The 55111-nt window shown below is 70.2% G+C and carries 58 protein-coding genes, 1 tRNA gene and 1 pseudogene (1 of these 60 cut by a window edge); 33 read left to right on the top strand and 27 right to left on the bottom strand.

Annotation, left to right across the window (positions count from 1 at the left end; all coding sequences use genetic code 11):
* Positions 1-829: the 5' end (the start) of a 2-oxoacid:acceptor oxidoreductase subunit alpha gene (locus tag HDA39_RS25195; protein WP_184806539.1), read on the bottom strand. It extends 1118 nt beyond the left edge of the window; 829 of the gene's 1947 nt are visible here — the first part of the coding sequence; the start codon lies at positions 827-829; the stop codon falls past the left edge of the window.
* 273 nt (positions 830-1102) lie between these two features.
* Between HDA39_RS25195 and HDA39_RS25190 the strand changes: the two genes are divergently transcribed.
* Together HDA39_RS25190 and HDA39_RS25185 are read left to right on the top strand one after the other, a co-directional pair.
* On the top strand, positions 1103-1993 hold the full coding sequence (locus HDA39_RS25190; protein WP_238356141.1) for a hypothetical protein: 891 nt from the start codon (positions 1103-1105) through the stop codon (positions 1991-1993).
* 10 nt (positions 1994-2003) lie between these two features.
* Positions 2004-2360 (top strand): NADH-quinone oxidoreductase subunit A, encoded by a 357-nt coding sequence (locus HDA39_RS25185; RefSeq protein WP_184799038.1) that lies wholly within the window; start codon positions 2004-2006, stop codon positions 2358-2360.
* Positions 2361-2363: 3 nt separating this feature from the next.
* Here HDA39_RS25185 and HDA39_RS25180 read toward each other — a convergent pair whose 3' ends face one another.
* Positions 2364-3263, bottom strand: a complete 900-nt coding sequence (locus HDA39_RS25180) for an ornithine cyclodeaminase family protein (protein ID WP_337925885.1) — start codon at positions 3261-3263, stop codon at positions 2364-2366.
* A gap of 296 nt (positions 3264-3559) precedes the next feature.
* Here HDA39_RS25180 and HDA39_RS25175 point away from each other — a divergent pair, with 296 nt between their 5' ends.
* Positions 3560-3772, top strand: coding sequence for a hypothetical protein (locus tag HDA39_RS25175; RefSeq protein WP_184799036.1), 213 nt, complete (start codon positions 3560-3562; stop codon positions 3770-3772).
* A gap of 29 nt (positions 3773-3801) precedes the next feature.
* On the opposite strand, the gene HDA39_RS43390 is transcribed toward HDA39_RS25175, so the two are convergent.
* The 7 genes from HDA39_RS43390 to HDA39_RS25145 all read right to left on the bottom strand — a co-directional run bounded on the left by HDA39_RS43390 (position 3802) and on the right by HDA39_RS25145 (position 10465).
* Positions 3802-6720 (bottom strand): helix-turn-helix transcriptional regulator, encoded by a 2919-nt coding sequence (locus tag HDA39_RS43390; RefSeq protein WP_184799034.1) that lies wholly within the window; start codon positions 6718-6720, stop codon positions 3802-3804.
* A 181-nt stretch (positions 6721-6901) separates the two neighbouring features.
* A complete protein-coding gene (locus HDA39_RS25165; RefSeq protein WP_184799032.1) occupies positions 6902-7069 on the bottom strand; it encodes a hypothetical protein in 168 nt (55 codons plus the stop codon).
* Positions 7070-7083: 14 nt separating this feature from the next.
* Positions 7084-7215 carry a hypothetical protein gene (locus tag HDA39_RS43385; RefSeq protein WP_273482244.1) on the bottom strand — a complete coding sequence of 44 codons (132 nt, stop codon included), beginning with the start codon at positions 7213-7215 and terminating at the stop codon, positions 7084-7086.
* 233 nt (positions 7216-7448) lie between these two features.
* Complete coding sequence (locus tag HDA39_RS25160; RefSeq protein WP_184799030.1) at positions 7449-7610, bottom strand: hypothetical protein; 162 nt, start codon at positions 7608-7610, stop codon at positions 7449-7451.
* Positions 7611-7735: 125 nt separating this feature from the next.
* Positions 7736-8455, bottom strand: a complete 720-nt coding sequence (locus tag HDA39_RS43810) for a GntR family transcriptional regulator (RefSeq protein WP_337925884.1) — start codon at positions 8453-8455, stop codon at positions 7736-7738.
* Positions 8452-8997, bottom strand: coding sequence for a cysteine hydrolase family protein (locus HDA39_RS25150; RefSeq protein WP_184799028.1), 546 nt, complete (start codon positions 8995-8997; stop codon positions 8452-8454). Before HDA39_RS25150 ends, HDA39_RS43810 begins: the two co-directional genes overlap by 4 nt.
* Position 8998: 1 nt before the next feature.
* Positions 8999-10465 carry a cytosine permease gene (locus HDA39_RS25145; protein WP_184799026.1) on the bottom strand — a complete coding sequence of 489 codons (1467 nt, stop codon included), beginning with the start codon at positions 10463-10465 and terminating at the stop codon, positions 8999-9001.
* Between the two features lie 312 nt (positions 10466-10777).
* Between HDA39_RS25145 and HDA39_RS25140 the strand changes: the two genes are divergently transcribed.
* The 4 genes from HDA39_RS25140 to HDA39_RS25125 all read left to right on the top strand — a co-directional run bounded on the left by HDA39_RS25140 (position 10778) and on the right by HDA39_RS25125 (position 13975).
* Positions 10778-11524, top strand: a complete 747-nt coding sequence (locus HDA39_RS25140) for an SDR family oxidoreductase (RefSeq protein ID WP_184799024.1) — start codon at positions 10778-10780, stop codon at positions 11522-11524.
* 78 nt (positions 11525-11602) lie between these two features.
* Positions 11603-12454, top strand: coding sequence for an alpha/beta fold hydrolase (locus HDA39_RS25135; RefSeq protein ID WP_184799022.1), 852 nt, complete (start codon positions 11603-11605; stop codon positions 12452-12454).
* A gap of 4 nt (positions 12455-12458) precedes the next feature.
* Entirely contained in the window at positions 12459-13022 is a 564-nt protein-coding gene (locus HDA39_RS25130) for an NADH-quinone oxidoreductase subunit B (protein ID WP_184799020.1), read from the top strand.
* Positions 13019-13975 (top strand): NADH-quinone oxidoreductase subunit C, encoded by a 957-nt coding sequence (locus tag HDA39_RS25125; RefSeq protein ID WP_337925883.1) that lies wholly within the window; start codon positions 13019-13021, stop codon positions 13973-13975. Before HDA39_RS25130 ends, HDA39_RS25125 begins: the two co-directional genes overlap by 4 nt.
* A gap of 39 nt (positions 13976-14014) precedes the next feature.
* Here HDA39_RS25125 and HDA39_RS25120 read toward each other — a convergent pair whose 3' ends face one another.
* Complete coding sequence (locus HDA39_RS25120) at positions 14015-15187, bottom strand: NAD(P)H-binding protein (RefSeq protein ID WP_184799018.1); 1173 nt, start codon at positions 15185-15187, stop codon at positions 14015-14017.
* Positions 15188-15268: 81 nt separating this feature from the next.
* Here HDA39_RS25120 and HDA39_RS25115 point away from each other — a divergent pair, with 81 nt between their 5' ends.
* Positions 15269-16219, top strand: a complete 951-nt coding sequence (locus tag HDA39_RS25115; RefSeq protein ID WP_184799016.1) for a complex I subunit 1/NuoH family protein — start codon at positions 15269-15271, stop codon at positions 16217-16219.
* A 220-nt stretch (positions 16220-16439) separates the two neighbouring features.
* On the opposite strand, the gene HDA39_RS25110 is transcribed toward HDA39_RS25115, so the two are convergent.
* From HDA39_RS25110 to HDA39_RS25095, 4 genes are read right to left on the bottom strand one after another with little or no spacing between them, the layout of a single operon-like run.
* On the bottom strand, positions 16440-18239 hold the full coding sequence (locus tag HDA39_RS25110; protein ID WP_337925882.1) for an ABC transporter permease: 1800 nt from the start codon (positions 18237-18239) through the stop codon (positions 16440-16442).
* Positions 18239-18901, bottom strand: a complete 663-nt coding sequence (locus HDA39_RS25105; RefSeq protein ID WP_184799014.1) for an ATP-binding cassette domain-containing protein — start codon at positions 18899-18901, stop codon at positions 18239-18241. The genes HDA39_RS25110 and HDA39_RS25105 overlap by 1 nt, the downstream gene beginning before the upstream one ends.
* Positions 18898-19947, bottom strand: a complete 1050-nt coding sequence (locus HDA39_RS25100) for a peptidoglycan-binding protein (RefSeq protein WP_184799012.1) — start codon at positions 19945-19947, stop codon at positions 18898-18900. Before HDA39_RS25100 ends, HDA39_RS25105 begins: the two co-directional genes overlap by 4 nt.
* On the bottom strand, positions 19944-20453 hold the full coding sequence (locus HDA39_RS25095; RefSeq protein ID WP_184799010.1) for a hypothetical protein: 510 nt from the start codon (positions 20451-20453) through the stop codon (positions 19944-19946). The genes HDA39_RS25100 and HDA39_RS25095 overlap by 4 nt, the downstream gene beginning before the upstream one ends.
* 137 nt (positions 20454-20590) lie before the next feature.
* On the opposite strand from HDA39_RS25095, the gene HDA39_RS25090 reads away from it, so the two are divergent.
* The 13 genes and pseudogenes from HDA39_RS25090 (at position 20591) to HDA39_RS25030 (ending at position 33341) form a co-directional block, all read left to right on the top strand.
* Entirely contained in the window at positions 20591-21247 is a 657-nt protein-coding gene (locus tag HDA39_RS25090; RefSeq protein ID WP_184799007.1) for a response regulator, read from the top strand.
* Positions 21244-22407 (top strand): sensor histidine kinase, encoded by a 1164-nt coding sequence (locus HDA39_RS25085; RefSeq protein WP_184799005.1) that lies wholly within the window; start codon positions 21244-21246, stop codon positions 22405-22407. The genes HDA39_RS25090 and HDA39_RS25085 overlap by 4 nt, the downstream gene beginning before the upstream one ends.
* 42 nt (positions 22408-22449) lie before the next feature.
* Positions 22450-22794, top strand: a complete 345-nt coding sequence (locus tag HDA39_RS25080; protein ID WP_184799003.1) for a YciI family protein — start codon at positions 22450-22452, stop codon at positions 22792-22794.
* A complete protein-coding gene (locus HDA39_RS25075; protein WP_184799001.1) occupies positions 22784-23977 on the top strand; it encodes an RNA polymerase sigma factor in 1194 nt (397 codons plus the stop codon). Before HDA39_RS25080 ends, HDA39_RS25075 begins: the two co-directional genes overlap by 11 nt.
* Positions 23978-24084: 107 nt before the next feature.
* A complete protein-coding gene (locus HDA39_RS25070) occupies positions 24085-25584 on the top strand; it encodes an alkaline phosphatase family protein (protein WP_184798999.1) in 1500 nt (499 codons plus the stop codon).
* 122 nt (positions 25585-25706) lie between these two features.
* Entirely contained in the window at positions 25707-26243 is a 537-nt protein-coding gene (locus tag HDA39_RS25065) for a hypothetical protein (RefSeq protein ID WP_184798997.1), read from the top strand.
* A gap of 78 nt (positions 26244-26321) precedes the next feature.
* A complete protein-coding gene (locus HDA39_RS25060) occupies positions 26322-27071 on the top strand; it encodes a methylenetetrahydrofolate reductase (protein WP_184798995.1) in 750 nt (249 codons plus the stop codon).
* A gap of 371 nt (positions 27072-27442) precedes the next feature.
* Positions 27443-27658, top strand: a pseudogene (locus HDA39_RS44140) (4Fe-4S binding protein); the annotation flags it as partial.
* Positions 27659-27807: 149 nt separating this feature from the next.
* Complete coding sequence (locus HDA39_RS25050; protein WP_184798991.1) at positions 27808-28308, top strand: NADH-quinone oxidoreductase subunit J; 501 nt, start codon at positions 27808-27810, stop codon at positions 28306-28308.
* A complete protein-coding gene (nuoK, locus tag HDA39_RS25045) occupies positions 28308-28625 on the top strand; it encodes an NADH-quinone oxidoreductase subunit NuoK (protein ID WP_184798989.1) in 318 nt (105 codons plus the stop codon). The genes HDA39_RS25050 and nuoK overlap by 1 nt, the downstream gene beginning before the upstream one ends.
* Positions 28622-30385, top strand: a complete 1764-nt coding sequence (locus HDA39_RS25040) for a proton-conducting transporter transmembrane domain-containing protein (RefSeq protein ID WP_184798987.1) — start codon at positions 28622-28624, stop codon at positions 30383-30385. The genes nuoK and HDA39_RS25040 overlap by 4 nt, the downstream gene beginning before the upstream one ends.
* Entirely contained in the window at positions 30382-31893 is a 1512-nt protein-coding gene (locus HDA39_RS25035) for an NADH-quinone oxidoreductase subunit M (protein ID WP_184798985.1), read from the top strand. The genes HDA39_RS25040 and HDA39_RS25035 overlap by 4 nt, the downstream gene beginning before the upstream one ends.
* Positions 31890-33341: an NADH-quinone oxidoreductase subunit N gene (locus HDA39_RS25030; protein ID WP_184798983.1), complete on the top strand. Its 1452-nt coding sequence runs from the start codon at positions 31890-31892 to the stop codon at positions 33339-33341. The genes HDA39_RS25035 and HDA39_RS25030 overlap by 4 nt, the downstream gene beginning before the upstream one ends.
* 50 nt (positions 33342-33391) lie before the next feature.
* Here the strand turns inward: HDA39_RS25030 and HDA39_RS25025 are convergent, their stop codons facing one another.
* Entirely contained in the window at positions 33392-34387 is a 996-nt protein-coding gene (locus HDA39_RS25025; protein WP_184798981.1) for an aldo/keto reductase, read from the bottom strand.
* Between the two features lie 143 nt (positions 34388-34530).
* Between HDA39_RS25025 and HDA39_RS25020 the strand changes: the two genes are divergently transcribed.
* Entirely contained in the window at positions 34531-35418 is an 888-nt protein-coding gene (locus HDA39_RS25020) for an AraC family transcriptional regulator N-terminal domain-containing protein (protein ID WP_202893118.1), read from the top strand.
* Positions 35419-35447: 29 nt separating this feature from the next.
* Here HDA39_RS25020 and HDA39_RS25015 read toward each other — a convergent pair whose 3' ends face one another.
* A complete protein-coding gene (locus tag HDA39_RS25015; protein WP_184798980.1) occupies positions 35448-36557 on the bottom strand; it encodes an FAD-dependent oxidoreductase in 1110 nt (369 codons plus the stop codon).
* A 136-nt stretch (positions 36558-36693) separates the two neighbouring features.
* On the opposite strand from HDA39_RS25015, the gene HDA39_RS25010 reads away from it, so the two are divergent.
* A complete protein-coding gene (locus tag HDA39_RS25010) occupies positions 36694-37380 on the top strand; it encodes a TetR/AcrR family transcriptional regulator (RefSeq protein ID WP_184798978.1) in 687 nt (228 codons plus the stop codon).
* 311 nt (positions 37381-37691) lie between these two features.
* Here HDA39_RS25010 and HDA39_RS25005 read toward each other — a convergent pair whose 3' ends face one another.
* Positions 37692-37850, bottom strand: coding sequence for a hypothetical protein (locus tag HDA39_RS25005; RefSeq protein WP_184798976.1), 159 nt, complete (start codon positions 37848-37850; stop codon positions 37692-37694).
* Between the two features lie 10 nt (positions 37851-37860).
* Positions 37861-38373: a helix-turn-helix domain-containing protein gene (locus HDA39_RS25000; protein ID WP_238356140.1), complete on the bottom strand. Its 513-nt coding sequence runs from the start codon at positions 38371-38373 to the stop codon at positions 37861-37863.
* A gap of 69 nt (positions 38374-38442) precedes the next feature.
* On the opposite strand from HDA39_RS25000, the gene HDA39_RS24995 reads away from it, so the two are divergent.
* From HDA39_RS24995 to HDA39_RS24985, 3 genes are read left to right on the top strand one after another with little or no spacing between them, the layout of a single operon-like run.
* Complete coding sequence (locus HDA39_RS24995) at positions 38443-38835, top strand: hypothetical protein (RefSeq protein WP_184798972.1); 393 nt, start codon at positions 38443-38445, stop codon at positions 38833-38835.
* Positions 38832-39353 (top strand): GNAT family N-acetyltransferase, encoded by a 522-nt coding sequence (locus HDA39_RS24990; protein WP_184798970.1) that lies wholly within the window; start codon positions 38832-38834, stop codon positions 39351-39353. The genes HDA39_RS24995 and HDA39_RS24990 overlap by 4 nt, the downstream gene beginning before the upstream one ends.
* Positions 39350-40132: a nucleotidyltransferase domain-containing protein gene (locus HDA39_RS24985; RefSeq protein ID WP_184798968.1), complete on the top strand. Its 783-nt coding sequence runs from the start codon at positions 39350-39352 to the stop codon at positions 40130-40132. Before HDA39_RS24990 ends, HDA39_RS24985 begins: the two co-directional genes overlap by 4 nt.
* Here the strand turns inward: HDA39_RS24985 and HDA39_RS24980 are convergent.
* Positions 40129-40989, bottom strand: a complete 861-nt coding sequence (locus HDA39_RS24980; RefSeq protein WP_184798965.1) for an arylamine N-acetyltransferase family protein — start codon at positions 40987-40989, stop codon at positions 40129-40131. The two genes, HDA39_RS24985 and HDA39_RS24980, sit on opposite strands and share 4 nt — an antisense overlap.
* Before the next feature lie 346 nt (positions 40990-41335).
* On the opposite strand from HDA39_RS24980, the gene HDA39_RS24975 reads away from it, so the two are divergent.
* The 3 genes from HDA39_RS24975 to HDA39_RS24965 all read left to right on the top strand — a co-directional run bounded on the left by HDA39_RS24975 (position 41336) and on the right by HDA39_RS24965 (position 44913).
* Positions 41336-42355, top strand: a complete 1020-nt coding sequence (locus HDA39_RS24975) for a lactonase family protein (protein ID WP_184798963.1) — start codon at positions 41336-41338, stop codon at positions 42353-42355.
* 217 nt (positions 42356-42572) lie between these two features.
* On the top strand, positions 42573-43670 hold the full coding sequence (locus HDA39_RS24970) for a glycoside hydrolase family 172 protein (RefSeq protein ID WP_337925881.1): 1098 nt from the start codon (positions 42573-42575) through the stop codon (positions 43668-43670).
* Between the two features lie 10 nt (positions 43671-43680).
* A complete protein-coding gene (locus HDA39_RS24965; RefSeq protein ID WP_184798961.1) occupies positions 43681-44913 on the top strand; it encodes a glycoside hydrolase family 32 protein in 1233 nt (410 codons plus the stop codon).
* Here the strand turns inward: HDA39_RS24965 and HDA39_RS24960 are convergent.
* Both HDA39_RS24960 and HDA39_RS24955 read right to left on the bottom strand, forming a co-directional pair.
* Positions 44903-45205 carry a hypothetical protein gene (locus tag HDA39_RS24960; RefSeq protein ID WP_184798959.1) on the bottom strand — a complete coding sequence of 101 codons (303 nt, stop codon included), beginning with the start codon at positions 45203-45205 and terminating at the stop codon, positions 44903-44905. The genes HDA39_RS24965 and HDA39_RS24960 overlap by 11 nt on opposite strands.
* Positions 45202-46065 carry a phytanoyl-CoA dioxygenase family protein gene (locus HDA39_RS24955; RefSeq protein WP_184798957.1) on the bottom strand — a complete coding sequence of 288 codons (864 nt, stop codon included), beginning with the start codon at positions 46063-46065 and terminating at the stop codon, positions 45202-45204. Before HDA39_RS24955 ends, HDA39_RS24960 begins: the two co-directional genes overlap by 4 nt.
* A gap of 111 nt (positions 46066-46176) precedes the next feature.
* On the opposite strand from HDA39_RS24955, the gene HDA39_RS24950 reads away from it, so the two are divergent.
* A complete protein-coding gene (locus HDA39_RS24950; RefSeq protein ID WP_184798955.1) occupies positions 46177-46965 on the top strand; it encodes an AraC family transcriptional regulator in 789 nt (262 codons plus the stop codon).
* A gap of 174 nt (positions 46966-47139) precedes the next feature.
* On the opposite strand, the gene HDA39_RS24945 is transcribed toward HDA39_RS24950, so the two are convergent.
* Both HDA39_RS24945 and HDA39_RS24940 read right to left on the bottom strand, forming a co-directional pair.
* Positions 47140-48168 carry a phosphotransferase gene (locus tag HDA39_RS24945; RefSeq protein ID WP_184798953.1) on the bottom strand — a complete coding sequence of 343 codons (1029 nt, stop codon included), beginning with the start codon at positions 48166-48168 and terminating at the stop codon, positions 47140-47142.
* A gap of 66 nt (positions 48169-48234) precedes the next feature.
* Positions 48235-48726: a YajQ family cyclic di-GMP-binding protein gene (locus HDA39_RS24940; protein WP_184798951.1), complete on the bottom strand. Its 492-nt coding sequence runs from the start codon at positions 48724-48726 to the stop codon at positions 48235-48237.
* A 98-nt stretch (positions 48727-48824) separates the two neighbouring features.
* On the opposite strand from HDA39_RS24940, the gene HDA39_RS24935 reads away from it, so the two are divergent.
* Positions 48825-48907, top strand: a tRNA-Tyr gene (locus HDA39_RS24935).
* A gap of 104 nt (positions 48908-49011) precedes the next feature.
* Positions 49012-49383, top strand: a complete 372-nt coding sequence (locus HDA39_RS24930; RefSeq protein WP_184798949.1) for a nuclear transport factor 2 family protein — start codon at positions 49012-49014, stop codon at positions 49381-49383.
* Positions 49384-49389: 6 nt separating this feature from the next.
* Here HDA39_RS24930 and HDA39_RS24925 read toward each other — a convergent pair whose 3' ends face one another.
* Entirely contained in the window at positions 49390-50334 is a 945-nt protein-coding gene (locus tag HDA39_RS24925) for a tetratricopeptide repeat protein (RefSeq protein ID WP_184798947.1), read from the bottom strand.
* A gap of 100 nt (positions 50335-50434) precedes the next feature.
* On the opposite strand from HDA39_RS24925, the gene HDA39_RS24920 reads away from it, so the two are divergent.
* The gene (locus HDA39_RS24920; RefSeq protein WP_184798945.1) at positions 50435-51607 is read left to right on the top strand and encodes a hypothetical protein; all 1173 of its coding nucleotides are present in this window, start codon (positions 50435-50437) and stop codon (positions 51605-51607) included.
* Positions 51608-51655: 48 nt separating this feature from the next.
* Here the strand turns inward: HDA39_RS24920 and HDA39_RS24915 are convergent, their stop codons facing one another.
* The 3 genes from HDA39_RS24915 to HDA39_RS24905 all read right to left on the bottom strand — a co-directional run bounded on the left by HDA39_RS24915 (position 51656) and on the right by HDA39_RS24905 (position 55071).
* Positions 51656-52924 (bottom strand): hypothetical protein, encoded by a 1269-nt coding sequence (locus HDA39_RS24915; protein WP_184798943.1) that lies wholly within the window; start codon positions 52922-52924, stop codon positions 51656-51658.
* A 78-nt stretch (positions 52925-53002) separates the two neighbouring features.
* On the bottom strand, positions 53003-54505 hold the full coding sequence (locus HDA39_RS24910) for an MFS transporter (RefSeq protein WP_184798941.1): 1503 nt from the start codon (positions 54503-54505) through the stop codon (positions 53003-53005).
* Positions 54502-55071, bottom strand: a complete 570-nt coding sequence (locus tag HDA39_RS24905; RefSeq protein WP_184798939.1) for a TetR/AcrR family transcriptional regulator — start codon at positions 55069-55071, stop codon at positions 54502-54504. The genes HDA39_RS24910 and HDA39_RS24905 overlap by 4 nt, the downstream gene beginning before the upstream one ends.
* Between the last annotated feature and the right edge of the window lie 40 nt (positions 55072-55111).

The raw sequence follows: 55111 nt of genomic DNA, 5'->3' as shown, positions 1-55111 counted from the left end.
GCTTGGACAACTCGTGCAGTACGTCGGACGCCGGAGTGATCGGGTACGCACCGAGCACCAGCGGCAGCCCGGCCCGCCGCGCGCCCGCCACCAGGCCGTACGCCAGGGCGAGGTTGCCGGAGATGTTGCGGTACGTGCCGGTCGCCATCTTGGCCGGCTTCACCTCGTACCGGACCGAGAACTCCTCGGCGGTCTCGCCGAAGTTGAAACCCGCCCGGAAGGCCGCGATGTTGGCGTCGCGGATGTCCGGCTTGCCGGCGAACTTGGTCTGCAGGAACTCGATCGTCGACTCGACCGGGCGCTGGAACAGCCAGGAGACCAGGCCGAGGGCGTACATGTTCTTGGCCCGGGAGGCGTCCTTGCGGGACAGCCCGAACTCCTTCACCGACTCCACCGTCATGCCGGTCAGGTTCAGCGCGACCACGTGGTAGGCCTCGAGCTCGCCGGTCTCCAGCGGGTTCGCGTCGTACCCGATCCGCTTCAGGTTGCGGGTGGTGAAGTCGGCGGTGTCGACGATCAGCGTGGCGCCGCGCGGCACGTCGCGCAGGTTGGCCTTCAGCGCCGCGGGGTTCATCGCGATCAGCACGTCCGGCGCGTCACCCGGGGTGAGGATGTCGTGGTCGGCGAAGTGCAGCTGGAAGGAGGAGACTCCCGGCAGGGTTCCGGCAGGTGCCCGGATCTCGGCGGGGAAGTTGGGCAGCGTCGACAGGTCGTTGCCGAACGATGCCGTTTCCGCGGTGAACCGGTCCCCCGTGAGCTGCATCCCGTCACCGGAGTCACCGGCGAAGCGGATCACCACGCGGTCCAGCTGCTTGACCTCGATGGCCATCAGTCGTGTCATCTCCAAGTCGAGCTTGGGTCGGCGGACGCCCTCGAGCGAGCCGCCGATCCCCCCGGTCAGGGCGATAGCCCAATGTTAGTTCGGCTTTTGCCACGAACCAGTGGTCGGCCCCGCCGGTCCACAGCCTGGGACAGGTGGTAGCGCAGGGGCCTGCTGTGACGTAGAGGAGTCGCTCGCTTGCCTTCTGTTGCCGCAGCAGGCAGTGTGTCTGTCGACTGCTGCGATCCACCCGGGGCAACCCGGTCTCGAGGGAGCTTGACGATGGGCGTTCGTGCCAACTTGTTCTGCGGTACGACGCGGTCCGCCCGCCGGCTGATGTCCGCCGGTACGGCGTCGCGCGCTCGCCGATTGGTGTCCGCCGGTACGGCGGTTGCGGGTGCGCTGGTGCTCGCCGGGTGTGCCGGCGTGATCGCCCCGGCGCAAAGCGCGATGGTCGCGAGCGACTCCGCGCGGGCCGCCGAGACCGCGCAGGCCGCGCCGACGCGGACGGTCAAGATCAGCAGCGTGCGGACGACGGACTACACGGCCGGCGTACTGACCGTGAGCGGTGTTCTGACGCCCGCGCCGGCCGCCGGGTCGCGGGTCGCGCTGCAGCGCTGGGACGCGGTGAAGGGCTGGCAGGAGATCGGCCACGGGACGCCGTCCGGCGCGAACGTGACGATCTCGTCGAAGCAGCCCGGCTCGATCCGGACCTACCGGCTGGCAATCGGCCCGCAGGCGCCGTACGCCGCGGCCGCCTCGGCGCCGTACGGGTACTCGCACTACAAGTGGCGTGGCCTCTTCGCCAAGCCGCTGCTCGCGTCGGGTGGCAAGGGGCGCCCCGCGTTCAACGTGGTGGCGGCGTCGGAGTCGCCGCGCCGCGCCGAGGCCGAGCTGCTTGCCGACAAGGGCGGCGTGGTCTGGGGCGACGTGAACTCGGCCGGCTGCTCCTGGGTGAAGAACTGGCTCGGCAACATCACCGACGGCACGGTCCGGGTCGCCCTGCTGAACGGCGCCGCCGTGGTCGGCTCGGTCGACCAGACCCAGGAGACCGAGACCTGGCTGAACCGCCAGATCCCCGGCGTCAACCGGCTCCGCGTCCAGGTCACCGACCTGAAGTCCGGGTACGGCCCGCAGGTCGCGCTGGACTCCATGCTGCTCTGCACCAACTAGAGTTCTTCCCGTGTCGGAGGCCTACGGTGTAGTCGTCGCGATCGTCCTGCTCGGCCTCGGCGGCCTGGTCGGCGCCTTCGCGCTGAACCGCGCGCTGACGATCACGTACTCGACGCCGGAGAAGCTCACGACGTACGAGTCGGGCGTCGACCCCGTTGGCGAGGGCTGGGCCCAGATCCACATCCGGTACTACCTGTTCGCCTACCTGTACGTGATCTTCGCGGTCGACGCCGTGTACTTGTTCCCCTGGGCCACGGTCTTCGCCACGGTCGGAGTGTCGTCCCTGATCGAGATGTTCGTCTTCCTGGCCTTCGTCACCGTCGGCCTGCTGTACGCGTACCGCAAGAAAGTCCTGGCCTGGACCTAGGGTCTAGCTCTCCGACAGGAGCTTGGCGATGGCCCAGTCCTGGGGGCCGACGCCGACGGATTTGAAGAGCGTGCGGCCGGAGGTTATGGGTGGGGCGGCGAGTGCGTCGCCGAGGTCGAGCAGTGAAGCGCGGGAGAGCACGCCTGCCTCGACGGCGTCAATGACTTCGCCGGACTCTTCGAGGGCGGCCTCCTCCTGGTCGACGACGACCAGGGAGGCGGTGGCGAGCAGGTCGCGGGAGAGCTCGCGCATCGTCGGGCGGAAGGCGCCGATCGCGTTGACGTGGACCCGTGCGGGGAGCGCGTCCGCGCGGAAGAGCGGCGTACTGGACGACGTCGCGCAGCAGACGACCTCGGCGTCGGCGATGCCCGCGTCGATGTCGGTGCCGGACGCGAACCTCACCTCCGGGAACTCCTCACCCAGCGAACCGGCAAGCGCCGCGGCCTTCCCGGCGTCCCGGCCGACCAAGGTGACCTCAGCAATTCGCCGTACGGCGAGCACCGCGCGGACCTGATCGGCCGACTGTGCGCCGGTGCCGATCACCGTCAGCCGCGTTGCGTCCGCGGCCGCCAGCAGATCGGTCGCAACCCCTACGACAGCGCCCGTCCGGAGCGTCGTGATAGAGGTGCCGTCGGCAACTATCTGCTCCCCGGCGCCGGTCCAGATCACCGTCGCCCGGATCGCCGGCACCTGGTCGAGCGCGATCCCGATCTTCTTCACCACGGCGGTCCGCGACGGCGGGTGGTACGCCGACATCACCAGCACCGCGCCGTCCCCGAACACCTGCCGCGCGGGCAGCACGAAGTTCCCCGCGCGCAACTCCCCGAACGCCTCCCGGACGGCGTCCACGGCCGCCGCCATCGGCACGGTCCGGCGCACCTCGTCCCCACTGAAGATCTTCACCGCCACGACCTTAGTGCCGACCGCCCGCCCGGAGGCGCCTCGCCATGATGTGACAGAGAGTTATGGTCGGTCGCCGTCCGGAACCATTGCCTCGTCACCCCAAAGTGATTGCGCTCGACAACATTTGAAGGTTCCAAAACCTCGCTTCGTAACGGATTGCGATGGAGCTATCGCCATCTGATGAAGACGGGTCTATGGTGATTACCACGGGGAACGGGGCGATTGCAGGGTGGTGGGGAATGAGTTGGCAACTCTGGGTATTGGTAGGGATCGCAGCGGTCGGTGTGGTCGTGCTGGTGACAGTGCGTTTCCGGAGCGCTCAGCAGGTCCTGGACGAGCTGATCGACTCGATGGAGCCGGACGCCGCGACTGAGCAGCCGGCCACGGTCGAGCACCGGCCAGAGGTCGCCGTACGGCGGATCGACGAACTGGCCCGCCACCGCGGCCGACGGCAGCTACGGACGACTGTCGTCCCGCGCGCGGCACACAGCCACCGCAGCCGGCACTAGGGCGTACGGCGACCGCCGGGGGAGAAGGCTTATGCCTCCAACAATCCGTCCCGGCGGGCTACGGCAGCAGCTTCGGTGCGGGAGCGGACGCCGAGCTTGGCGAGGATGTTCGAGACGTGCACGCTGACCGTCTTCTCGCTGATGTACAGCTCCCGAGCCAGCTGCCGGTTGGTCCGGCCCTCGGCCAGTAGCGCCAGCACCTCGGTCTCGCGGGCAGTCAGCGCGGCCGAACCAACAGGATCCGCAGCACTGCCCAGCTCGTCCAGCAGCGGCTGAGCACCCAACCGCCGCCCGACCTCGGCGGCCAGCTGCGCCTGCTCGTTCGCATCCGCGACCCGCCCAGCGGCGCGTAGCGCCGACGACAGTCGCACCCGCGACCACGCCTGCTCGATCACGAACCCGTACCCGAACGCGTCAGCAGTCCGCTGCCAGGTCGCCACATGCTCCTCAGCGGTCGGCGGGTCCACATCCGCCAACCACCGCAGCCGCTCCCACTCCGCCTCCAGCCGCGCGAGCCAAGCGATCCCCTCGACCCCCAGCACCCGCCCCGGCGGCAGCCCCTTCTCCGCCGTCGCATGCCCCTCGGCCAGCAGCTCCGCCCCACGCGCGACCAGCTCGCCCGCCGCCGACGGCTCACTCACCACCCGATGGCACAGCAACTGCAGCCCGAGCGCGGAGAACCGGATCTTCGCCATGTACCACTCGGTCTGGAACACGTACTCGATCTGCGCCGACACCTCGGCGATCAGCTTCTCCGCCTCGGCCACCTGATCGAGCTGCCGGTAAGCCTCGACCGCCGGCTGCAGCCCGATCAGCGGCAGCATCACGTCCAGCGACCACCACTTCCGCATCGCCTGCAGGTCCTCGGCGACCGACGTGTCACCCCGCCCACCCCGAACCATCAGCCCGACACTCCGCAGCCCGGCCGCAGCGGCCGACGGCGTCATCGAGTCGGCCCGAGCCGTCTCCGCCGCCTCGTCCCACTCGCCCATGGTGAACTGCGTCAGCGCCAGCATCCGCCGAGCATCGAACCCGTACGCCGCCCACTGCCGCCCCAGCTCACCGGCCCGCTGCGCGGCGTACTCGAGCGCTGTCTTCGCCGCGTCCAGCTCACCCAGGTCGAAGTGGTTCGACCCCAGCAAGTACCGACTGCGCACCTCGGCCGCAGCGTCACCCGCCAGCTGAGCCCGTACGGCGGCCTCTTCCAACTGCTTCGCCGCGGCCACCGGATCGCCCGCCCGCTTGCGCAGCTGCGCCAGCGTGATCCCGGCATCGCCGGCCGCGGACTCCTGACCGACCTCGCGCGCGACCTGCAGCGCCTCGCGGGCCCAGCGCTCGGCCTCCATCGGCCGGCCGAGCGCGTCGCAGACCCGGGCGTACAGCGCGATCACCTTGGCCTTGAACGCGCTGGCCGGCTCGTCGGCGACCAGCCGGAACGCCTGCGACGCCGCTTCGTTCGCCTCCTGGTCGTGGTCGATCACCAGCGAGATGTCGGACAACGGCAGCAGCAGCTCGGCCCGCTGCCGGATCGGCGCGTCGGCGGGCAGGTCGGCCAGCGCCTTGCGCAGCAGCTTCACCGCGCGCAGGTGCTGCGACGACAGCGTCGCCGCCATCGCGGTGTCGACGATCAGCCAGGTCCGGTCGACCGAGCTGGCCGCCGGATCGCTCGGGAACAGCTCGAGCGCCATCTCGTAGTGCTTGAGCGCCTCCTGCGGCGCGGCGACCGACAGCGCCTCCTGCCCGGCCCGGACCCGCGCCTCGAACGCGGTGATCAGGTCGTGCGAGCGGGTGGCGTGCCCTGCCAGCTCGGCCGCCGTACCGGCGACGGTCTGGTCCTGCAGAGCCTTCGCGTACGCCGCGTGCTGGCGGACCCGCTCGCCCGGCAGCAGGTCGTCGTACACGGCCTCGGCCAGCAGGGCGTGGCGGAAGTAGTAGCTCGCGTTGCCGGGGTGCTCGATGATGTGCGCGTCGATCAGCTCGCGCAGCGCGGTTTCCAGCTCGCGGTCGGGCAGGCCGGCCACCGCCGTCAGCAGCTGGTGGGACACCCGGCGGCCGGCGACGGCGATCACCCGTGCGACCTGGCGGGCGTCGTCGGACAGCGGGTCGAGCCGGACGAGCAGCAGGTCGGCCAGGTCAGGCGGTACGGCGCTGCCGTCGCCCATCGAGGCCGCGGCGACCAGTTCTTCGGTGAAGAACGCGTTGCCGCCCGCACGCTCCAGGATCCGGCGCTCCTCGTCCTCCGGCAGCCGCTCGGTCGTCAGTGCGTTCAGCAGGGCGCGGGACTCGACGGCGTCGAGCGGGTTGAGCGTCACCCGTCGTACACGCGGATTGCGCGACCACTCGGCGATCGGTCGGCGCAGCGGGTGCCGGCGGTGCAGGTCGTCGCTGCGGTACGACACGATCAGCGCCAGCCGCTGCGAGGTCAGCCGAGTGAGCAGGAAGCCGATCAGGTCTCGGGTGGAGTCGTCGGCCCAGTGGGTGTCCTCGACGATCACCAGCAGCGGCTCGCTGGTCGACAGTGCGGTCAGTGCCCCGAGCACGGCGTCGAAGAGCGCGGCCCGGTCGAGCGGACCGTCCTGCGGGACCGGCTGGGCGCCGATCAGCCGGTGCGTCGGCAGCAGCCGGCCGATCGCCGGGAAGTTGGTGAGCACGCTCTCGACCAGATCCGGGCGCTCGCCCGCGAGCCGGCCGAAGATCTCGCTGAACGGCAGGTACGGCAGGCCGGCGTCGCCGAAGTCGGTGCAGTGCCCGACCAGTACGCCGAACCCGCGCTCGTGGGCGCCGGTGGCCACCTCGTCCAGCAGCCGGGTCTTGCCGACGCCGGCGTCACCGGACAGCAGAATGGCGCCGGCGCGACGCGTTTTCGCGTCGTCGACGGCGCTGAGCATGGCGGCCATCTCGGTCGAGCGGCCGACGAGAGGTGTCGAGGTCCAGGGCACGTCGTCCATCTTCGCCCCTGGAGCCGACACAAATCGACGGCAGCCCGGCCCACGGCCGTCGCCTGAGCGCGAAATCTCCGGCTGCAGCGTGCTCACCACGTCGTACCAGCCGGACTGAGGCCACCCGGAGAGGCCACAAGAACGCCGTCCCTGACCTGGGCTTGCGGGTCAGGGACGGCGTGTACGGCGCTCACGCGGCCGTGGTGGGTCGCAGGAAGCGGCGCGCGTTCCGCGACGTCGGCTTCTGCTGCGCCGGCGCGGTGCGCTGCTTCCGGCCGGTCGCCTGAAAATCGCGCTTGAGGCGCTCCTGCCGATAGGCGGTCTCCGCCTCGATCGACTGCTGGGTCGTGAACATCATGGTGTCTCCTCCTCTCAGACGTTCCGGGTGAACAGGTGGGTGAGGTGCCGGCGGGCCCGGGTGCTCCGGTTCGCGCGGCTGAAGTCGCGGGTGAGGCGCTCCTTGCGGTAGCTGACCTCTGCCTTGACCGACTCGGTGGTGTACATCGGGTGCCTCCTGGGCTGTTGTTTCCTCGACTCGTTGTCGATGGCCCTAATCTGCTCGTCTGAGGAGACCCGGCACATCGGACTTCCTCCCTATCCCTGCGGGCGGGGGTCCCTAGTACGCCGTACGCACGCCGCGGGCGGTCCCTAGGAGCCCCGGAACGCAGCAGCGCGACCGGGTTCCGGAGAACCTCGGTCGCGCTGGGTCGAAGGGGTGTCAGGCGGCGATCGCGCCCTCACATCGCGTGCCGGGCCCGCACCACCTGCGCCCGCGGCACGGGCGCCACCGGCGTACGGCGCAAGCGCCGGAACAGGCTCGGGCGCTGGTACTCCTGGCGGAGCAGCTGCTGGCGGTACGAGATCTCGGCCTGAACGAAGTCGGGGCTGATGGGCAACATGCGGGACCTCCGGGGTTCGTCGATACCCCGACACTCCGCCTCTGAGGACGCGCCGCACATCCGTACTACTCCCTAGGCGCGGCGGCCCGCACCCTTAGGCCGCGCTCAGGTGCCCTTAGCCGACCTCAGCGCGGGTTCTCGCTGTAGGTCAGGTTGAGTTCGAAGTGCCGCGGATCCAGCAGGCTGTCCACCTGCTCCGCGAACTGGTTGTCGGCCGTCCAACTTGTCCGCCGGCTGTGCAGAAACCAGGTGTTCTCCGGGCGCCCGAGCAGGTCCGCCTCCTCCGCCGAAAGCGGCCGCGCCCGCAGCCGTTGTTCCCCCTGCGTCAGATGCAGCCCGGCCCGCGTCAGCGTCGAGATGATGGACCCGTCGTCCAAGCCTCGCGACGGCAGATCGCGCAGCGGCTCGATCGCCGGCAGCCGGCTCCGCTCCAGCGAGATCGCCTCGCCGTCGACCAGCGACCGGATCCGCTCGACCACGATTACGTCGGGCGAGTCCAGCTCCAGCTGCTCCGCCAGCTCCGGATCCTGATCCAGCTCCAACCGCAGAATCCGGACCTGGGTTTCCACGCCCTGCTCGGCCAGTGCGTGCGTCCAGCCGAGCGGATCGTCGAGCGGCCGCCCGTCGAACAGGACGAACGACCCCTTCCCGGTCCGCGTCGTGATCAGCCCGTCCGCGGTCAGTACGGCGAGCGCGGAGCGCACGGTGTTCCGGCTGACGGCGAACCGCCGGGCGAGTTCGACCTCACCGGGCAGCCGGTTGCCGTGGCCGACCCGGCCGGACCTGATCTCCCGGGCCAGGGTCGCCGCGATCCGCTCGTGCTTGAGGGTGATGCCGGAGGTCACTGGCCGAGACCGCCCGAGGCTCGCAGCTGGTCGACGGTGACGATCTCGAGCATCGGTGCGTACAGCCGCATGAGGTCGATCGCCTTCCGGTGACTGTCCTCGTCGACGCCGGCACACGCGTCCTCGACGACCTGCACACGCGCCCCGCCGTCCACCGCCGCGAGCGCCGTCGTCAGCACGCAGCAGTCGGTGGTCACGCCGGCCAGCACCAGCCGCCCGTCCGGCGCGACCGCGTCCGCGAGTTCCCGTCCCCACTTGCTGAACGTCGGCCTGTCGAGCGTCGGCGCTCCGCGGAACTCGTCGACCAGCTGGTACGCGTACGAGTCCGGCGGTTGCAGCGCGAACGGCCACTGCTCGTAGTACGGGATCCAGGAACCGGTCGGTTCTCCGACCGGCGCGACGAACCGGGTGAAGATCACCTGTGGCGCGAACAGCTCGACCAGCTCCTGCGCCGGCTTCACCACGCGCTGGAAGTCCGGTGTCGCCCAGCCGCTGTCCGGTTCGGCGAAGATCCGCTGCAGGTCGATCAGTGCCAGCACCATCTCAGCTCACCTTCGCCGGTACGGCGCGCCGCCGGCCGACGTACCAGCCGATGATCGCGGCGACGAACGACCCGACCAGTGCGACCAGGACACCGAGGTTGGCGAACGCCCACGCGCCTTCCTTGCCGCCGAGACCGAACGGTTCGAGCAGGTAGCCCTGCCAGGTCAGCCAGTCCGCGTTGCCGTTCGTGACCAGGCCCCAGCCGATGCCGGTGGCAACGATCATGGTGGCGATCGGCCACCACCGCACGTCGCCGTACCGGCCGCGCCGGTCGAACAGGTCGGCCTCGGCGTAGTCGCCGCGCCGGGTCGCGACGTCGGCCAGCATGATCCCGCACCAGGTCGCGACCGGGACGCCGAGCGTGATCAGGAACCCGGTGAACTGGGTCAGGAACTCGTCGCCGAAGAACACCACGTAGATCGTCCCGGCGATCATCACGAGGCCGTCGACGAACGCGGCGACGTACCGGGGGACCGGCAGGCCGAGCGACAGCAGCGCGAGGCCGGAGGAGTAGATGTCGAGCACCGCGCCGCCGACCAGGCCGAGCACGGCGACGATCACGAACGGCACCAGGAACCAGGTCGGCAGTGCTTCGGCGAGCGCGCCGATCGGGTCGTCCGCGATCGCCGCGCTGAGGTCGGTCGACGACCCGGCCAGCAGCAGGCCGAAGATCAGCAGCACGATCGGGGCGAGCGACGAACCGAAGGTGGTCCAGCCGACGACGCCGCGGCTGGACGCCGTACGGGGGAGGTAGCGGGAGTAGTCGGCGGCCGCGTTCACCCAGCCGAGGCCGAAGCCGGTCATCAGGAAGACCAGGGCACCGATCAGTTCCTGGCTCGATCCGCCGGGCAGTGCCGAGACGGTGCTCCAGCTGACCTGGTCGGCGACCAGCGCGATGTAGACGACCGTGAGTACGCCGGTGACGACCGTGATGACGGTCTGCATCCGCATGATCAGCTCGAAGCCGAGCACGCCGCAGGCAACGATCAAGGTGCCGACGACAACCAGCGCGATCACCTTGGTGACCGAGCCGCCGCCCCAGCCGAGACGCTCGAACACCGTCGCCGTCGCGAGCGTCGCGAGGATCGTCAGCACGGTCTCCCAGCCGACGGTGAGCAGCCAGGAGACCAGCGACGGGAGTTTGTTGCCGCGGACCCCGAACGCCGCGCGGCTGAGCACGAGCGTCGGCGCCGAACCGCGCTTGCCGGCCAGAGCGACCAGGCCGCAGAGCAGGAACGAGAACACGATCCCGACCACGCCCGCGACCACCGCCTGCCAGAACGAGATCCCGAACCCGAGCGCGAACGCCCCGTAGCTCAGCCCCAGCACCGACACGTTCGCCCCGAACCACGGCCAGAACAGCTGACTCGGCCGCCCCTTCCGCTCGGAGTCGTCGATCACGTTCAGCCCGTTGCTCTCCACCGCGAGCGCCCGCGCCTCAACCCCCACGTCGACCTGCTCGGCCACGGCCGTCTCCCACCTGAGTGAACCTGTTCAGTCCTGTCCAGTCGAGGCTAGGTCGGTGGGGAGATGCGGTCAAGGAATTTGGTGGTCGCCGGCCGGTGAGCGGCCGGGGCCCTGGGGCTGGCGAGGGTCGAGGCCGGCGGGGGTCGGGGGGTCGACGAGGGTCGGGGGGCGACGAGGGTCGGCGAGGGTCGGCGAGGGTCTGCGAGCGGGCGGGCGGGCGAGGGCGGGCTGTCCCGGTAGGCCGTGTGGCTTGACCTAGAGGGCGGTCTAGCTCCTAGCGTCTGAGACCTCAGGCTTGGAGAGGGAGATGCTGTGAAGCGGTTCGAGGGCAAGGTCGCGTTCGTCACCGGCGCCGCGCACGGGATCGGCCGGGCGACGGCTGTGCGGCTGGCGGCGGAGGGCGCGTCGGTCGCGGTCGCCGACGTCGATCTGGCGGCCGCCGAGCAGGTGGTCGCGGAGTTGGGTGTGCCGGGGATCGCGGTCGAGTGCGACATCACGAGTCGCGCGTCGGTCGACGCGGCGGTCGCGGCGACCGTCGAGCGGTTCGGGCGGCTCGACGTACTGGTTCAGGTCGCCGGACACAATCTCGCGAACCGGGAGGCGGTCGAGCCCGGCGACGCGCAGTGGACGAAGCAGTACGACTTCACCTTCACCGGCGCGGTCCGCTGCATCGAGGCCGCGCTGCCGCACCTCGTGCCCACCGAAGGGGCCGTCGTCCTGATCGGCTCGATCAGCGGAGTCGTTGCCCTCGGCACCAACCCGTACGCCGCGGCGAAGGCCGCGCTGAGCAGCCTGGTCCGGAACCTCGCCGCCGACCACGGGCCGAGCGGTGTCCGGTTCAACATCGTCGCGCCGGCGACGGTCGCGACCCGCGCGTTCAAGGATCCGCAGGTGCTCGAGGAGCTGAAGGCGATCTATCCGCTCCGGCGCGTCGGCCAGCCCGACGACGTCGCCGCTGCCGTCGCCTTCCTGGCCTCGGCCGATGCCGCGTGGATCACCGGGATCACCCTCCCGGTCGAAGGCGGCCTGACCACCGGGCCGGGGCACCTGATCAGCTGAGGCTCCGGTCGAAGACGGCTGGTGACCGGCACACAGGTGATCGGGCCGCTCGGACATGGAGCGGCATCTGGTTAGCTGATGCTCGTGCTGACGAGTGCTGCGGTGGACGGGTTTCGGTTGGCGTACGACCGGGCGGGGGACGGGCCTCCCGTCGTACTGCTGCATGGGTGGCCGGGGGATCGGTCGGACTATCGGCGGCTGGCGCCGATGCTCGTGGAGGCTGGGCGTGACGTGGTAGTACCGGATCTGCGCGGGTTCGGGGACTCGGACAAGCACGCGGTCGACGGCCAGTACGACGCGGTCGCGCAGGCGCGGAGTGTGCTCGGGCTGATCGACGAGCTCGGGCTGGAGCGGCCGGGGCTGGTCGGGTACGACATCGGGAGCCGGATCGCGCAGGCGATCGCCAAGGCGCGGCCGGGGGACACCGAAGGATTGGTGATCGCGCCGCCGTTGCCGGGGATCGGGACGCGGGTGTTCGGGGAGCGGGCGCAGGCGGAGTTCTGGTACCAGCCGTTCCACAAGCTGGCGGTCGTCGAGGAGCTGATCGACGGCAGGCCGGACGCCGTACGGGCCTATCTGCGGCATTTCTGGACGCACTGGTCCGGGCCGGGGTTCGAGCCTGAGCTGGATGGGCTGGTCGAGAAGTACTCGGTGCCGGGCGCGTTCACGGCGTCGATCAACTGGTACCGGGCGGGTGCGGGGGCTGTCGCGGCGTCCGTCGCCGAGGTCGTGCCGGAACCCGCGGGGCGGATCGGCGTACGGACGTCGGTCGTGTGGCCCGAGTTCGACCCGTTGTTCCCGCGGGAGTGGTCGGACCGGCTGGACGAGTTCTTCAGCGACGTGACGCTGCGGTTCGTGGACGGCGTCGGGCACTTCGCGCCGCTGGAGTCTCCGGAAGTGCTCGCCGAAGAGGTTCTGAGACTAGGCTGACGCCATGGCTGATCAAGCGGTGCACCTGCCGATGCCGACGGTGCGGCCGGCTGTCGGTGCGCTGGCCAAGCTCGCGCCCGAGCCGGTGCGGTACCTGCTGAACTGGGGGCGCAAGTACTCGCTCTGGGTGTTCAACTTCGGGCTCGCCTGCTGCGCGATCGAGTTCATCGCGGCGTCGATGGGCCGGCACGACTTCATCCGCCTCGGCGTGATCCCGTTCGCCCCCGGCCCGCGGCAGGCCGATCTGATGGTCGTGTCGGGCACGGTCACGGACAAGATGGCACCGGCGATCAAGCGCCTGTACGACCAGATGCCGGAACCGAAGTACGTGATCTCCTTCGGCTCCTGCTCGAACTCCGGCGGCCCGTACTGGGACTCGTACTGCGTGACGAAGGGCGTCGACCAGATCATCCCGGTCGACGTGTACGTCCCCGGCTGCCCGCCACGCCCGGAGGCGCTGCTCCAGGGGATCCTGAAGCTGCAGGAGAAGATCGCCGGTGAGAACGTGACCTCGCGGTACGAGCCGAGCGCCCAGGCTTTGACCCGGGGCCTGGTGGAGCCCCAGTGAGCGAAGACCAAGAAGGCACTCCCGCCCAGCCGGGTTCAGGGACCCCCGAGGGCAGCGCGCAGCCGCCCGCAGCGAACGCGAAGGACGACACCCAGCCGGAGGCGACGAACGCCGAGGTCGGGAGGGCCGAGTTGTCCGGCGGTGGGCACATGGTGGCGGCGTTGGTCGAGGCCGGGATCGCCGCGACGGGGTCGGACAGTTTTGGGGTGCCGACGGTCGACGTACCGGCGGATGCGTGGGTTGCCGCGCACGAGATCCTGCGGGACGAGGTCGGGCTGATCTTCTTCGACTTCCTGACCGCGAGCGACGAGCTGACCGACGGGTTCCGGCTGGTGACGCACCTGGCCGACTTCTGGGGCGGGGCGCATGTCGACCACCTGCTCGTCCGCACGCTGATCCCGCGCGCCGAGGCCGCGGTGCCGACGCTGTCCGAGGTGTACGCCGGCGCGAACTGGCACGAGCGCGAGACCCACGAGATGTTCGGCATCGACTTCCCCGGCCACCCGAACCTGGTGCCGCTCCTGCTCCCCGACGAGTTCGAGGGCAACCCGCTGCGCAAGGAGTTCGTCCTCGCTTCCCGCGTGGCGAAGCCCTGGCCCGGCGCCAAAGAACCCGGCGAATCCGACCACGCTGCTCCCAAAACCGGCGCTCCCTCCCGCCGCCGCACCCTCCCACCCGGCGTCCCCGACCCCGAAACCTGGGGCCCCCGCCCACCCGGTTCCCCCGACCCGGACCCGCTGGCCCCCGCCCAAGCGGCGTCCACCCCGGCTCGCCCCAGGAGAGCCGGCGCAGCGGGCGAACGCCGTACGCGCAAAGCAGCCGCACCCGCAACAGCCGATCCGTCGCCTGGCGCACCAACCAGTACGCCGACCGCAGACGCAACCCCGGATGCAGCCCCCAGACCAACCCCGCCCCCGGCCGACGACACCCCCGACAAGCCCACCGAGCCCTGATCGCTGCCTCGCCGCGCGACGAAGCCAGTCCTCAGGGCCTCAGCTCACCGGAGTCGTGTAGTAGAAGACCTCCTCGCGGGTGATCTTCCCGTTGGCCACCGTGTAGATGGAGACCTTCGTCGTCTCCGGTTCCTCGTCGGCGAAGTGGAACGTGAAGCGGGCGGCGAAGTGGTCGGCGGAGACCAGCGGGCCGAGGATGTCGACCGCGGTGATCTGGTGGCCCTCCAGTGTCCGCGCCGCGTTCTCGATGATCGCGAGTTGGCCGACCAGTTCCCCGTCGTACTCAGCAGGAGAGATCCGTACGACGTCCGCCGCCTGCACCTTCCCGGCTCGCGCGAACTCCCCGGTCCGGAACGCCTCGACGAACTCCGTGGCGACCTCCTCCGTCGACAGCACCCGGAACTCGTCGCGGTGTTCGTCGACCCACTGCCGGTACGTGCGCGCCGGCTTGCCGGTGAGTGTGTTCGGGATGACGGGCTCCGGGTTGGTGACCAAGGACTGCCAGTACGCGACCGATGCCTCGGCGAGCGCCTCGTCCGCGCCGAGGTCGAGCATTGCCCGGCGGGCTTCGGCGGCTGACTCCTCCTCGACGCGGAGCGGCTTGCCGAGGACGGACGCGATCGTGGCGACCTGCTCCTCCTGTGTGAGGACCTCGGGCCCGGTGAGGTCGTAGGTCTGACCGGCATGGGCGGCATCGAGCAACGCCACCACCGCGACCTCAGCGATGTCCGCCTCGTGGATCAGCGACCGGCCGGCCTTGGGCGACGGGATACGCACAACACCGCTCGAGCGGATCTGCTCCGACCAGCCCAGGGTGTTGGCGGCGAAACCGCCGGGCCGCAGGAACGTCCAGTCGCTGTCCGACTCGGCGAGCAACTGCTCGATCGACGCCCACACGCTCGTCGGATCCTGCGCCGCGCTGAGCGCCGAGAGGTAGACGACGCGCCCGACCTGCTCGGTCAGTGCCGACACGACCGGCTCGGCTCCTTCGGCGGCGAACGACGGCCAGAGGAAGAACGCCGCATCGACGCCGGCGGCGGCCCGGCGTACGGCGTCCGGGTCGTAGATGTCACCCCCGACGACCTCCACGCCGGCCGGCAGCCCGGCCAGCAACGGCTGCCGGACGAGAGCCCGTACGTCGGCGCCGCGCGCGAGGAGACCGTCGACGACGTGCCGGCCGACGTTTCCGGTGGCCCCGGTGACCAGAATCATGTGCTGCTCCTTCGCTCGGTTTCCTCCAGCCTTGGGCCTCAACATTGGTTGAGGTCAAGCCGGAGTCGATAGGGTGCGCACATGCTCGAGTTCGTACTGCGGGTCGTCGGCGTGCTGGTCGCGTTCCTGGTCGCGCCGCTGGTGGTCGGTCAGGCCGAGCACAAGGTGATGGCGCACATGCAGTCGCGGCTCGGGCCGATGTACGCCGGCGGCTTCCACGGCTGGGCCCAGCTGGTCGCGGACGGGGTCAAGTTCGTCCAGAAGGAGAGCGTCACCCCGGCCGCCGCCGACAAGCACGTGTTCGAGTGGGCGCCGGTCGTCGCGATCCTGCCGTACATGGCGGCGCTGGCCGCGATCCCGATCGCACCCGGAATCGTCGGCGCGGACCTGGACGCGGGACTGTTCTTCGTGCTCGCGGTGATGAGCATCGGCGTACTGGGTTCGCTGATGGCCGGCTGGGCCAGCGGTAACAAGTACAGCCTGCTCGGCGGCCTGCGGGTCGCGGCGCAGCTGATGAGCTACGAGCTGCCGTTCGTGCTGTCGGCGGCGAGCGTCGCGGTCGCGGCCGGGACGCTGAGCTTCACCGGGATCGTCACCGAGTGGAGCCCGTGGTGGTTGCTGTGGCAGCTGCCCGGTCTCGTCGTCTTCTTCATCGCCGGCCTGGCCGAGCTGCAGCGGCCGCCGTTCGACATGCCGGTCGCGGACTCCGAGGTGATCTTCGGGCCGTACACGGAGTACACCGGGCTCCGGTTCGCCCTGTTCCTGCTCGCCGAGTACGCCGGGATCGTGGTGCTCGCGGCGCTCACGACCGTGCTGTTCCTCGGTGGATGGACTGGTCCGGGGCCGGACTCGATCGGCTGGATCTGGGCGCTGCTGAAGATCGCGATCGTCTCGCTCGTGGTGATCTGGGTGCGCGTCGCGTTCCCGCGGCTGCGCGCGGACCAGTTGCAGAAGCTGGCGTGGCAGGGACTGGTGCCGGTGGCGCTGATCCAGCTCGCGCTGACGGGCATCGGCGTGGTCGTCTTCTTCTGAGCCGGACGCCCATCACCCACTAACCTCGGCCCGCCGCCGAGTCCACGCCTGAGACGGGCCGGAAACCGGGCCCGGCGGTGGGTTAGTGGGTGGTGCACGTCCGCATGCCGACCTGCAGCACTGATCAACCTCGGCTCCGGGGCCCGGGCCACGCCTGGCGGGCGGGGGACAACGGGCGGAGCGGCTGGTTGATCAGTGGTGCATGGCGGCGCACCGGGGGTCAGGGCGTGGCCAGCGCCTCCGTGGGGGAGAGGCGGGATGCGCGGATCGCTGGGTAGAGGCCGGCGACCGCGCCGATCATCAGCGTCGCGGCGATGCCGCCGGTGACGGCCCAGAGCGGGATCACCGTGAGCCAGCCCTGGTACGCCGCGTAGACGGCGGTGACTCCGCTGCCGAGTGCCGCGCCGCCGAGGCCGCCGAGGGCGGACAGCAGCAGCGACTCGGTGAGGAACTGGGCCCGCACCTGCCCGCGGGTCGCGCCGAGCGAGCGGCGCAGGCCGATCTCCGCGCGGCGTTCGAGGACGGAGATCACCATGATGTTCGCGACGCCGACCCCGCCGACCAGCAGGGCGACCGCGCCGAGTCCGAGCAGGAGTCCGGTGAACGCCTCACCCGCCGCCTGCTGGGCGGCGAGCGCGTCGGACGGGCGGGAGACCTGGACCTCGTTCGGCGCCTCGGGGTTGGCGGTGGCGCCGAGCACCTCGCGGACCGCTTCCACCTGGCGGTCGGCCGAGCGGGTGTAGATCTTCGTCGGGTGCCCGTCGAAGCCGAGCGCCGAACCGGCCGCGGGCCAGCCGATCAGCGCGGCCGAGTCGAGCTCGGGAGCGAGCGCGGCCGGAGCCAGTACGCCGAGCACGGTGAACCACTCGTCGCCGATCAGGATCTGCGTGTCCGGCCCGGCGCGGGTGATGCCGAGCCGCTCGGCCGCCGCCGCGCCGAGGACGGTCGCCGGGAACGAACCGGTCGCGGCGTCGAGCCATTTGCCGCTGCGGATCGTGCCGCCGATGGTGTCGAGGAGATCCGTGCGGGCGGCGTACGGGACGATGCCGTTGGTCTCGACGACGGGGATCTTTCCGGTCCGGTAGACGTTGGTGCCGTCCACGCGGCCGATCGCCGACTGCGCTTCGACCGGCGCGATCCGCCCGACCATCCCCTCCGCCGCCATCGGCAGCTCGGCCTGCTCGCCGGTCAACCGGGTCCCCGGCTCGACGGTCAGCAGATTGGTGCCTAGGGCATCCAACGTCGCGTCGAGCTCGGCGCGTGAGGAGGAGGAGATCCCCACCACGGCAACCATCGCGGCGATCCCGATGGCGATCCCCAGCGCTGAAAGAAAAGCGCGCATCGGCCGAGTGCGCAACCCAACCGCTCCGACCTTCACCACATCCCCCGGCCAGAGGCGCGCGGGCTGCAAGCGCCCGCGGACGGCTCGTGGCTGGTCGCCGCTGCCCCGCCGGGTTAGGTCGCTTGAACTTCCCGCCGCGGCCGGCGGAAAGAGCGATGAGTTGTTCGAGTGCCGGATTCCCGGGGCGGGGTGGTCGGTGGTGTGGGAGGTGTCGGTGCCTGGGGTGGAGTCGGAGCCGTCCGGTCCGATGGCGGGGTGGTCGGTGGTGTCGGTGGTGCTGGTGCCTGTGGTGGAGTCGGGGCCGTCCGGTCCGGCGGTGGGGTGGTCGGTGGTGTCGGTGGTGCTGGTGCCTGTGGTGGAGTCGGGGCCGTCCGGTCCGGCGGTGGGGTGGTTGGTGGTGTCGGTGGTGCCGGTGCCTGGGGTGGAGTGGGAGCGGTCCGGTCCGGCGGTGGGGTGGTTGGTGGTGTCGGTGGTGCCGGTGCCTGGGGTGGAGTGGGAGCGGTCCGGTCCGACGGTGGGGTGGTTGGTGGTGTCGGTGGTGCCGGTGCCTGGGGTGGAGTGGGAGCGGTCCGGTCCGACGGTGGGGTGGTTGGTGGTGTCGGAGGTGCCGGTGCCTGCGGTGGAGTCGGAGCCGTCCGGTCCGACGGCGGGGTGGTCGGTGGAGTCCGGCGCGGGCATCAGGTGGTCTCCTCGGTGATTCGGCCGTCTTTCATGTGGATCTGGCGGGGGAGGGAGGCCGCGATGTCTCGGTCGTGGGTGATGACGACGACCGTGGTGCCGGAGGTGTTGAGGGTGTGGAAGAGGTGCATGACGCCGGTGCCGGAGTGGGAGTCGAGGGCGCCGGTGGGTTCGTCGGCCAGGAGGATCGCGGGGTCGCCGGCTACGGCTCGGGCGATGGCTACGCGTTGGCGTTCGCCGCCGGAGAGTTCGTGGGGTTCGTGGTCGAGGCGGTGGGAGAGGCCGACGCGGTCCAGGGCCGCGGCGGCTCGGCGCCGGCGTTCCCCGGCGCGGAGGCCGGAGTACAGCAGTCCGTCGGCGACGTTGTCGATCGCCCGTACGCCGGACGCCAGGTGGAACTGCTGGAACACGAACCCGATCCGGCTCGCCCGTAGCGCCGACAGCCCGGCGTCGGACAGCCGTGAGACGTCGTACGAGTCGATCCGCACGGATCCCGACGTCGGGCGGTCGAGCGTGCCCAGCACATTCAGCATCGTCGACTTGCCCGAGCCGGACGGTCCGACGATCGCGACCAGCTCGCCGGCGTCGATCCGCAAGGACACCCCGCCGAGTGCCGTCACCCCGCCCGGGTAGACCTTCGTCACCTCGGACAGCGCGATCACTTCGGCACCCCCACGGCGTCCCCGGCCTTGAGCCCGCCGCCGGAGATCTCCACCCGGCCGCCGGCGAACAACCCGGTCTTCACCGGCACGTAGCGAGACCCCGCGGAGTCGCTCACCTCGACCCCGAACCCACCCTCGCTCAACGCGAGCAACGCGGCGACCGGCACGGTCAACACACCACGTCGCTCCGACGCGACGAACGTCACGTCGACCGCCGCGGTCGGATACGCGGCCAGCGCCTTCTGGTTGTCGATGGCAACGATCACCTCGAGCTCGGTGGTCGGCTCCGTGTCCTGCCCAGTGGCCGGCACGATCACCGTCGACACCTTCTCGACCTTGCCCGGCACCACGCTGTCGTCCGGCAGCGCAACACTGACCGCAGCACCCTTCTTGGCCAGCCGCAGGTCAGCAGCCTCCAACCGCACCGTCACAGCCTTCCGCGTCCCACTGAAGGTGAGCACAGTCTGACCAGGCCCCACCGGAGCACCCACCCGAGCGGTCACGCTGTCCACCCGCACCGGGCCAGCAGCAAACACCACCTGCCCCAGCTCAACAGCCCCGGTCTCCGGCAGCCCCCGGTCCTCCTGCCACTCCTCAACTGCCTCGGCCGTGTTGTCCGTGTACGAGTCATCCACCGTGAACCCGTCGTACCCCAGCGCCGTAAGGTTCTGCTCGAGCTGCAGCACGTCCGGCCCCTCGCTGTCGACAGACAACCGCCGGTACGCCGGCAGCGCGCCGTACATCAAGCTGGTCGGGGCGTTGTCGACCGAGTACAGCGTCTGCCCCCGGTGAAACAGCTGCCCGCTCTCCGGCACCGCAGTCACCGTCCCGGCACGCCGCCCGGCCACAGTGCTCGTCGTGCCGTAGCCCAGCTCACCATCGGCCGACTCCGTGTCCTTCAACGTCTGCTGGGTCACCTTGGCCGTGCTGAGCGGTTCGGTCTGGTCAGCGGCCTGGCTGCTGTCGGTCCTGGTGAGCAGTACGGCGCTGAGCACCCCACCAGCAGCCAGTACGGCGGCAGCGGTCCAGGTCGTCCGAGACCTCACTTGCCCGCCAGGATGCTCTGGCAGGCGGCCTGCGCCTTCTCGAGGTCCGGGTCCTTGCCGGTCTCCTGGTCGATCATGATGCCGCGCTGGCCCGGCTTCGGGTCCGGGAACTTCTCCACGCCGTTCTCCCGCATGCACGCGGCGAACTTGCGGCCGTTCTCCTCCTGCTGCGGGTTCGGCCCGATCTCGCCCTGCGGGTTGTACTTGCGGCAGTCCTCCATCGCCTGGTCGACCTGCTCGCGGCTCAGCCCGGACTCCGGGCCGATCTTGAGCTGGATCCCCTGGCCCGGTTCGGGATCGGCGATGTCGAGCCCGTGCTCGCGCAGGCACTGCGCGAACTTCACACCCTTCTCGTCCTGGCTCAGGTTCTCCGGCGCGGCCTCGGGGCCGGCGGACGACGAGGCGCTCGGCGTCCCGCCGGACGCGACCTGGCTGGTCTCCGGCTCGGAGCCGCAGCCGGTCATCGCGAGAAGCAGGAGAGCGGCCAGCACGGACAGTCGTTTCATGGGTTCTCCTCCACAGGTGGTTCGGTGTCCACCAGCCAATCCAGCAGCGCGTTTCCCGGCCGTTTCCGCGCTCGCAAACACGGAGGAAACACCGCGGTCGGGGATGATGGGAAGCAACCGGGGAAGGGCGGCGACGCGTGCGGGTACTGGTGGTCGAGGACGAACCGTTGCTGGCGGCAGCGATCGCCGAGTGGCTGCGCGGCGAGACCCACGCGGTCGACCTCACAGGAGACGGCGGTGCGGCGCTGGAGCGTCTGGGCATCAACGAGTACGACGTACTGGTGCTGGACCGCGACATCCCGGTCGTGCACGGCGACGACGTCTGCCGGCAGCTGGTCGAGTCCGGCTCACCCACCCGCGTTCTGATGCTCACCGCGGCCGCTGCTGTCACCGACCGGGTCGAGGGACTCGGTCTGGGCGCCGACGACTACCTGACCAAGCCGTTCGCCTTCACCGAGCTGGCGGCTCGCGTGCTGGCGCTGGGTCGCCGCAGCAGGCCGGCCGATCCACCAGTACTACGGCGTGCCGGCCTGACGCTCGACCCGGCACGCCATGAGGTGTTCCGGGACGGCCGGTACGTCCCCCTGTCGAAGAAGGAGTTCGCCGTACTGGCTGAGCTCCTCAGAGCGGATGGAGCGACGGTGTCGGCGGAGCAACTGCTGGAGAAGGCCTGGGACGAGCACGTCGACCCGTTCACCGGAGCGGTCCGGCTGACGATCCTCAAGCTCCGGCGGAAGCTCGGCGAGCCCGGTGTGGTCGAGACCGTGACCGGCGTCGGGTACCGGATCCCATGAGGCTGCGGACCCGGCTGACGCTGATCTACGGCGGGCTGTTCATGGTCGCGGGGGTGCTGCTGCTCGGCGTCACGTACCTGCTGTTCACCCAGGAGCTCGGCAAGGACCACCGGGTGCTGATCAAGGGCACGTTCCAGCCTGGTGCCAGTGCGTCACCAGGCGACCCGCTGGCCAACCCGGAGATCGAGCGGATAGTCGACGAGCAGAGCAAGCAGGTCAAGGCGGCGGCAACCCAGTCCCTGCTGGTCCAAGGCGGCGTCGCCCTGGTCCTCGTCGGCAGCCTGGCAGCAGGCTTCGGCTGGATCGTCGCGGGCCGCGTCCTCGCCCCGCTGCACCGGGTCACCGACACAGCCCGCCGGATCGCGGCCGCACCCGCAGCGGGCCGCGGACTGCACGAGCGGATCGCCCTCGACGGCCCGGACGACGAGGTGAAGAATCTCGCCGACGCCTTCGACACCATGGTCGAGCGGCTGGACCATTCCTTCGACGGCCAGCGCCGCTTCGTCGCCAACGCCTCTCACGAGCTCCGTACGCCGCTGACGCTCGGCCGCGCGCTGGTCGAGATCGCGATGCATCGCAAGACTGCCTCGCCCGACGTTCAGCAGCTCGGCGAGAGCCTGCTGGAGATCAACACCCGGCACGAGCAACTGATCAGCGGGCTGCTGGTGCTGGCCGACTCGGAGAAGGAGTTGACGGCGGTCTACCCGGTCAACCTGGCCGACGTGATCACTCACGTGGTCGCGCAGTTGACCGGTGAGGCGACTGCGGCCGGCGTACGGGTGACTGCTGAGCCGGGGGACGCACCGACGGTCGGTGACGCGCTGCTGCTCGAGCGGCTGGTGCACAACCTGGTGGAGAACGCGGTCCGGCACAACGTGGACGGCGGGTGGGTGCAGGTGACCAGCCGGACTGCGCCGGGCGAGCGGGTCGAGGTGGAGGTGAGCAACACCGGGCCGGACGTTCCGCCGTACGAGGTGGAGGGGCTGTTCAAGCCGTTCCGGCGGCTGGGTGCGGACAGGTTGGTCGGGGCGCAGGGGGCTGGGCTGGGCCTGTCGATCGTGCGGTCGGTGGCGGAGGCGCACGGCGGAACCGTGCGGGCGACCGCGCGCGACGGCGGTGGGCTGAAGATTGTGGTGTCGCTACCTGTCGATCCGGGCTGAGGCTGTTCGTGTAGTGGGTACAACGCTCACCAGGAGGCCGAGATGACGCAGTACCTGCTCAGCATTTACCAGCCGGACGGTGTGGTGCCGGACGACGAGTTCCTGGCGCCGGTCATGGAACAGCTGTCGGTCTGGAACGACGACCTGCGCAAGGCCGGTGCCTGGGTGTTCAGCGCGGGCCTGCACCCGCCGGAGTCCTCGACCGTCCTGCAGCAGAAGGGGGACGAGTTGCTGGTGACGGACGGGCCGTACACCGAGGGGAAGGAACACATCGGCGGGTTCACGGTGATCGACGTGGAGGACCTCGATGCGGCGCTGACCTGGGCGCGACGGTTGGCGAAGATCCTGGTCGCCCTGCCAGTGGAGGTCCGTCCCTTTGCCGGTTGACGTCGCTGCGGTGTTCCGGAGCGAGCACGGCCGGGCGGTCGCCGTACTGGCTCGGTCGTTCGGGGACCTGGACATCGCGGAGGATGCGGTCCAAGAGGCGTTCACGACCGCGCTCGAGCGCTGGCCGGAGCAGGGCCTGCCGCCCAGTCCGGCCGGGTGGATCATCACGACCGCCCGCAACCGCGCGATCGACCGCCTCCGCCGGGAGGCTGCTCGCGAGGACAAGTACGCCCAGGCAGCGCTGCTGAACGCCCAGGACGAGCCAGTGGAGGAGGGCCCGGTGCGCGACGACCGACTGCGGCTCATCTTCACTTGCTGCCACCCTGCTCTCGCCCTGAACGTCCGGGTCGCTCTGACCCTCCGCCTGCTCGGTGGACTCGGTACGGCGGAGATCGCCCACGCCTTCCTCGTCCCGGAGTCGACGATGGCCCAGCGGCTGGTCCGGGCGAAGGCGAAGATCCGCACGGCCGGCATCCCGTACCGGATCCCGTACGACGCCGACCTGCCCGAGCGGGTGCGCGGCGTACTGGCTGTTGTCTACCTGGTCTTCAACGAGGGCTACGCCGCCTCTTCCGGCGACGACCTGGTCCGCACGGACCTCTGCACCGAGGCGATCCGCCTCGGACGGCTGCTGGTCGAGCTGATGCCCGACGAGCCTGAAGCGGTCGGCCTGCTGGCCCTGATGCTCCTCCAGCACTCCCGTACTCCGGCCCGCACCTCAGAAGCCGGTCAGTTGATCCCGCTGCCCGAGCAGGACCGCCAACTCTGGGATCAGCAACTTATCGCCGAGGGCCAGGACCTCGTACGCCGTTGTCTCCGTCGCGACCAACCAGGTCCGTACCAGCTCCAGGCAGCGATCAACGCCGTCCACAGCGACCCACCGACGGACTGGTCGCAGATCGTCCAGCTCTACGACCACCTGCTCGCCCTGACTCCCACACCGGTCGTGGCACTCAACAGAGCCGTCGCCATAGCCGAGCTGCACGGCCCGGCCGAGGCACTGGCCCTGGTCGACGCACTGGACCTCAGCACGTTCTACTTGTTCCACGCCATCCGCGCCGACCTCCTCCACCGGCTCCAACGCCCAGTCGAAGCCAGAGCCGCCTGGCAGGCAGCTCTCGACCTCACCGACAACACCGCGGAGCAGGCCTTCCTCCGGCACCGCCTGGCTGCTCTCGACTAACTGCTCGTTCACCAAGCAGTCGCGTCCGAGCTGTTGATCTCGGCGCGCACACTCGCCACAGTTGGTCCGGACCAATCCAAGAGGTCCGGACCAATCTGGAGGAAATCGTGCGGAGAACCACCGCCCTGGTCGCTCTGGCCGCCGCGCTCACCGCCGGCACGCTGATCGCTCCCGCCGACGCGGCACCGCGGGCCCGCCCGCAGAAGGTGCTCGTGATCGGCATCGACGGCGCCCTGCTCAGCAAGATCCAGGCCTTCGACACCCCGGCCCTGAAGGGCCTGATCGCCACCGGCTCCAGCAGCCGGACCACCCTCTACGCGCAGCCGTTCGCCCCGACCCTGTCCGGTCCCGGCTGGGCCACCAACGCGACCGGTGTCTGGCCGGACAAGCACAAGGTGACCAGCAACAGCTGGGGCACCGGTACGGCGCTCACCCGCTACCCCGACTTCCTCACCCGCCTGGCCCGCGCCGGCCGGACGACGTACGCGATCGCCGACTGGACCCCGCTGACCACCAACAGCGCCGGGCAGGCGATCTTCTCCGACGAGGTGCAGCGCAAGGTCACGTACGACGGTGACGCGCTCGGCTGGGCCGAGGCCGACCGGCGGATCGCGGCGGACGCCTCGGCGTACCTGAAGAACACCGGGCCCGACGCGTCGTTCGTGTACTTCGGCGACGTCGACATCGCCGGGCACAGCTGCGGGGCCGACGGCGCCTGCTACCGCACGGCCCTGGAGAAGACCGACCAGCACGTCGCTACCGTGCTCGCCGGGGTGAAGGCGCGATCGACGTACGCGCAGGAGGACTGGACGGTGATGGTCACCGCCGACCACGGCCACACTCCGGGAGGAGGGCACGGCGGAAGCTCGGCGGCCGAGCGGTCGTCCTTCCTGATCCGCACGGGCCCGGGCGCAGGAACCGGTACGCCGGCGATCGCACCCAAGAACGTGGACATCGCGGCGATCGCGCTCGACCGGTTCGGCGTCAGCTCGCCGGATCTCGACGGGCGGGTGACCACGCCACAAGATCCCTTCGACTCGCTCGTCAACCAACTGCAGGGCCGCCTCGACGAGACCGGCGTACCGGCCGACGTCCGCGGCTGGACCCACACGACACCGTCGGGCTGGACCATCGACAACACCGGTCTCGGGACCGGCGGCGTCCGCGAGTGGCAGGGCTGGTCGTTCACGACCGACGACTTCTGGACCCGCGCCGCTCCCGACCAGTCGCGTGAAGGCAACGTGCGGGCGCGCGGTGTCTTCGCCGTCGCCGATTCCGACGAGTGGTCGGACAAGACCCGCAGCGGGCTGTTCAACAGCCGGCTGACCTCACCGGCGTACGACGTCGCCGGGGCCTCGGACGCGACGCTCAGCTTCTCGTCGCACTACCTGAAGAGCGGCAACGAGACGGCCCGCGTGACCGCCACCTTCGACACCGGCGCGACCTCGACGCTGCTGACGTACACCGCCGACACGATCGCCAAGACCGAGCGGCTGACGGTCCCGGTCCCGGCCGGTGCGCGCTCGGTGCGCATCACCTGGTCGCTCACGAACGGCGACAACGACTGGTACTGGGCGGTCGACGCACCCGCGCTGACCAAGGGCTAGAGACAGGTCACGGACAGGTCGTGGACAGCCGGAGTCCCTACGGTCGAACGGTCTGATCATCGTTCGACAACGAAAGCTGAGCTATGTCTTTGACTCATCCCCGGCGACGCAGGGCCGGCATCGTGCGTGTACTGAGTGCCGGCGCCGTCGCGATCGCGGCCCTCGTCTCTGTCGTCCCCGCCTCGTCGGCGAGCCCGGCACAGTCCGCGCCGCAGGAGCACTGCGCCGTACTGGTCGGCAAGGCGGCCGAGCCCGGCGGGAAGTCCCCCGTGCAGGGCAAGGCCTGCTCGACCCGGTCCGCGGCCGATGCCCTGGCCTCGGCTGAGTCCCAGGCGGCGCGCGCTGGGTCGCGCCAGGCGCTCGGGGCAGCCGCCAGCACCCTGCTGGTGGAGTATTACGAGCACAGCGGCTTCGGAGGACACCACTACGCGGTCTACGGCTCGGCCGGTCCGTGCGACTACTCGGGCTACTCCTTGTACCCGGACACGGGCTGGCTCAGCTGGGGCGACACGATGAGCGCCGTGAAGGGGCACAACGACTGCAACTGGGGCAAGTTCGTCCACCAGAACGGCGTGACGGTCCGGTCCTACTGGCTCCCGGTGTCGAACCTCGGCGCCGTCAACGACAACGTCGGGTACATCAACGTCGCGCACCGCTGACGTGATCGGGCGGTGGTCGGCGAACCTGCCGATCACCGCCCGCGTTCCTGACGGTGGGATCACCTAGGCTCGTCGCTCATGGAGCTGATCTGCGAGGTGGAACCGCCGACCCGGCCGGACCTGAAGAAGGTCCGGCACCAGATCGGCGTGATGAGCCCGATCGCCGACGGCTTCCTGATCCCCGACAACCACATCGGGCGCGCGACCGTGTCCAGCGTCGCGGTCGCGAACGAGGTCCAGGCGATGGGCGCCCGCGGTATCGCCTGCCTCAACTCCCGCGACCGCAACCTGCTCGGCCTGCGCCGCGACCTGCTGACGGCGGCGGCGTACGGGGTCGAGCAGTTCCTGTTCGTGCACGGCGACGACCCGAACGAGGGCGGCCGGACCAGCCAGCTCACCGTCCGCACGATGCTCGAGGAGACCCGCGCGACCAGCTTCCCGGGCCTCGGCCCCTTCCAGGTCGGCGCGACCGCCCGCCTCGGCAAGGTCCCGACCTGGAAGAAGGAGGCCGACTTCCTCTACGTCCAGGTCAGCTTCGACCTCGACGAGCTGCTCCGCTGGCGCGAGAGCGTCGACCTGACCATCCCCGTGTACGCCGGGGTGATGGTCCTGGCCAGCGCGAAGATGGCGCAGAACCTGGCCGGCCTGCCGCAGCTGGCGATCCCGGACGCGCTCGTCGAGGCGGTCGAACGCGACCGCGACGCCGGGGTCGAGGCGGCCTGCGAGCAGGTCCTGAAGATCCGCGACAGCGGTGCCTTCGAAGGGGTCCACCTGGTGCCGGTGAGCCGGTACCGGCAGGTCGCGGCCCGGCTCGAACGCGAACTCTGAGCCTGCTCGCGGCGTAACCGGCTGAGACCGGTTAGGGTGTGTCTCCCAATCCCCCACCTACTGCGCGGCACCCGGCACGGCATCTCGGCACACGGGAGCCAAGCTCACGATGCTTCGCATCGCCACGCTTGTCTCCCGCGCACCGAGCTACCGCACCGGGCACCTGCTCGCTACGGCGGGGGATTGGGAGACACACCCAGTGTCAGCGTTCAGAAACTACGGACGGAGGAGGAGGCGTGGCGCTACCCGGCAAGGGTCTGATCGACGGTCTGAAGGTCACCGCGAAGACGCTGTCCCGCCGCGCCGTCACCGAGCAGTACCCCGACGTGCAGCCGGAGCTGCCGCCGCGCAGCCGGGGCGTGATCGCGCTGATGGAGGAGAACTGCACCTCCTGCATGCTCTGCGCGCGCGAGTGCCCGAGCTGGTGCATCTACATCGACTCGCACACCGAGACCGCGCCGTCGGTCGGTGAGCAGGCCCGCGAGCGCAGCCGGAACGTGCTGGACCGGTTCGCGATCGACTTCAGCCTCTGCATGTACTGCGGGATCTGCATCGAGGCCTGCCCGTTCGACGCGCTGTTCTGGTCGCCGGAGTTCGAGTACGCCGAGACCGAGCTGATCAACCTGACCCACGAGAAGGACAAGCTGCGGGACTGGATGTGGACCGTGCCCGCGCCGCAGCCGATCGACCCCGGGCCGAGCGTCGTCGAGCCGGTGATCGAGCCGGGGAGCGACGAGTGACCACAGCGCTGTTCTCCATCGCGGGGGCGGTGGCGCTGTTCGCGAGCATCATGGTCGTTACCTCGCGCCGGATCGTGCACGCCGCGCTCTGGCTCGTGGTCGCCCTCGGCGCCGTCGCCGGCTGCTTCGGCGCGCTGCACGCGGAGCTGGTCGCCCTGGTCCAGATCCTCGTGTACGTCGGCGCGATCGTCGTCCTGGTGCTCTTCGCGCTGATGCTGACCAAGGCCCCGACCAACCCGCTGCCCGCGCTGACCACGCACCGCAGTCCCTTCGCCGCGGTCGTCGCCGGCGTCCTGGCGGTGCTCCTCGGCGCCGGCGTAGTCGTTGCTTTTGGCAACGAGAAGGTCAAGCCGGTCCCCGACGGATCGGCCGAAGCGATCGGGAACGCCGTCTTCCGCACCTGGGTGCTGCCGTTCGAAGTCCTCTCCGTCCTCCTGCTGGCCGCGCTGATCGGCGCGATCGTGCTCTCGCAGCGCGCGGGCAAGAAGGAGGACTGATGCCACTCGTGCTCCCGCTGCTGCTGGCGGTCGTCCTGTTCTGCCTCGGCGTGTACGGCGTGCTCGCGCGCCGCAACGCGATCACCGTGCTGATGTCGTTCGAGCTGATGCTCAACGCGGTCAACCTCAACCTGGTCGCCTTCGACGCCTGGCGCCTCGACGGCCTGGCCACCGGGCAGACCCTGGCGATCTTCGTGATCACCATCGCCGCGGCCGAGATCGGACTCGGCCTGGCGATCGTGCTGCTGCTGTTCCGCGGCCACGGGCACGTCGACGCGGACGCGGCGCGCGACCTGCGCGAGGAGGTCGGGCCGTGATCGCGACCACCTGGCGCGTGCTCGGCGTCGGCTTCTCGCTGCTCGTGATCCTCAGCGCGATCCTGCTGTACGGCGCGGACCCGCAGGTCACCTCGTTCCCCGGCACCGGCGCCGGTTCGGCGTACTGGACCTTCGATCTCCGCACCGACGACCTGACCGTGCTGCTGCTGGCCGTCGTGGGCGTGGTCTCGACCTGCGTCCAGGTCTACTCGATCAGCTACCTGCACGACCGCGTCGCGTCGTACACGGCGCTGGTCACGCTCTTCACCGCCGCGATGGTCACCGTGGTGATCTCCGACAGCCTGTTCCTGCTGCTGATCGGCTGGGAGGTGATGGGCGCCTGCTCGTACCTGCTGATCAGCCACTACTGGGAGCGTCGCGACGCCCGCGCCGGCGCGATGAAGGCGTTCCTGGTCACCCGGCTGGGCGATGTCGGCTTCCTGTTCGGCATCTTCGTGCTCGGCCTGGGCGCCGGCACCTTCCGGATCTCCGAGCTCAGCGGCAGCTCCATCTCCCCGACGGCGCTGACGGTTGGGACCGTGCTGCTGCTGGTCGGCGTGGTCGGCAAGTCCGCGCAGGTTCCGCTGCAGACCTGGCTCCCGGACGCGATGCCCGGTCCGAGCCCGGTCAGCGCGCTGATCCACGCGGCGACGATGGTCGCCGCCGGTGTCTTCCTGATCGCCCGCCTGTACGACGTGTTCGTCGCAGCGGAGACGACGCTCAAGATCCTGGCCGTGGTCGCCTGCGTGACGATGCTGTTCGCGGCGCTCTGCGCGGTGGCCGCGGTCGAGGTAAAGCGCGTCCTGGCCTGGTCGACGGTCAGCCAGCTCGCGATCATGTTCGCCGCGCTCTCGCTCGGTACGGCGGACGGCCGGCACGCGGCGCTCTTCCACCTGGTCACGCACGCCGCGTTCAAGGGGCTGCTGTTCCTCTGCGCCGGCGTGCTGCTGCACCAGGTCGGCAGCGCGGCGTTCGTCGTACTCCGGCGGTACACGCGGCGCGGCGTGCTGCGCAAGGCGATGCCGGTGACCTTCGTGACGATGACGATCGGGCTCGCGGCGCTGGCCGGCGTACCGGGGTTTGCCGGGTTCTTCTCGAAGGACTCGGTGGTCGAGGCCGCCTGGCACCACGCGCGCGACGGGTCGACGATCGGCTGGGTCGTGCTCGTGTCGGTCTGCCTGACCGCCGCGATGACGGCCTTCTACTGCGTGCGGTTGTGGCTGTGGGTCTTCTTCCGGACGCCCGCGCTGGCCGGTGCGCTCGGCGCGTTCGAGGACGACGACGCGATGGCCGACGTGGAGGATCCCGACACCTCGAAGCTGCGGGACGGGTCGTGGTTGATGCTCGGACCGTTGGTGCTGCTGGCGGTCGGCGCGATCGCGCTCGGGTACGCCGACGGCGTGCACGTGAGCTGGCCGGTGGCCGGACTGACGACCGCGCTGGCGGTCATCGGCGCGCTTCCGGCGTACTCGCTGTGGCAGCGCGGAGCCGATCCGCGGCCGGTGGTGCTGGAGCAGGAGTTCGGCGTCGACGCGGCGTACGGGAAGGCTGTGGTCGTGCCGGTGCGGTGGTTCGCGAAGCTCGCGGTACTGGGTGACCGGGACGTGGTCGGTGGGTACGTGCGCGGGATCGGGCGGGCGGGGACGCTCGCGTCGCAGGGGCTCCGGATGCTGCAGACGGGGAACGTGCAGACCTACCTGACGCTCGCGGTCGGCGGCGTGATCGCGCTGGCGATCCTGGCGGGGGTGATCGGCGCGTGAACGGCGTACTGCTGAGCATCCTGGCGCTTCCGGTGCTCGCGGCTCTGGCGTTGTGGTCGTTGCCGTCCTCAACCGCTGACCGCATCGCGGCGCTGTACGGCTCGGTGATCTCGGGCCTGGTGCTGATCGGCTCGGTCGTCCTGTGGATCAACTACTTGCAGTCGCCACGTCCACCTCAAGTAGTCGGCCAGTTGCGGCCCTTTGCCGAGACCGACCTCACCTGGATCCCCGCACTCGACGTCCGCTTCCACCTCGCGGTCGACAGCATCTCGCTGCCGTTGATCATGCTCACCGCGCTCCTGGTCTTCCTCTGCTGTCTCTACTCCCTCCGCATCACCCCACGCATCGGCCGCACCCGCTCCCTGATCGCGCTGCTGCTGGTGATCGAGACCGGCGTGATCGGCACCTTCGCGGCCGCCGACCTGATCCTGTTCTTCCTGTTCTTCGAGGTCGTCCTGATCCCGATGTGGCTCATCATCGATATCTGGGGCGACCACCACGACCCGGCCGGACGCCGCCGCGCCGCGACCACGTTCGTGCTGATGACGGTGCTCGGCTCGGCCGTCATGCTGGTCGGCTTCCTGCTGCTCTACCGCAACTCCGGCACCTTCGACCTCGAGCTGCTCGGCCAGTTCCCGGTCACCGGCGCGCACGGTACGGCGCTGGCCGCGGCGATCCTGATCGCGCTCGGCCTGGCCGTGAAGATGCCGCTCTGGCCGCTGCACATCTGGCTCCCGGACGCGCACGCGAAGGCACCGACGGTCGGCTCGGTCCTGCTGGCCGGCGTACTGCTGAAGCTCGGCAGCTACGGCCTGGTCCGGATCCTGCTGCCCGTCCTGCCCGACGCGACCGCGACCATCGCGCCGTACCTGGCCGGCTTCTCCACGATGGCGATCGTCGCCGGCTCGCTGGCCTGCCTGGCGCAGACCGACGTGAAGCGGCTGATCGCGTACTCGTCGGTCGGCCACATGGGCTTCATCGGGCTCGGCATCGCGACGATGTCGCCCGAGGGCGTCGCCGGCGCCCTGTTCGCGAACATCGCGCACGGCGTGATCACCGGCCTGCTGTTCTTCCTGGCCGGTGCGATCAAGGACCGGCACGACACCAGCGACCTGCGCACGATCGGCCGGGCGCTGTACGCGCGGCTGCCGCGGATCAGCGCGCTGCTGACGTTCGCGTGCCTGGCCTCGCTCGGGCTGCCCGGGCTGGCCGGGTTCTGGGGCGAGATGCTCGCGCTGATGGGTGCGTTCCGACCGGCTGACGGGCTGCCGCGGACGACGTACCTGGTGATGATGGTGATCGCCGGACTCGGGACCGTGCTGACCGCGGCGTACTTCCTGCGCCTGATCCGCAACCTCTGCCAAGGCGATCCGGCCGAGCACCCGGCGACCGCGTTCGCCGTCGACCTGAGCCGGATCGAGCTCGTCACCTGGGCGCCGCTGGTCGTGCTGACCGTCGTGCTCGGGTTCTGTCCCTGGCTGCTGCTCGATCACTGGACGTTCCTATGACGATGACCTGGACCGACTGGCAGGCGGTCATCGTCCCGCTGGTCCTCGCGCTCGGCGCCGTCGCCGTCCTGATGATCGACAGCTTCTGGGGTGCCGGCTCCTCGCGGTGGCGGCATCTGAGCGTTTCGCTGGTGAGCAGCGGGGTGATCCTGTTCGGGCTGGGGTTCGTGCTCACCCAGCAGAACGAGTTCCGCCCCGGCTTCTGCCGTACGGCGGTCGAAGGCCCGGCCGAGTGCAGCCTGGTCTTCGAGCCGCTGACCGCCGGGCTCTGGGCGGTGTTGTTGCTCGGTGGGCTTGGGGTCGTCTGGCTTTCGGCGTACCAGCTGCTTGATCGCGACATCCCGGTGGGGGAGTACCACTTCCTCCTGCTCAGCGCGCTGGTCGGCGCGACCGTGCTCGCCGGTGCGCGCGACCTCGCGACGATGGTGATCGCGCTCGAGGTCGTCTCGCTGCCCAGCTTCGCGATGGTCGCACTGCGGCGGGACCGCCGTGGTTCCGAGGGCGCGCTGAAGGCCTTCTTCGTCTCGGTCCTGTCGACCGCGGTGATGCTGTTCGGCATCTCGTACCTGTACGGCGTGACCGGGACCCTCTATCTGCAGACGCTCGCCGCTCGCGTTCCTGGGCTCGACTCGTCGTTGCGCCGGGTTGCCTTCGTCGCGGTCCTGTTCATCGTGGTCGGGTTCGCCTTCAAGATCGCGGCCGTCCCGTTCCACGGCTGGCTGCCCGACACGTACGCCGGTGCGCCCGTCGAGGTCGCCGCCTTCCTCGCCGTCGTCTCCAAGTCGGCCGGCGTCGCCGGCCTCCTGGTGCTGGTCATCTACGGCATCGCCCCCAGCGGCGTCGACCTCCGGCTGACCCTGGCGATCCTCGCCGCCGTCACGATGACCGTCGGCAACGTCGCCGCCCTCCGCCAGCGCTTCGCGGTCCGCCTGCTCGCCTGGTCGTCGATCGGCCAGGTCGGCTTCCTGCTAGCTCCCCTCGCCGTCGGTGACGCGCAGGCGGTCGTCGCCTACCTGGCGGCGTACGTGGTCGTCACTCTTGGCGCGTTCGGTGCGGTCGCCGTAGTCCAGCGTCACCGCCCCGGCGGCCTGCTCACCGACTACCAAGGCATGCTCCGCTCCGAACCAGGCCTGGCCGCCGCCCTCGTCTTCTTCCTGGTCGTCCTCGCCGGCCTTCCCCCAGGCCTGGCCGGCCTCTTCACCAAGCTCGCGGCCTTCCAGTCCGTCATCGACTCCAACTTCCTCTGGCTGGCCATCGTCATGGCCGTCAACGTGATGATCGGCCTGGCCGTCTACCTCCGCTGGATCGCCGAACTCTTCCGGACCCCGGACGACCCCCCGTTCTCGGTCAACATCGAGAACACAGCAGTCACCGTCATCACCGCCTGCACCGCGGTCGCCGTCGTCTTCTCGATCCTCCCGGCCACGTTGTTCGCGCTGCTCAGCTGACCTCGAACGACTCTCGCCTGCGCCGGATCCAGCGCAGGCCGTGCAGGTCCCTACCCCTCCGTGGTCTCGAGAAAGCTCTTCGGCATCCGGTCGCCGATCAGTTGCAGCTTCGAGGCCGCGCCGGCGATGTCGTCGAGTTCAGCGGCGGAGAACTCGATGTCGGCTCCGCCGAGGTTCTCCTCGAGCCGGTGCAGTTTCGTCGTCCCCGGGATCGGTACGATCCAGGGCTTCTGCGCCAGCAGCCACCCCAGCGCGATCTGAGCCGGCGTTGCGCCCTTGCGCGACGCCACGCCGCGGACGAGTTCGACGAGGGCCAGATTGGCGGCCCGGTACTCGGTGGCGAAGCGAGGGACGCTGCTCCGGAAGTCGGTCGCGTCCAGTTCCGTGGTCAGATCGATCTTGCCGGTGAGGAAGCCCGCGCCGAGCGGTGAGAAGGGCACGAATCCGATGCCGAGCTCCTCCAGGGTGGGGACGATGTCGGTTTCCGGCCCGCGATACCACAGCGAGTACTCGCTCTGCAGTGCGGTGACGGGCTGGATCGTGTGAGCGCGCCGGATGGTTTGCACCCCTGCTTCCGACAGACCGAAATGCCTGACCTTGCCCTCGGCGATCAGCTCCTTGACGGTTCCCGCGACCTCCTCGATCGGCACCTCAGGATCAACGCGGTGCTGGTACAGCAGGTCGATGTGGTCCGTCCGCAGTCGTCGCAGGCTGCCGTCGGTGGCCGCGCGGATGTGCTCGGGGCGGCTGTTCAGAGCACCGAGTCGCTCGCCGGACGCCGGGTCGAGTTCGAACCCGAACTTCGTGGCGATCACGACGTCGTCGCGGATGCTCTCGAAGGCCTCGCCGAGCAGCTTCTCGTTCTCCAGCGGGCCGTAGCTCTCGGCGGTGTCGAAGAAGGTGACGCCGCGCTCGACCGCCGACCGCAGGAGGGCGATCATCTCCCGCGGGTCCTGCGGCGGCCCGTACGGACCGGTCATGTTCATGGTGCCGAGCCCGAGTCCGGAGACCTCGAGACCACTGGTGCCCAGAAAGCGCTTCTGCATTGCTGTGTCCATTTCGTCGGCGGTGGTTCTGGGTTCCACAGAACCACCGCCCACGACCGAACCGTTAGCAAGATCCTGCCCGAGGCTTGCCTGATCCTGTCAACCTCGCGGTGATCGCATGCTCGCGTGCTTGACTGGAAACCGTGGACCGGCTCCTCGACATCAAGCACGCCATCACCCGGCACGCGCGCGACGGCCTCACCGCCACTGCGCTACCGGGCGTCTCGGTCGTGCGCACGACACGAACCACCCAGCCGATCGGTCACGTCCTGGAACCCGCCTTGACCTTGGTGGCCGGCGGTGTCAAGCACACCACCTTGAACAGCGAGGTCTACCGGTACGGCGCCGGCGACTACCTCGTCACCTCCGTCGACCTGCCCGTCGTGGGTAGCATCGTCGCCGCCGACGAGAACGAGCCGTTCCTGGCCGTCGCCATCATGCTGAACCCGGACCGCATCGCGTCGCTGCTGCTCGACACCGGCGGTGCGGGTGGCGCCTCCGCCGCGCTCTCGCCGTCGGCCTTCGGCGTCGGTCACGCGCCACTGTCGCTGCTGGACGCGATCGCGCGGTTGCTCGCACTGCTTGACCATCCCGCCGACGTGGCCGCACTCGGCGCCGGCCTCGAACGCGAGATCCTCTGGCGCCTGCTGACCGGCCCGCAAGGGGCAACCATCCGTCAGATCGGCATCGCCGACAGCCGGCTCGTCCACCTCACCCGCGCGATCCGCTGGATCCGGGACCATTATCACCAGCCACTGCGCGTCGCCGACCTCGCCGCAACGGCTGCGATGAGCCCGTCCTCCTTCCACCGGCACTTCCTCACCCTCACCTCGATGACCCCGCTGGAGTACCAGAAGCAGCTACGCCTCAACGAAGCCCGCATGCGGCTCCTCACCGGCGACCACGAAGTCGCCGCGGTCGGGTTCTCGGTCGGCTACACAAGCCCCTCACAGTTCAGCCGGGAGTACCGCCGCATGTTCGGCACCGCCCCCAGCCAGACCGTCCTCAGTGCAGTGCCGGCTGAGCTCTGACAGCTCTGGCCGTACTCCGTCCATGCTCGCTACCGGAGGCCAGGGCGCTCAGAAGCCGTGGCGTCGCGGAACTCGGGAGCGGTCCGCGAGGCTCGCTGCAAGGTGGTCGCAGTAGCGACTCGCTCCTGGTGGTAGGCGTCGACGGCGTGCTCCAAGCGGTCGAGCCCGAACTCTCCGAGCGCGGTGGCCAGAGCGCCGGCGTCCTGGATCGCCTGGTTGGCGCCCTGTCCCTGACGGGGCGCCATCGGGTGGGCCGCGTCACCGACCAGGACGACGCGTCCTCGGGCCCACTGCGTGATCGGCTCGCGGTCGTACACGGGGTTGGCCCGCACCGAGGGTGATCCGGACGCGATCAGGTGACGTAGGCCGGGGTCGAAGTCGCTGAATCGCATCAGCAGGTCCGCGCGGGACACCTCGGCGTGCCAGAGGTCCTCGGGGGGCAGGTCCTGGCTGACGATCGTGTCCAGCGCGATCTCGGTTCCACCGCGCAGGGGCAGCCCCAGAATCATCTGGGCGCCGTCCGACCAGACGGTGATGCGGTCGGCTCCGGCGCCGTCGGGAAGCGCGGAAGCGGGCGCCGTACCGCGTAAAGCGATGATCCCGTCGAAGACCGGGGCGTCGTCGACGACGACCCTGCGCGCCACCGATCGGATCCCGTCGGCTCCGACGACCAGTCGGGCGGTGACCCGGGAACCGTCGGAGAACGTGATGGTGGCGTGCTCGCCGTCGGGCTCGTTCGCCACCGACTCCGCGGCGGCGCCGAGGTGGATCCGGTCAGAGCCGACGGCGCCGGCGAGGAGGTCGTGAACATCGTGCCGGTGCGTGGAGTACGCCTGGCCGTCGCCGGCCAAGTCGGCCGGTGACGTCCGGACCACCTGGCCGGTGACGTCCCGCATCTCCAGGACGTCGACCGGTACTGCTTCGTCGTGAAAGGCCTGCAGCCCCCACTCCTCGAGCAGCCGCACGCTCGGGTCGCGGATGACGACCGCCCCACCGACCTCGCTGAGGACGGGAGTCCGTTCGAAGACGTGGGGGTCGAGGCCGGCGTGACGCAGGGCGACAGCAGTCGCCAGCCCGCCGATCCCGGCTCCGATGACGGCGAGGTCGACGCTCGTGGTGGACGGCTGGGGCTCGGACATGGTGCTTCCTTTCACAGGCGGAGGGAGGGCTTGTTCCCGGCGTACCTTCTGCAGGGCATCGAAACGGAAAGAACATTCCGCTTAGAGTGACGCTAACACAAGTGGAGAATGGTTTCCGTTTGATAGGCTGCGCAGCATGCCGCCGCGGTCGACCAAGCAGTCCGTCGTCGAGGTCGACCAGTCAGAGCCTGAGCTGGACCTCGGTGACTCGCGCCCGCTCCGAGCCGACGCGGAACGCAACCGCCGGCTGATCGTCGAGGCCGCCGAGACGGTCTTCGCCGAGCGGGGGCTGATGGCCGGCTTCGACGAGGTCGCACGGGCCGCCGGCGTGGGAGTCGGGACGGTGTACCGCCGCTTCCCTCAGCGCGACGACCTGATCGACGCCTTGTTCGCGGACCGGGTCCAGGCGATGGTCGCGCTGGCCGAGAGCGCCGCGGCGATCGAGGAGCCGTGGCAGGCCCTGGGGTGGTTCCTGGAGCAGTCGGTCGCCGAGCAGGCAGGCGATCGCGGGTTGGCGGAGGTGCTCGGTGACGGGATGCGAGGCAGTCGGAGGCTGGCCCAGGCCCGCGAGCGCATGCTGCCGGCCGTCGGTGACCTCCTGGCCCGGGCTCGGAGAGCTGGGGTCGTGCGCCCTGACGTCGAGATCCTCGATCTGGCCGTGATCGGTAGCATGCTCGCGCGGCTGTCGACGGACGCCGATCCCGAACTCTGGCGACGCTACCTCCCGATCGCACTCGACGGGCTACGCCAGCGGCCGGACTCGGCCCCCCTCGTCGGCGGGGCGGCCCGTGAAGCCGACCTCACCCAGCTCGCTCGGCGCTAGTCAGCTTAACCAGTGCCACATCGGACGCTAGGTCAGAAAAGGACCTGTGGCCACGGCGTGCTCACTCGCTCAGGTGGGGTGCGTTCGGGTGGTAATGGCGTTGGCGTTCGACCGGGGCGTCGTCGAAGTCGCCGGACCCGTTGACGACTTCACCCACGCCGACCTGCACCCCCCGCGCTCTCCCGAAGCCCTTGAGCCTCACATCGTTGCCGATGGCAAGAGAGAGCCGCCGGGGCCGACGGAGAGGAAGGTGCCGGGTAGCAGCGTGTTCCGGTTGCCCAGGACGCACTTGCCGTCCTCCGCGCACTCGATCACGACCCCGGGGTACAGGACGTTTCCTTGCCCAGGGCAACTCCGGTACCGAGCAGCACCGAGTACGGGTCGAGTACGACGGTCCCGCTCTCGGCCAGTTCGAGGATCTCGGCGACCGTCCGGAGGCCGCGGTCGCGGCGTTGCTGGTCAGTGATCACCCCCGAGACCTTAGTCCGGGACGATGAGGGTGGAGAGCATCCGGCGGGTGCGGTCCGCGGTGTCCGGCTTGTCGGCGTAGCGGGCCAGGAGTTCGCCGTACGCGGTGATGAACTCGGTGAACTCCTCGTCCGACAGGTTGAGCGCGGTCTGGCGGAAGCTGATGCCGTCGGCGAGTGGGTCGATGGTGGCGCGGGTGAGGTACTGGTCGAGGTGGCCGCCGATGCCCGCGACGAAGACGGTGAACATCGTGCGGAGCTTGTCGTGGTCGACCTCGGCGTTGTCCGCGTCGCCGGCCTGGGCGTTCAGCGTGTAGGTCCGCTCGACCGCGCCGCGGACCTGGTGCTCGTCGGAGACCATCAGTACGCCGGCCTTCACCAGGACGCCGACCTGCCGGTACAGCGTCGTCGTCGCCACGTCGGGCAGCAGCTCGGCCAGTTCGCGGGTGGTCAGCGAGCGGCCGATCAGCAGCTGCGTGATCCGCCAGCGCAGGGGGTGGTGCAGCAGGTCGACGAGAGAGGTCATCTGGCGTTTCGATTCCAATCTTGGTAATATTCCCAGTAATGGAAATAGTCTAGGAGTGGAGGACCTGACATGGCGACAGTACGTGCGAACGACACGACGGTGACGGTAGGCCTGAGCTGGTGGGAGCGGTTCTTCGCCGCCGGCCGCCCCCGCCTGGCAATCCCGGTCGAGGTGATCGCGACGGTCGGCGTCGTCGAGCACCCGACGCGCTGGACCGCGACCCCCGGCGGCCGCTCCGGCATCGTCGTCACCGGCGTCCTCAAAGTCGGCCGCTGGGGCCTCGGCACCGGCGTACGCCATTTCGTCAGCGTCCGCCGCAACCGCCCGGCCCTGCGCCTGACGCTCACTCCGGAAGGCGCCGACCTCACCGGGTACGACGTCGTCCTGGTCAGCACCCCCGCCGCAGAAGCCCTGGCGCGGGACCTGGTCCCTTCGAGGCCTGCGTCTAACCTCGTGAAGTGACCGAAACCCTGGACCCGGCCGCCGCCCTCGCGGCGGCCGGCGAGCTGCGACGGGTCTACCTCTCGGCCTTCGGCGCCCCCGGCTACGACGAACCGCCGGAGCGCGCCGACCAGTTCGTCGAGGAACAGCTCCCGACCCACGCGGGGCGTCCGGGATTCAAGCTCGTCCTCACCCGCGAGGATGGCGCGGTCACCGGTTTCGCCTACGGCTACACGGGCGAGCGCGGGCAGTGGTGGTCCGACCGAATCGCGGAGGCCGCGCCGGACCTCGCCGGCGAGTGGGTCGGCGGCCACTTCGAGTTCGTCGAGCTGGCCGTCGCCGCTGAGGTCCAAGGCCGCGGCGTCGGCGCCACCCTGCACGACGCACTGCTGACCGGCCTTCCACACCCGAAGGCCCTGCTCAGCACGTACGCCGACGACCGCCCGGCCCCGAGGCTCTACCGCCGCAAAGGCTGGCAGGTCCTGCTCCCGAACCTCACCGCCGACTCAGCGCTGTACGGCAAGATCCTGAGCCGATGAATCGCACCGAGCTCCTCACCTGGGCGACGGACCACCTGCGCACCGATTCGCGAGTCCGCGGCGTGTGGATCACCGGCAGCACGGCCCGGGGTACCGATGACGAGTTCAGCGACCTGGACCTGCTGGCCGTCGTCCCCGATCCCGCCGGCGCTGTCGTTGAGGACTGGCTCGTCGCCGTCCGGCGGGCGATGCCGCTGGTCTACCACCAGGTCCTCGACTTCGGCCCGACCGTCGTCGTGAACCACATCGTCGGCGACGACTGGCTTCGCTTCGATCTGCTCATCGGTCCGCCGGACGTTCTGCGCGGCCTCTCACGGCGTACGGCGAAGGTCGTGTTCGACCACGACCAGATTGACCTGCCGGAGGAGGGCCCGGTCGCCCGCCCGTCGGCCGACGTGGTCGCGAAGGTGGTGCCCGAGTTCCTGCGGGTCGCCGCGTTGCTGCCGGTCGCGCTGGGGCGGGAGGACTACGTCGTCGCCGCGTCGGGGTCCACGCTGCTGCGGACCATGTTGATCCAGCTGATGGTCGAGTCGGTCGAGGTGGAAGACCGCGGCGGCGCCCTGCACCTGTCGACGCTTCTCGCCCCGCAGCACTACCGCACGCTCGAGGCCCTGCCCGCGATCGTCGCGACGCGCGAGTCCGCGATCGACTTCCAGCGGTCCTGCCTCGACGCTTTTCTCCCGTTGGCGCTGGATCTCTGCCGGCGTACGGGAGTCACCTGGCCGGACGAGTTCGCGACCGCCGTACGACGACGCCTGGCGGCGGTCTTCGCGCCCTAGTCGCCGGCTGCGGCAAGGCGGGCCTGGTACGACTCGTACTGCTCGACGACCCGTCGCCAGAGCTGGTCTCGGTCGGCGCGGTCCAGGTGGTGGAGAGGCAGCTGGAAGACATCGGCCAGCAGCTCGTAGTACTCGCCCGGTGTCTCCATGAGTGTGGTGTCGATCCGGTCGGCCGAGGTCTCGACGAGCTCGGTGGACCGGAGGGCGAGCACGCTCTCCGGGCGGCGCAGGAACGCCGACGCCACGCGGACGAACGGCGAGGTGGGCGACGTCGACAGGTGCGCGTGCTGCTCGGCGAAGTCCCCGATGACGGCGGGCGCGGCCTCGAAGTCCATCCCGGCGATCACATTGCGCGCGTCGTGCTCGAGCCGCCAGCCGTCGATGATCGCCGAGGGGCCGAGGCCGAAGGTGTACGGCGTCTGCCGGCTCGTGCCGACCTCCAGCGGTACCGGCTCCAGGAACCCGTCACCGAGCCCGGCATCAGCCAGCCAGACGCGCTCCGGATCCTCGGGAAGCCCGGTGACGGTCAGCACGAGATGCGTACCGTCGACCCGCGGTTCCGGCATCGTCCGCGGCTGGACACCCCCGCGATGCATGGTGACCTGGTACCCGAGCCCTTCGAGCAACCAGGCGAACGCGCCGTTCATCTGAAAGCAGTAGCCGCCCGCCTCCCGCGCGATCATCCGCTCGACCACCGCCCGCTGATCCAGCGGCCCGCCCCGCCCGAGCTGGTACTGGATCGACTCGTACGGCACCGACAGCGCGAACGCCCGCTGCAACGCGAACAACCCCTCGACGCTCGGCCCCGCCGGAGCCACCGCCAACCCGATCCGCCGCAGGAACCCCGAGGTCGTCATGCGACGAGCGTACGACCGCCCGAGGCCCACCCGCCGGGCGCTCGCGCCGCCCCGGCTGAGCTGGCGCTGCTTGGCCGTCCACCAGTCGCGGGTGCGCTGCACCGAGAGGGTCGGGCATCAGCGCCAGCGGGAACCTGGCGGGTGCTCAAGCCGCCCTGGCCCGCCCGCCGGGCGCTCGCGCTGCCCCGGCTCCCGAACGGCGCGCTGGGAGCACGTTCCACAGCACCCTGTTCGCAGCGTGGGATGTGCTCGCTGGGTGCGCCCGACCGGCTCCCTCTCGGCCCGCGAGGCGTTGCATGCTGGGACGGCGGATGCCACCAAGTCGTTGACCTGGCAGGGTAGGGGCATGACTTCGGAGCGGATCTATGTGGGCAGCTACACCAGCCAGGACGGTGGCGGGACCGGGATCGGGGTCGGGACCGCCGAGGAGCTGGTGCTCGCGGTCGAGACGGTGGACCCGTCGTTCCTGACCCGGTCGGCCGACGGCCGGTTCCTCTACGCGACCAACGAGCTGGAAGCCGGCCGCGTCAGCGCGTTCGCGATCGGCGACGACGGTTCGCTGGAGTTCCTGAACGACCAGCCGACCGAGGGCGCGCACCCCTGCCACCTCGTGATCGACCCCTCCGGCAACTACCTGCTGAGCGCGAACTACACCTCCGGCAATGTCGCGATCCACCCGATCGCCGCCGACGGATCGCTCGGTACGGCGACGCAGATCCTGCAGCGCGAAGGCACCGGCCCGAACGCCGAGCGCCAGGAAGGCCCGCACGCCCACCAGGTCGCGTTCGACCCGGCCGGCACGTACGCGACCGACGTCGACCTCGGCTCGGACACCGTCTACGTCTCCACCCTGACCCCGGATGGCCGGCTCGAAGAGGTCAGTCGGCTGCAGGTCCACCCGGGTGCGGGACCGCGGCACCTCGTGTTCCACCCGGCCGGCGGTGCGGCGTACGTGATCAACGAGCTCGACTCCACGCTCACCGTCGCCAGCTACGCCGACGGCAAGCTCGCCGTCACGCAGACGGTGTCGACCCGGCCGGACGGCGCCGCGGGCGAGAACTACCCGGCCGAGCTGCTGATCACGCCGGACGGCCGCTACCTGTACGGCTCGAACCGTGGCGACAACACGATCGCCGTCTTCGCGACCGACGCCGACGGCCTCGGCGTCGAGCTGATCCAGACCATCGGCTCCGGCGGCGACTGGCCCCGGCACCTTGCCTTCAGCAACGACCTCACCCGCCTGTACGCCGGGAACGAGCGCTCCGACGCCCTCGCGGTGTTCGAGATCGACCAGTCCAGCGGCGCCCTCACCGCAACGGGGACGCCGCTGTCCTGGCCGAAACCGGTCTGCGTCCTGCCGGTCTGACCGTACGCCGGACCGCCGCCACCCCGGCGGCCCGCCGCTAGCCCGCTCGCTCGCCTGCCCCAGCCCCGCTCACCCGCTCGCCGCCCGCTCACCCGCTCGCCGCCCGCTCACCCGCTCGCCGCCCGCTCACCCGCTCGCCGCCCGCTCACCCGCTCGCCGCCCGCCCACCCGCTCGCCGCCCGCTCGCCCGCCCGTCAGCTTCCGCAAGGAGGTCGCCGTGACCGACTGGACAGCCCTGACCCGAGCCCCCGGCACCAGCCGGAGTCGTTCGATCAACGCCGAGAACCCGACCGGCGCTCCCGGCCGGGCGGCGATGACGGCGTCCGCGCTCGGCCCGTCCCGCAAGGGCCGGCCGGCGATCTCGCTGGAGCCGGGCGGGACCGCGACCCTGGCCGACGTCGACGGCCCGGGCACGATCCGCCACCTCTGGATGACCGTCCCGGACAAGACCTCGGCCGGCCCCTGGGTCCTCCGCGACCTCGTCCTCCGCATCTTCTGGGACGACGCCACCACACCGTCGGTCGAAGTCCCCCTCGGCGACTTCTTCTGCAACGGCTTCGGCCAGCGCGCCCTGATCACCTCGGCACCGATCGTCGTCGCCCCGACCGGCGGCATGAACTGCTACTTCCCGATGCCGTTCCAGCGGCACGCCCGGATCGAGCTCACCAACGAGCACCCCGGCAAGGTCGACGGCATCTACTACCAACTCGACTACACCGTCGACGACGATCTCCCCGCGGACACCGCCCAGTTCCACGCCCAGTGGCGCCGCAGCAACGCCTCCACCGCGCCCGCCGAGGACCACGTCATCCTCGACGGCGTCACCGGCAGCGGCCACTACGTCGGCACCTACATCGGCCTCACCGCTCTCGAGCGCTACTGGTGGGGAGAGGGCGAGGTGAAGTTCTACCTCGACGACGACACCGACTACCCGTCCCAGTGCAGCACCGGGCTCGAGGACTACGCCGGCGGAGCGTGGGCCTTCCAGGACGCGCTCCGCGTCGACCCGCCGCCGAAACCGCTCACCTTCAGTGCGCCGTACTGCGGCTATCCGTTCTACTCGGACCAGGACACCACCAAGGCCTCGCCGTTCCTGACCAGCACCCTGCAGTCGCACGGCATGTACCGCTGGCACCTGCCCGATCCGGTGATCTTCCGCGACCGGCTGAAGGTCACCCTGCAGCAGATCGGCGCCTGGGACCACGGCCACTTCGAGCGCTGCGACGACATCTCCACCGTCGCCTACTGGTACCAGGCGACCGGCGAGAACGCCCTGGATCCGCTGCTGTCCCGAGAACACCGCCGTCCCCGCTGAGGAGCCCTCCATGCCGTACGACGAACCGAACCGCGGTCAGGTCCACTTCAGCCCCCGAGCCGGCTGGATGAACGATCCGAACGGCCTGCTGTACTACCGCGGCACGTACCACTTCTACTTCCAGCACGCCCCGGACAGCCTGGTCTGGGACACCATGCACTGGGGCCACGCGACCAGCCCCGACCTCGTGCACTGGACCCAGCAGCCGAACGCCCTCGACCCGGCGATCCACCCCGGCGACCTGTGGTCCGGTGGGGGAGTGGTTGACCTGGGCAACACCTCGGGCCTGAAGGACGGCGACGACGACCCGATCGTGGTCTTCTCCGGGACCCAGGGCGTGCGGATGTTCTACAGCCTCGACGGCGGTTCCACCTTCACGCCGTACGACGAAGGCCGCATCGTCGCGCAACCGAGCGGGCACGAGAGCCGCGACCCGAAGGTGGTCTGGCACGCGCCGACGTCGCGCTGGGCGATGGTCGTCTGGTCCGATGCCGAGGGCAACGGTGTGGACGTGTTCGTCTCCCCGAACCTTCGCGACTGGGAGCGGACCAGCCGGTACGCCGCCGACTGGTTCTTCGAGTGCCCCGACTTCACCCCGATGGACCTGGACGGCGAGACCGTCTGGGTCCTCCGCGACGCCCGCGGCTCGTACGTCGTCGGCGACTTCGACGGCCGGACCTTCAGCACGACCTGGACCGAGCCGCAGACGATCACCCGCAACCCGGGCCCCGCGGCGGGCGACTACTACGCGGCGCAGTCCTTCGAGAACGCGGACCGGACCATCACGATGGCCTGGCAGGGCCGCAACAAGGGCTCGGTCTGGACCGGCAACGCGAGTTTCCCGGTCGAGCAGGAACTGGTGCCCACGCCCGACGGCCCCCGGATCCTCAGCCGCCCGGTCGACGAGATCCGCACCCTCCGCGGCGACGCCCAAACGTGGCCGGAGGCAACCTTCGAGTCCGGCCGGCACGTCCTCGGTGCAGGCCGCACGTTCGAGCTGGAGATCGCCGGCGCCTCGCGACCGTGCACACTGCGCCTGCGCGGCTACTACGACGTACCGGTCGCCGCCGGCGAAACCCTGCGGCTCCTCGTCGACCGGGGTCAGCTCGCGAGCTTCTCCGGCCTCGCCTACACCTGCCTGAACGTCGACTTCGACAGCGAGGCCGCCGGCGACGAGATCACCCTCGCCACCGACGGCCCGTTGCGGATCAGCTCGTTGAGCCTGTACCAGCTCAGACCGTGACCAGCTTCTCGAAGAAGAACTCGTGCTTGAGGAACGACACGTCGTACTCGTGACCGTGCTGCGGCGGCAGCAGCTGCGCGGCCTGGAACAGCCGCCAGCCGTCCTTCAGTGCCTCCAGCCCGTTCGCGTACGGCGGGACGTCGCTGTCGCCGGTCGTCGGCGAGGTCGCGCCGGTGCCGTCGTACGTCGACCAGCCGACCGTGCGCGCGTCGAGCGCGGACGAGGCCAGGTAGAGCACCAGGACCTGCTGGCGGACCGTGGTCTGGGTCGGGTCAGGGGCGGTCGTGGTCATGCGGTCACCTTCTTGGCGGCGTGCGGGTTGAGGCTGCGCTGGGAGATCACGCGCTGCGGGCGGTTCGAGACCCGGGTGACCCAGTAGTCGGGGTCGAAGGTGTCGTCACCGGTCAGCGCCTGCCAGAGCTTGACCCGGTTGTAGATCTCCAGCCGGCCGGTTGCGTTCTCGTACCAGGGGAACGTCTGCTTGAGCTCGGCGGCGACCTGCTCGTCGTACAGGTCCTCGAGGTCCCACAGCCGGACCTGGCGCACGGTCGGGTTGAAGCGGATCTTGAACATGTAGCGGTCGATCGCGCTGTCGTTCTTGCGGCCGCCGTGCCAGATGCCGTGGTGCAGGAAGACGACGGTGCCGGCCGGGCAGGTCAGCCGGGTCTGGCCGGCCAGGTTCTGGTAGCGGCCGGTGTCGGACTCGTTGGTCCGGCGCAGGTGGCTGCCGGGCACGCTGAGGGTGCCGCCCATCTCGAGCGTCACCTCCTGCGGGTAGTACATCAGCTGCACGTCGAAGGCGTCCTCGCGGACGTCGATGATCGCGTCACCGTGCAGGTTCTGCGCCTCGCCCTCGTTGGCCTTGCGGATGTGCACCGCGTGGTGGTCGACGGTCGGCTCCGGGCCGACCAGGCTGTGGATCGCGCCGGCGATCTCGGGCAGCTGCACCAGCCGCTGCACGAACTCGCTGTCCGCGAACGCCTCCGACAGCGGCGTGCCGTAGGGGACGCCGGGGATGCCGGCCTGGAGCACGTCGAGGGCCTGCTGGTTCATCTCGTCCGGTACGACGGCGTCCATCCGGAACGCGCCGGTGGCGACGAAATGAGCCATCTGGACCGACGTAAGCAGGTTCTTGCGATGGGGGTGGGGCATGTCTCTCCCTCTCGGGGCGACTGGTCCGTGGTGGTTCCTACTCGTCCAGGTTAGGTTTCGGGAACCTTGTTTCGCGTCGGTCCGATTCACCACTGGTGGTAATTTCTCACCATGCTTCAGTTGACCTTGGCCCAGCCGCCGGAGGCCGTCAACGTCGGCGCGGGCGTGCACGGCGTCCACCGGCGCCGCGACGTGTTCCGGCTGCCCGATCTGTGGCAGTTGCATCTCTACAGCTACTCGGCCGACCTGACCCTGGACGGTACGACGTACGCGGTCGCGCCCGGTTTCGTCAGCCTGACGCCGGCCGGGGCGCAGGTGCAGTTCGACTACCGGGGGCGCTCCGAGCACCTGTACGTGCACTTCCGCCCCCGGCCCGGCGGCGAGCCGTCGTACGTGCCGGAAGTCCAGGACGCCGGAGCGGCCGCGCCGGTGCTCGCCGATCTGCTGCGCTCCGCGCTCGAGGCGTCCCCGAGCGGTTCCCCGCGCGTGGTCGCGGAGGTGTGGACCGCGCTCTGGCGCATCGCGCATCTCTCGGCCGGCGCCGATCCCGGGACCCGCGACACCCACCCGGCCGTCGCCACCGCGATCGCCTTCATCGAGGCCAACCTGGCTCGGCCGCTGACCGTCCCCGAGCTCGCTCGCGCGGCCGGGGTCTCGCACAACCACCTGACCCGGCTCTTCCACGCGGAGACCGGTACGACGGTGATCGCCTACCTCCGGCGCCGCCGGCTGACCCGCGCCCGGCACCTCCTGGTCGCCTCGACCCTGTCGATCCCCGCGGTCGCCGCCTCGGTCGGCATCCCCGACCTCCAGGCCTTCAACAAGGCCTGCCACCGCGAACTCGGCGGCTCACCACGCGCCGTCCGAAACGCAGTGGTCGCCGGCGGCAGCCCGACCTAGCCTCGGCTGCATGCTGATCCCGGCCGCCGACGCGCCGCCGCCGTCCGCGCCGACCGGCAAGGCCGAGGCACCGCCGCCGCGCTCGTCACCGCGGTCCGCGACCGAGCCGTCGCCCACGGGCTGACCGGGTGATCGCGCCCCTCCGCCCTACCCTCCCCTGGCACCTACACACGATCACCGCCGGACTTCTCCACCCTCACGATCGCCGACGGAATCGGCACCTACACCGAGCCCAACATCTGGGTCCGTCACGCGTAGCAGCAGCCCGTCCGGGCCCAGTACGCCGCGGAGAATCTGCAGTGACTCCTCGCGGTCCGGCCCGTTGATGACCTGTTCGGCCCAGAGGGCGACGTCCTCTTGGGCCCTGGCATGGCGGTAGTAGTGGAGGTTGACGGGGTCTGGCTCGACCTCGCCGTAGCCGGTGAAGAAGGCGTCGAGCTGCTGCGTCGTGGTCGGGCCGAGAGTGCCCATGCCGCCGAGGACGAACATCAGGTCCTGCTCGCGCGGAGCCAGTACGGCGTCGTCCCAGTCGATCAGGTGGACACCGTCCGCGCCGAGGATCACGTTGCCGAGGTGTGGATCCGCATGGCAGATGACCGCGGGGCCGTGCGGCCCGTCGACCGGCTCCAGCAGTCCAAGGATCGGCGTCCGGTGCTGCCTCCAGAGCACGCCCAGCTCGGCCTCGACCTCGTCCGCCGGCGACTGCTGGGTCAGCTGAGCATCCAGCTCCCGCAGCAACCCCGGCATCCGGGCGTTCACCGGATTCACCCGCGGCAACGCCTGCCGCAGCTCGTCCGACGGCTCGGTTGCGTGCACCCGAGCCAGCAGTACGCCGTACGCCGTCCAATCCGCGTCAGTGAGCCCGCTCTCGGATGCCTGCCGCCCGTCGACCCAGGGCATCACCGTCAGCCGGCGCCCGTCCCGCTCACTCCACAGCCCACCCGCCCGAGTCCGCACCGGCCCGGCGACCCCAGGAACTCCCGCCGCCGCCAGCTCCGCGCTCACCAACGGCCCGGCATCGGTCCCACCACCGGACCACTTAACGGCGTACGAGCGGACGCCTTGGCGACTCTCCGGATCGGCGCTCGCCTTCACCTTCCACACCTCGGCGGCGAGGTCCGCGCCGCCCTGTACGCGCGTGAGTTCGACCACATCGAGCCCGTGGTCGTCGTGCAGCCAGTCCTGCAGCGCCGGTGTGTTCACGGCGTTCAGGATGCCCGGCCAAGGGCGGATCGGCGAGCGAATTGGCCGGGCGTCTCCCGCGAGCGGTCAGCGGTAGTTGACGAACTGCACCGCGAAGTCGAGGTCCTGGCCCTTGATCAGCGACTGGACCGTCTGCAGGTCGTCGCGGCTCTTGCTGGAGACCCGCAGCTCGTCGCCCTGGATCTGCGCCTTGACGCCCTTCGGGCCCTCGTCGCGGATCAGCTTGGACAGCTTCTTCGCGTTCTCCTGGGTGATCCCCGCGCTGATCGTGGCGTTGATCTTGTAGATCTTGCCGGACAGCTTCGGGTCCTCGGCCTCCAGGCCCTTGAGCGAGATCTGCCGCTTGACCAGCTTGTCCTTGAGCACGTCCAGAACGGCGTTGCAGCGCTCCTCGGTGTTGGCCTGCAGGTCGATCGCCTCGCCGGACAACTTGATCCCCGCGTCGACGTTCTTGAAGTCGAACCGCTGGCTGATCTCCTTCGCCGCCTGGTTCACGGCGTTGTCCACCTCCTGCTGGTCGACCTTGTTCACGATGTCGAAGGAGGACTCCGAAGCCATGGGCACTTCCCTTCCGAGTTGCTGTCTTTCCGATTTGCTGTCAGGGGCACTGTCTGTTGTATCGTCTCTCACGCCGGTTCACGAACCGGCACCACCCTGGCAGGTTGCCCGAGCGGCCAAAGGGAGCAGACTGTAAATCTGTCGGCTTATGCCTACGCAGGTTCGAACCCTGCACCTGCCACAGGGCAAGTGACAGCCCCTGATCCACCGGATCAGGGGCTGTTCTCGTTCGCCCCGGGCTGCGCCTGCCGTGGCCTAGCCTCAGGCGGGACGGAGGAGGCGCGGATGGCGGTCGAGGACGAGGTGCGGGCGGTGTCGGCGGCGTTCGACGTGGCGCTGGTGGGGAACGACGCGGGTGCGGTCGGGCGGTTCATGACCGACGACTGGGTGTACGTCGGGCCGTCCGGCGCGACTCCCCGGAAGGACGTCCTCGGCTGGATCGCGTCCGGGCAACTGGTCCACCACACCATGCGCGTGGTCGGGACCGAGCGGCTGGCCCGCGTAGGCGACGTCGTCGTACTGACCGCCCGGAAAGCCAGCTCGGGCTCCTGGGACGGGACGCCGTACGCGGTGGAGGAGTGGATCAGCGAGATCTACGTCCGCGTGGCCGGCGACTGGCGGTGTGCGTTCAGCCAGAAGACCGACGCTTCCGGCTGAGCCGCTTCACCACAGGAACGTCAGCTCAGCCAGTACGACGTGGGGCCGCTCCGCGAGCCAGGGATCGAGGCAGTTGCGGAGGTCAGCCTCGGAGCCCGCGAGGCCGAGGATCGTCGCGTCGGTGGCGGCGGGGGTGTGGGTGTGGGCCGTACCGGGGGAGCCGTGGGAGCAGTCGGCGCACATCAGGCGGATGCTCGACCAGTCGTCTAGGCCCAGGTCGCGCGGTCCGATCAGGTCGGCGAGGGCGTCGAGGTCGGTGGGGCCGGTGCCGAGGATCTGGGCCTGCCAGGTCGGCAGGTCCGATGACTCCAGCCGGGCCAGCTGGTCGAAGACCGCGACCTCCTGCTCGCCGAGGCGGCGGGTGCCCTTGGGCTCGCCGTCGTGGAGCAGGACGTCGCGGAAGCGGTGCCCGGACGCCGGCAGCGGAACGCTCGAGATCACCGCGTGGGCAGGGCTGCGGCGCCGGCACCAGATCACCTCGGTGTCGCCGAACTCCGGGACCACCTGGTGCGGCAGGCTCGGGCGATCGGGGTTCACCCGGATCGGCACGTAGCCGAAGTTCACGTCGATCGGCTCGGTGCCCGCCTCGATGCCCTCGATCCCGTACGCCGTCCAGGCGCTGCGCGCGGTCGCCCAGTCACCGATCGCGGTGGCGGCGATGCCCAGGTTCCAGGCGGCCGGGTTCTCCCCGTCGTACTCCGCCGCGTCCTCGGCGGTGAACAGGTCCACCGCGCGCTGGTTTCGCGCGACCGCCTCGGCCCACTCGCCGCGCGCCTTGGAGTACATCCCGGCCTCGAACCAGATCGCGGAGAACTGCGGCAGCGCCGCGGTCATCTCCGAGGCCAGCCGCCCGGCCGCGGCGGCGTCGCCGACCCGGTCCGCCTCCTTCCACTCGTCCCACATCGCCTTCGCCGTCCGGCCGCTCGGCGTACCATCCCCATGCGCATCCATGACGCGCATCCTGCCGCAGACTGCCGGGGAATAGGCGGTGTGCGGACCGGAGTTGCTGGTTGTGGAAGACCCATGAAGTGATCGAGGAGAAGAGCGGGCGATGAAACCCACCGAGTTCGTCAAGGTGAACACTCAGTTCTGGGGCGAGCACCTGAAGAGTGTCAGCGAGCACCTGCCCGTCAGCCACTCCCGCGAACTGCCCGGCCCGCTGCTCTACCCGCGGCTGATGATCCTGACCGAGACCCCCGACTGGAACATCCTGGAGCTGGCCGGCGTCAGCCGCGAGTACCGCTCCCTGGAGGTCCGCCGGCAGAAGGCCGCCGGCATCGACGAGTACTTCGGTACGACGGCCGGCGCGAGCGCCGTCGTCGCGCTGCCCGACGAGAGCGTCGTGAAGGACGCGACGATCGCCAGCGAGCGCGGCAAGAACGCGCTCTCGGACTCGTTCCCCGCGACGCAGAGCCTGCTCGGCAACGAGATGGTCGGCCCGAGCGACCGGCTGCTGGACTTCCAGCCCGGCAACTACGCCGTACTGGACCGCGTCCTGCTGGCCCAGTCGTCCGGCCTCGCGGTCCGGCTGAAGTGGAACTTCTTCACGATCGCGATCCACCGCTCCGAGCCCGCGGACAAGTACCGCGACTTCCTCCAGCGCCTGGTCGGCAACTCCCAGCACCTCGACCCGATCGGCACCTTCGCCGTACCGCGGGGCGAGCGCGTCGAGCAGGCCCTGAAGGCGGACCAGTTCGCCAGCACCTACCTGCACGGCCTCGCGAAGCTGACGACGGCCGAGTTCCTCGCCAAGCACGAGGACATCCTGCTGTCGGCGTTCGACGCCACCCGCCTGATCGTCCAGCCGTCCCTGGAGTCGTCGGACGGCACCATCACGCCCGACTTCGTCCTCGAACGCGAGGACGGCACGCACGTCGTCGGCGACCTCGCGCTCCCGCTCCGCGAGACCGGCCAGAAGCACCGCCGCTCCCTGGACATCCCGGCCGGCGCGAGCCGCTTGGCGGCGTACCAGAAGTACTTCACCGCCGCGGACAACCAGGCCTTCGCCAAGACCAAGTACGGCGTGGAGATCACCGACGCCCGCACGGTCCTGGTCGTCGGCACGCAAGACCCGGCCGCCGACTTCCCCCAGGCCGCGAAGACCGCGTCGTCCCTGGAGGTCGTCGACTACGACACCCTCCTCCGCCTCCACCTCGCGTCGAAGTCCGCCACCCCGGCGACTCCCACCGACTCAGGCGCCACCAGCATCGCAACGATGCCGTAGGTCCTCGCCGAGCGCGGCCCGTGCGGGGTCGCGCTCAGCGCAAGGACGTCAGCTCGTGGTCAGCACGAAGTTCGGGGACACCTGCCAGCTCAGCGGGCGACCGCCGTACGTGAAGGCCGGCACCAGGTAGCGGTAGGCGAACCGGCCGCGCTGCGTGGCGGTGAACGTGTAGCTGCCGGTCCCGTTGCTGGTGGAGACCCATTTCAGGTCGCGCCAGGCCTGTCCGTCCCAGCGCTGCAGCGTCGTTCGCACGTTCGCGGGCGGTGCCAGCGTGACCCGGGTCGTCACGCGCTGCCCGTACGTCGCTGTGGAGTCGGTGAAGCCGCCGGTGACGCCCGGCCGGGTCAACGTGGTCGATGCGCCACTGATCACGCCCAGCCCGAGGCTGCCGTTGGCGAAGTGATCGGGTACGGCGACCCGGTACTGCCGGGTCCCCCAGGCGACCGGCGCGAACCGGAACGCCCCCTTCGCCGTGCTCTGGACGGTGCCCACGACGTACCAGGGCGAGGCCGCGTCCGCCCGGGCGTGCAGCACGACCGGCCGGGGTGCCTCCCCGGTTTGCTCCGCCCAGCACGGGCCGGGATCGCACCGGCGGGTGAACCGCTGGAGCTGCCCGGTGATCACCGTCGGCTGCCCGTACGTCGTCGCGGCCGGGACGGACACGCTGCCGAACCGCTCCGAGTCGACCTCGACCCCGGCTCCGGACCACGCGGCGGACCACTCGTTGTAGTCGCGCACGCTGACGCCGATCGGCGCCGCGTCGTGCGGCGTGAAGGTCGCCGACGTCGCGGCCCCGGCGTCGGCCACCAGGTCCCAGATGGTGACGGTCGCGAGACTCGCGTACACCTGGAACCGGTGCGGGCCGAGCGGAAGGTCCAGCGGATCGCCCGGGTTGGGATCGGCCGGATCGGCGCCCGCGTGCCACTTCATCGTGAACTGGTTGCCGGCGGCAGCGGTCAGCGAGTCGATCACCGGTGAGCCCCGGAGCGAGGTGTCGAACGCGACAGACAGCCCGGCGGGGCTCGTCGAAGCGTTCCCTCCGGCGTACACGGCGATCCTGACCACGGTCCCCGGGTTGAACTGGCCAACCCCGATGTCCACCTGGTTCCCGGCGGCCGTGGTGACCTGGGTCAGATAGCCGAGCCCGTCGGCGTACTGCGGAAACACGCGATTCGGCACCGAACCCGTCTCGCTCCACGTCACCCGGACGTGCGTGTGCGCGGCACTCGCCCACGTCACCTTCACGTTGGTCGGAGCCGGGTCAGCCGCCTGAGCCGGACTCACCACCCCGACCGCCATCAACAACCCCAAGGCCATAGCCACCACCGCTGCGCGCACAGGATCACCCCACTCTCACCTGCTTGATGCGCGCAGCGCGCCGGAAGTTACCAGCGCTCAGTGGTGGGTGGCTGACAGGTCCAGACTCCGCGGCGTCAGGTACAGGACCAACCCCGCTACCGCCAGCAACAGCAGCCCGCCGGCCAGACCGAACCACGTGAGGGAGTCGGTGAAGGCCGTCTGGGCGACCCGTGCCAGGACCGGGTTGTCGAGGGTCAGCGCGCCGGCCAGCGACTCGCGGGCGATCTCGGGAGCATCGCCAGGCAGACCGGCGCGGTAGACCGCGGCGGCGAGGCTGCCGAGGACGGTGATGCCCAGGGCGGCGCCGATCTCGTAACTGCTTTCCTCGATGGCGGCGGCGCTGCCGGCCTGGGCGACGGGGGCTCCGGCCATGATGACGGCGGAGGCGACGGCCAGGGGAGCGGTGCCGATGCCGATCAGCGTCAGCGACGCGGCGATTCCGGCGTACGACAACGGCTGCGGCAGCAGGAAGAGCAGCAGGAAGCCCACCGCGCCGATCGCCAGGCCGGCGACCAGGACGGTCCGCGGACCGATGCGCTGGGCAACGACCGGCGCGAGCGGCGAACCGACGAGGCCGCCGACGGCCATCGGCAGCAGCGCGACCCCCGACGCGAGCGGCGACCAGCCCTGGACGAGTTGCAACCACTGCGAGATCAGCAGCAGTGCCGCGACCATCGCGAAGCTGGTGATGAGCGCGGTGAGGACGCCGGCGGTGAACCCGCGCCCGCGGAACAACCGGATCTCCAGCATCGGCTCGGCCGCCCGCAGGGAGCGCAGCACGAATCCCGTGAGCAGCGCGGCGCCCAGCAACCCGACGACCAGCACCTCGACGGTGACGCCGTCCTTGCCGAGCTCCTTGATCGCGTAGACCAGCCCGACCATTCCGACGATCGACAACCCGGTCGCCAACGGATCAAGCCGTCCCGGCCGGTCCGAACGGCTCTCGGGCAGCAGGAGCAAGGCGGCGACGAAGGCCACCACCATCACCGGCACGTTGAACAGGAACGCCGAGTGCCAGCTGAAGTTCTGCAGCAGCGCACCACCGACGATCGGCCCGAGCGCACCACCCACGGCGGCGGTCGCACCCCAGATCCCGAGCGCCGTCGCGCGCTCCCGGGCGTCCGGGAACAACGACCGGATCAGCGACAACGTCGACGGCATGATCATCGCGCCACCGACGCCGAGCAGCACCCGGATCGCGATCACGGACTCGGGGCTGTCGGCCAGCAGGACGCCGAGCGAGGCCACGCCGAAGATCACGAACCCGGTCACCAGCATCAGCCGCCGCCCGAGCCGGTCGCCGAGCGCGCTGGCCGTGACCAGCAGGCCCGCGAGCACCAGCGAGTAGATGTCGACGATCCACAGCTGCTCGACCGAGCTCGGCCGCAGGTCCTCGGCCATCGCGGGCAGCGCGAGGTTGAGGATCGTCATGTCCATCACGACCACCAGCAGGCTGGCCGACAGCACGGCCAGTCCGCCCCAGCGGCGCCGAGCGCTCGGGGTTTCTGCTGGCGGCGTGTACGTCGTACCGGCGGTCATCGGGAATCTCCAGTCGCAGTGCCAGTGAGCAGGGTCGAAAAGACGAGCGCGTCGAGGTCGCGGCGGGCCACGTCGCCGCGGCGCAGCGCCTCGCGGGCGGCGATCATCAGGCCGTACACGGTGTGCTCGATCCAGCGCGCCGGCAGGTCGGAGCGCAGGACGCCGGCCCGCTGCGCGCACGCGTAGAACTCGACCTCGCGGTCGATCAGCAGGTTGGTCCGCGTCATCAGCTCCGGCATCGCTTCCATCCGGTTGTTGGCCAGCGCGTACGCGAACTCGTCGGCGTTCTCGACGAACCAGGTCACCAGCTCGCCGAGGCAGGAACGGATCCGTTCGGGGTCACCGGACTCGCCGGCCGCGACCATCCCGGTCTCGTCCTGCGAGCGCGCCCAGTGGTCGAGCGCGCGCTCGCCGATCTCGCGCAGCAGCGCGTCCCGGGAGGCGAAGTGCCGGTTCAGCGTCGCCCGCCCGATCCCGATCGCGGCCGCGAGATCGGCCATCGAGGTGGTCGGGTCGGAGTTCAGCCGCCGGAGGGCGGCATCAAGCACCTGGGAACGAGTCAGCATGCTCCCAGTAGACACTATTGTCCCGTTTGAGACAAGTTTG

The organism is Kribbella italica (assembly GCF_014205135.1).
Taxonomy (GTDB): domain Bacteria; phylum Actinomycetota; class Actinomycetes; order Propionibacteriales; family Kribbellaceae; genus Kribbella; species Kribbella italica.
This window is presented reverse-complemented; position numbering and strand designations above follow the sequence as displayed.

Coding starts and splice junctions, on each gene's coding strand:
- HDA39_RS25190 (WP_238356141.1), top strand. CDS start 1,103: ATGGGCGTTCGTGCCAACTTGTTCTGCGGTACGACGCGGTCCGCCCGC.
- HDA39_RS43390 (WP_184799034.1), bottom strand. CDS start 6,720: ATGGACGACGTGCCCTGGACCTCGACACCTCTCGTCGGCCGCTCGACC.
- HDA39_RS25165 (WP_184799032.1), bottom strand. CDS start 7,069: ATGATGTTCACGACCCAGCAGTCGATCGAGGCGGAGACCGCCTATCGG.
- HDA39_RS43385 (WP_273482244.1), bottom strand. CDS start 7,215: ATGTACACCACCGAGTCGGTCAAGGCAGAGGTCAGCTACCGCAAGGAG.
- HDA39_RS25160 (WP_184799030.1), bottom strand. CDS start 7,610: ATGTTGCCCATCAGCCCCGACTTCGTTCAGGCCGAGATCTCGTACCGC.
- HDA39_RS25150 (WP_184799028.1), bottom strand. CDS start 8,997: ATGGTGCTGGCACTGATCGACCTGCAGCGGATCTTCGCCGAACCGGAC.
- HDA39_RS25135 (WP_184799022.1), top strand. CDS start 11,603: ATGCTCGTGCTGACGAGTGCTGCGGTGGACGGGTTTCGGTTGGCGTAC.
- HDA39_RS25130 (WP_184799020.1), top strand. CDS start 12,459: ATGGCTGATCAAGCGGTGCACCTGCCGATGCCGACGGTGCGGCCGGCT.
- HDA39_RS25120 (WP_184799018.1), bottom strand. CDS start 15,187: ATGATTCTGGTCACCGGGGCCACCGGAAACGTCGGCCGGCACGTCGTC.
- HDA39_RS25115 (WP_184799016.1), top strand. CDS start 15,269: ATGCTCGAGTTCGTACTGCGGGTCGTCGGCGTGCTGGTCGCGTTCCTG.
- HDA39_RS25110 (WP_337925882.1), bottom strand. CDS start 18,239: ATGCCCGCGCCGGACTCCACCGACCACCCCGCCGTCGGACCGGACGGC.
- HDA39_RS25095 (WP_184799010.1), bottom strand. CDS start 20,453: ATGAAACGACTGTCCGTGCTGGCCGCTCTCCTGCTTCTCGCGATGACC.
- HDA39_RS25085 (WP_184799005.1), top strand. CDS start 21,244: ATGAGGCTGCGGACCCGGCTGACGCTGATCTACGGCGGGCTGTTCATG.
- HDA39_RS25080 (WP_184799003.1), top strand. CDS start 22,450: ATGACGCAGTACCTGCTCAGCATTTACCAGCCGGACGGTGTGGTGCCG.
- HDA39_RS25060 (WP_184798995.1), top strand. CDS start 26,322: ATGGAGCTGATCTGCGAGGTGGAACCGCCGACCCGGCCGGACCTGAAG.
- nuoK (WP_184798989.1), top strand. CDS start 28,308: ATGCCACTCGTGCTCCCGCTGCTGCTGGCGGTCGTCCTGTTCTGCCTC.
- HDA39_RS25030 (WP_184798983.1), top strand. CDS start 31,890: ATGACGATGACCTGGACCGACTGGCAGGCGGTCATCGTCCCGCTGGTC.
- HDA39_RS25025 (WP_184798981.1), bottom strand. CDS start 34,387: ATGCAGAAGCGCTTTCTGGGCACCAGTGGTCTCGAGGTCTCCGGACTC.
- HDA39_RS25015 (WP_184798980.1), bottom strand. CDS start 36,557: ATGTCCGAGCCCCAGCCGTCCACCACGAGCGTCGACCTCGCCGTCATC.
- HDA39_RS25010 (WP_184798978.1), top strand. CDS start 36,694: ATGCCGCCGCGGTCGACCAAGCAGTCCGTCGTCGAGGTCGACCAGTCA.
- HDA39_RS25000 (WP_238356140.1), bottom strand. CDS start 38,373: ATGACCTCTCTCGTCGACCTGCTGCACCACCCCCTGCGCTGGCGGATC.
- HDA39_RS24995 (WP_184798972.1), top strand. CDS start 38,443: ATGGCGACAGTACGTGCGAACGACACGACGGTGACGGTAGGCCTGAGC.
- HDA39_RS24985 (WP_184798968.1), top strand. CDS start 39,350: ATGAATCGCACCGAGCTCCTCACCTGGGCGACGGACCACCTGCGCACC.
- HDA39_RS24980 (WP_184798965.1), bottom strand. CDS start 40,989: ATGACGACCTCGGGGTTCCTGCGGCGGATCGGGTTGGCGGTGGCTCCG.
- HDA39_RS24975 (WP_184798963.1), top strand. CDS start 41,336: ATGACTTCGGAGCGGATCTATGTGGGCAGCTACACCAGCCAGGACGGT.
- HDA39_RS24965 (WP_184798961.1), top strand. CDS start 43,681: ATGCCGTACGACGAACCGAACCGCGGTCAGGTCCACTTCAGCCCCCGA.
- HDA39_RS24960 (WP_184798959.1), bottom strand. CDS start 45,205: ATGACCACGACCGCCCCTGACCCGACCCAGACCACGGTCCGCCAGCAG.
- HDA39_RS24955 (WP_184798957.1), bottom strand. CDS start 46,065: ATGCCCCACCCCCATCGCAAGAACCTGCTTACGTCGGTCCAGATGGCT.
- HDA39_RS24950 (WP_184798955.1), top strand. CDS start 46,177: ATGCTTCAGTTGACCTTGGCCCAGCCGCCGGAGGCCGTCAACGTCGGC.
- HDA39_RS24940 (WP_184798951.1), bottom strand. CDS start 48,726: ATGGCTTCGGAGTCCTCCTTCGACATCGTGAACAAGGTCGACCAGCAG.
- HDA39_RS24930 (WP_184798949.1), top strand. CDS start 49,012: ATGGCGGTCGAGGACGAGGTGCGGGCGGTGTCGGCGGCGTTCGACGTG.
- HDA39_RS24925 (WP_184798947.1), bottom strand. CDS start 50,334: ATGGATGCGCATGGGGATGGTACGCCGAGCGGCCGGACGGCGAAGGCG.
- HDA39_RS24920 (WP_184798945.1), top strand. CDS start 50,435: ATGAAACCCACCGAGTTCGTCAAGGTGAACACTCAGTTCTGGGGCGAG.
- HDA39_RS24915 (WP_184798943.1), bottom strand. CDS start 52,924: ATGGCCTTGGGGTTGTTGATGGCGGTCGGGGTGGTGAGTCCGGCTCAG.
- HDA39_RS24910 (WP_184798941.1), bottom strand. CDS start 54,505: ATGACCGCCGGTACGACGTACACGCCGCCAGCAGAAACCCCGAGCGCT.
- HDA39_RS24905 (WP_184798939.1), bottom strand. CDS start 55,071: ATGCTGACTCGTTCCCAGGTGCTTGATGCCGCCCTCCGGCGGCTGAAC.